Origin of the sequence: Shewanella profunda (assembly GCF_023283765.1) — a bacterium.
Classification (GTDB): domain Bacteria; phylum Pseudomonadota; class Gammaproteobacteria; order Enterobacterales; family Shewanellaceae; genus Shewanella; species Shewanella profunda.
In genome coordinates, this window is record NZ_JAKILG010000006.1 from 57,672 (window position 1) to 115,342 (window position 57,671).

42 protein-coding genes (2 of these 42 cut by a window edge) are annotated in these 57,671 nt (G+C 45.9%); 36 read left to right on the top strand and 6 right to left on the bottom strand.

Annotated elements, in window-relative coordinates; translation table 11 throughout:
• On the bottom strand, positions 1–1,125 hold the 5' portion of the coding sequence (priA, locus tag L2744_RS05060; RefSeq protein ID WP_248990886.1) for a primosomal protein N'. The gene continues 1,071 nt to the left of window position 1, outside the view; the window shows 1,125 of its 2,196 coding nt (coding positions 1–1,125); it begins with the start codon at positions 1,123–1,125; the stop codon falls past the left edge of the window.
• A 104-nt stretch (positions 1,126–1,229) separates the two neighbouring features.
• Here priA and L2744_RS05065 point away from each other — a divergent pair, with 104 nt between their 5' ends.
• The 33 genes from L2744_RS05065 (at position 1,230) to L2744_RS05225 (ending at position 40,601) form a co-directional block, all read left to right on the top strand.
• Positions 1,230–2,096 (top strand): FimV/HubP family polar landmark protein, encoded by an 867-nt coding sequence (locus L2744_RS05065; protein WP_248990887.1) that lies wholly within the window; start codon positions 1,230–1,232, stop codon positions 2,094–2,096.
• Positions 2,097–2,274: 178 nt separating this feature from the next.
• The gene (gene rpmE, locus L2744_RS05070; protein ID WP_248990888.1) at positions 2,275–2,487 is read left to right on the top strand and encodes a 50S ribosomal protein L31; all 213 of its coding nucleotides are present in this window, start codon (positions 2,275–2,277) and stop codon (positions 2,485–2,487) included.
• Positions 2,488–3,047: 560 nt separating this feature from the next.
• Positions 3,048–4,292, top strand: a complete 1,245-nt coding sequence (locus tag L2744_RS05075; RefSeq protein WP_248990889.1) for a malic enzyme-like NAD(P)-binding protein — start codon at positions 3,048–3,050, stop codon at positions 4,290–4,292.
• Positions 4,293–4,479: 187 nt separating this feature from the next.
• Positions 4,480–6,387, top strand: coding sequence for an RNase E specificity factor CsrD (gene csrD / locus L2744_RS05080; protein ID WP_248990890.1), 1,908 nt, complete (start codon positions 4,480–4,482; stop codon positions 6,385–6,387).
• A gap of 221 nt (positions 6,388–6,608) precedes the next feature.
• The gene (locus L2744_RS05085; RefSeq protein WP_248990891.1) at positions 6,609–7,487 is read left to right on the top strand and encodes a type IV pilus biogenesis protein PilM; all 879 of its coding nucleotides are present in this window, start codon (positions 6,609–6,611) and stop codon (positions 7,485–7,487) included.
• A complete protein-coding gene (locus tag L2744_RS05090) occupies positions 7,484–8,086 on the top strand; it encodes a PilN domain-containing protein (protein ID WP_248990892.1) in 603 nt (200 codons plus the stop codon). The genes L2744_RS05085 and L2744_RS05090 overlap by 4 nt, the downstream gene beginning before the upstream one ends.
• The gene (locus L2744_RS05095; RefSeq protein ID WP_248990893.1) at positions 8,083–8,733 is read left to right on the top strand and encodes an MSHA biogenesis protein MshJ; all 651 of its coding nucleotides are present in this window, start codon (positions 8,083–8,085) and stop codon (positions 8,731–8,733) included. Before L2744_RS05090 ends, L2744_RS05095 begins: the two co-directional genes overlap by 4 nt.
• Complete coding sequence (locus tag L2744_RS05100; RefSeq protein ID WP_248990894.1) at positions 8,720–9,037, top strand: general secretion pathway protein GspB; 318 nt, start codon at positions 8,720–8,722, stop codon at positions 9,035–9,037. Before L2744_RS05095 ends, L2744_RS05100 begins: the two co-directional genes overlap by 14 nt.
• Positions 9,038–9,051: 14 nt before the next feature.
• Positions 9,052–10,728: a pilus (MSHA type) biogenesis protein MshL gene (gene mshL, locus L2744_RS05105; RefSeq protein WP_248990895.1), complete on the top strand. Its 1,677-nt coding sequence runs from the start codon at positions 9,052–9,054 to the stop codon at positions 10,726–10,728.
• Between the two features lie 6 nt (positions 10,729–10,734).
• The gene (locus L2744_RS05110) at positions 10,735–11,661 is read left to right on the top strand and encodes an ExeA family protein (RefSeq protein ID WP_248990896.1); all 927 of its coding nucleotides are present in this window, start codon (positions 10,735–10,737) and stop codon (positions 11,659–11,661) included.
• A complete protein-coding gene (locus L2744_RS05115; protein ID WP_248990897.1) occupies positions 11,658–12,872 on the top strand; it encodes a tetratricopeptide repeat protein in 1,215 nt (404 codons plus the stop codon). The genes L2744_RS05110 and L2744_RS05115 overlap by 4 nt, the downstream gene beginning before the upstream one ends.
• Entirely contained in the window at positions 12,869–14,629 is a 1,761-nt protein-coding gene (locus L2744_RS05120; protein ID WP_248990898.1) for a GspE/PulE family protein, read from the top strand. Before L2744_RS05115 ends, L2744_RS05120 begins: the two co-directional genes overlap by 4 nt.
• Positions 14,630–14,631: 2 nt before the next feature.
• Positions 14,632–15,852, top strand: a complete 1,221-nt coding sequence (locus tag L2744_RS05125; RefSeq protein ID WP_248990899.1) for a type II secretion system F family protein — start codon at positions 14,632–14,634, stop codon at positions 15,850–15,852.
• A gap of 43 nt (positions 15,853–15,895) precedes the next feature.
• Positions 15,896–16,390, top strand: a complete 495-nt coding sequence (locus tag L2744_RS05130) for an MSHA biogenesis protein MshF (RefSeq protein WP_248990900.1) — start codon at positions 15,896–15,898, stop codon at positions 16,388–16,390.
• 76 nt (positions 16,391–16,466) lie between these two features.
• Entirely contained in the window at positions 16,467–17,084 is a 618-nt protein-coding gene (locus L2744_RS05135) for a prepilin-type N-terminal cleavage/methylation domain-containing protein (protein ID WP_248990901.1), read from the top strand.
• Positions 17,085–17,194: 110 nt separating this feature from the next.
• On the top strand, positions 17,195–17,713 hold the full coding sequence (locus tag L2744_RS05140) for a type II secretion system protein (RefSeq protein WP_248990902.1): 519 nt from the start codon (positions 17,195–17,197) through the stop codon (positions 17,711–17,713).
• A 218-nt stretch (positions 17,714–17,931) separates the two neighbouring features.
• Positions 17,932–18,420: a type II secretion system protein gene (locus L2744_RS05145; protein ID WP_248990903.1), complete on the top strand. Its 489-nt coding sequence runs from the start codon at positions 17,932–17,934 to the stop codon at positions 18,418–18,420.
• Positions 18,410–18,940 (top strand): type II secretion system protein, encoded by a 531-nt coding sequence (locus tag L2744_RS05150; RefSeq protein WP_248990904.1) that lies wholly within the window; start codon positions 18,410–18,412, stop codon positions 18,938–18,940. The genes L2744_RS05145 and L2744_RS05150 overlap by 11 nt, the downstream gene beginning before the upstream one ends.
• A complete protein-coding gene (locus L2744_RS05155) occupies positions 18,940–19,785 on the top strand; it encodes a PilW family protein (protein ID WP_248990905.1) in 846 nt (281 codons plus the stop codon). Before L2744_RS05150 ends, L2744_RS05155 begins: the two co-directional genes overlap by 1 nt.
• On the top strand, positions 19,775–20,230 hold the full coding sequence (locus tag L2744_RS05160; RefSeq protein ID WP_248990906.1) for an MSHA biogenesis protein MshP: 456 nt from the start codon (positions 19,775–19,777) through the stop codon (positions 20,228–20,230). Before L2744_RS05155 ends, L2744_RS05160 begins: the two co-directional genes overlap by 11 nt.
• Entirely contained in the window at positions 20,223–23,990 is a 3,768-nt protein-coding gene (locus L2744_RS05165) for a DUF6701 domain-containing protein (protein ID WP_248990907.1), read from the top strand. The genes L2744_RS05160 and L2744_RS05165 overlap by 8 nt, the downstream gene beginning before the upstream one ends.
• Before the next feature lie 343 nt (positions 23,991–24,333).
• A complete protein-coding gene (locus tag L2744_RS05170; RefSeq protein ID WP_248990908.1) occupies positions 24,334–25,383 on the top strand; it encodes a rod shape-determining protein in 1,050 nt (349 codons plus the stop codon).
• A gap of 44 nt (positions 25,384–25,427) precedes the next feature.
• Positions 25,428–26,369, top strand: a complete 942-nt coding sequence (gene mreC, locus L2744_RS05175; RefSeq protein WP_248990909.1) for a rod shape-determining protein MreC — start codon at positions 25,428–25,430, stop codon at positions 26,367–26,369.
• On the top strand, positions 26,366–26,854 hold the full coding sequence (gene mreD / locus L2744_RS05180) for a rod shape-determining protein MreD (protein ID WP_248990910.1): 489 nt from the start codon (positions 26,366–26,368) through the stop codon (positions 26,852–26,854). Before mreC ends, mreD begins: the two co-directional genes overlap by 4 nt.
• Positions 26,855–26,856: 2 nt before the next feature.
• Entirely contained in the window at positions 26,857–27,453 is a 597-nt protein-coding gene (locus tag L2744_RS05185) for a Maf family protein (RefSeq protein ID WP_248990911.1), read from the top strand.
• A gap of 221 nt (positions 27,454–27,674) precedes the next feature.
• The gene (rng, locus tag L2744_RS05190) at positions 27,675–29,141 is read left to right on the top strand and encodes a ribonuclease G (protein WP_248990952.1); all 1,467 of its coding nucleotides are present in this window, start codon (positions 27,675–27,677) and stop codon (positions 29,139–29,141) included.
• Positions 29,141–33,295, top strand: a complete 4,155-nt coding sequence (locus L2744_RS05195) for a YhdP family protein (protein ID WP_248990912.1) — start codon at positions 29,141–29,143, stop codon at positions 33,293–33,295. Before rng ends, L2744_RS05195 begins: the two co-directional genes overlap by 1 nt.
• Positions 33,219–34,061 (top strand): carbon-nitrogen hydrolase family protein, encoded by an 843-nt coding sequence (locus L2744_RS05200; protein ID WP_248990913.1) that lies wholly within the window; start codon positions 33,219–33,221, stop codon positions 34,059–34,061. The genes L2744_RS05195 and L2744_RS05200 overlap by 77 nt, the downstream gene beginning before the upstream one ends.
• A 124-nt stretch (positions 34,062–34,185) precedes the next feature.
• Entirely contained in the window at positions 34,186–35,634 is a 1,449-nt protein-coding gene (gene tldD / locus L2744_RS05205) for a metalloprotease TldD (protein ID WP_248990914.1), read from the top strand.
• 118 nt (positions 35,635–35,752) lie between these two features.
• Positions 35,753–37,147 (top strand): TolC family protein, encoded by a 1,395-nt coding sequence (locus L2744_RS05210; protein WP_248990915.1) that lies wholly within the window; start codon positions 35,753–35,755, stop codon positions 37,145–37,147.
• Positions 37,137–38,111, top strand: a complete 975-nt coding sequence (locus L2744_RS05215; RefSeq protein WP_248990916.1) for an HlyD family secretion protein — start codon at positions 37,137–37,139, stop codon at positions 38,109–38,111. Before L2744_RS05210 ends, L2744_RS05215 begins: the two co-directional genes overlap by 11 nt.
• Before the next feature lie 77 nt (positions 38,112–38,188).
• Complete coding sequence (locus L2744_RS05220) at positions 38,189–39,394, top strand: ABC transporter permease (protein WP_248990953.1); 1,206 nt, start codon at positions 38,189–38,191, stop codon at positions 39,392–39,394.
• Positions 39,395–39,437: 43 nt separating this feature from the next.
• The gene (locus tag L2744_RS05225; protein WP_248990954.1) at positions 39,438–40,601 is read left to right on the top strand and encodes an ABC transporter permease; all 1,164 of its coding nucleotides are present in this window, start codon (positions 39,438–39,440) and stop codon (positions 40,599–40,601) included.
• 200 nt (positions 40,602–40,801) lie between these two features.
• Here L2744_RS05225 and L2744_RS05230 read toward each other — a convergent pair whose 3' ends face one another.
• The 3 genes from L2744_RS05230 to L2744_RS05240 form a co-directional block, all read right to left on the bottom strand.
• On the bottom strand, positions 40,802–44,635 hold the full coding sequence (locus L2744_RS05230; protein ID WP_248990917.1) for an NAD(P)-binding protein: 3,834 nt from the start codon (positions 44,633–44,635) through the stop codon (positions 40,802–40,804).
• 830 nt (positions 44,636–45,465) lie between these two features.
• Positions 45,466–46,434 carry a GGDEF domain-containing protein gene (locus L2744_RS05235; protein ID WP_248990918.1) on the bottom strand — a complete coding sequence of 323 codons (969 nt, stop codon included), beginning with the start codon at positions 46,432–46,434 and terminating at the stop codon, positions 45,466–45,468.
• 18 nt (positions 46,435–46,452) lie between these two features.
• Positions 46,453–47,448: a response regulator gene (locus tag L2744_RS05240; protein ID WP_248990919.1), complete on the bottom strand. Its 996-nt coding sequence runs from the start codon at positions 47,446–47,448 to the stop codon at positions 46,453–46,455.
• A gap of 601 nt (positions 47,449–48,049) precedes the next feature.
• On the opposite strand from L2744_RS05240, the gene L2744_RS05245 reads away from it, so the two are divergent.
• Positions 48,050–48,856 carry a crotonase/enoyl-CoA hydratase family protein gene (locus L2744_RS05245; protein ID WP_248990920.1) on the top strand — a complete coding sequence of 269 codons (807 nt, stop codon included), beginning with the start codon at positions 48,050–48,052 and terminating at the stop codon, positions 48,854–48,856.
• Between the two features lie 74 nt (positions 48,857–48,930).
• Here L2744_RS05245 and L2744_RS05250 read toward each other — a convergent pair whose 3' ends face one another.
• Both L2744_RS05250 and rapA read right to left on the bottom strand, forming a co-directional pair.
• The gene (locus L2744_RS05250; RefSeq protein WP_376711934.1) at positions 48,931–49,770 is read right to left on the bottom strand and encodes a DUF3530 family protein; all 840 of its coding nucleotides are present in this window, start codon (positions 49,768–49,770) and stop codon (positions 48,931–48,933) included.
• 213 nt (positions 49,771–49,983) lie between these two features.
• The gene (gene rapA, locus L2744_RS05255; protein ID WP_248990922.1) at positions 49,984–52,890 is read right to left on the bottom strand and encodes an RNA polymerase-associated protein RapA; all 2,907 of its coding nucleotides are present in this window, start codon (positions 52,888–52,890) and stop codon (positions 49,984–49,986) included.
• A gap of 402 nt (positions 52,891–53,292) precedes the next feature.
• Here rapA and L2744_RS05260 point away from each other — a divergent pair, with 402 nt between their 5' ends.
• Both L2744_RS05260 and L2744_RS05265 read left to right on the top strand, forming a co-directional pair.
• Complete coding sequence (locus L2744_RS05260; protein WP_248990923.1) at positions 53,293–54,687, top strand: PhoH family protein; 1,395 nt, start codon at positions 53,293–53,295, stop codon at positions 54,685–54,687.
• A 211-nt stretch (positions 54,688–54,898) separates the two neighbouring features.
• Positions 54,899–57,671: the 5' portion of a response regulator gene (locus L2744_RS05265; RefSeq protein ID WP_248990924.1), read on the top strand. Its footprint extends 932 nt past the window's final position; only the first 2,773 of its 3,705 coding nucleotides appear in the window; it begins with the start codon at positions 54,899–54,901; its stop codon lies beyond the right edge, outside the window.

Below are 57,671 nucleotides of genomic sequence, written 5' to 3' on the forward strand. Positions count from 1 at the left end.
TACATAGCGACCGCTCAAGGCATTTTGCAGACTTTCGAGTGACGGTGTGGCAGAGCCTAAAATGACAGGGATAGATTCTAAATGGCCACGCATGACCGCTAAGTCGCGGGCGTGATAACCGACGCCTTCCTGCTGCTTGAAGCTGCTGTCGTGCTCTTCATCGAGAATGATAATCCCAGGGAAAGCCATTGGAGTGAAGAGGGCCGAGCGTGTTCCAATAATGATCGCCGCCTGTCCGCAGCGGGCTTGGCGCCATGCTTCTAGGCGCTGGTTATCGGTTAAGCCCGAATGTAGAACTGCAACATTGACCTTAAAACGGCGTTTAAATCGGTTGATGGTTTGCGGCGTTAGGCCAATCTCTGGCACTAAGATCAGCGCCTGCTTGCCTTGTTTTAGAATTTCTTCGAGTACGGCCAAATAGACTTCGGTTTTACCCGAACCGGTAATACCTTCTAATAAGGTGCAATGATAACCTTGTTGCTGATTTAAAATAGTTACGCCAATAGCTTGTTCTTTATTGAGTCTGTGTGGTGTTTCATCGAGTTCTAATTGGGTGCGCCAATCAAGGTTCAGTTCGGCGACTTTTTCATGACGGGCAACCCAGCCTTTATCTTCTAAGGCTTTTAACGCGGTTTTACTGATCTCTAAACTGATCACTTCTTCTTGGGTTAGGCTAGTCTTTTTGAGTAGGTCGAGCAGTTTTTTCTGAGCAGGAGCGCGTTTAACGATCTCGGGAGCAATATTTTGCCCTAGATCGGTTAATTGCCAATATTGGATTTTTTGTGGTGCGGCATCGAGTCCCTTACGTAATGCGACAGGGAGAGCTTGAGTCAGCATTTGCCCTTGGTTGCAGAAGTAGTATCTTGCCGCCCATAAAGTTAATTTATAAAGGGATTCTGGCAATAGTGGCGTGTCGTCAATAAAATCAATAACCGCTTTTATTTGCTTTGGCTCTAGGCTACAGCTGTCAGTCACCGCCGTGACTAAACCTATGAGTTGTTGGCGGCCGAAAGGCACTTTAACGCGAACACCAATTTGTGGTGTTTGCGGATAGGTTTCGGGGACGCGGTAACTAAAGTTTTGCCGCATAGGTACAGGTAACGCAACTTCGACAAACAGTGACATATGCTAGGCAAGTCTTAAATGGGAATGGGGTTTAGTGTACTCAGCACGGCTAGCAAGGGCTAGTCCTAATGATGGTTTATCCAAGGATAGTGGAGATTAAATTAATGGCTAATATAGTGAAATCATTAGGTCTATTCATCTTAGTTTGCAGTGCATCTTCGATGGCCCAAGTGTCCCATGTGAGTATCAATAGCATGATGTTTGAGCTGGGGACTTATCCTAAGATGCGCCTCAATGTGATTACTGAAAATCAGGATATAACACGCCTCGAATTTGTTCTGCGTCAGTCAGGCAGTGAAGAGAAGTTGATGGCGCAGGAACTCAATCGCTTTTTAGTGTTACTAACTGGAGTTGAAGATGTTAAAGATCCTAAGGCGCAGTTAGTGGTGAGGGAATATCGTGTTGATCGCTGGTATGAGGTTAAAAATATCCCACTTTTTGCAGAGCCCGCTGCAGTTGCTAATAAATCCACTTCAGTGACTTCGGCAACAATATCTCAAGGCGTTAAATCTGCAGACCTTAGTTCCAAAGTAATGCTAAACAAAGTGGATATAGTGACAACAGAACCAATGGCATCACCTGCGGTTTCACCGAGCAACTTAACCCCTATGACTAAAAGCATAGACCCTGAGTCTATCGTCACCACGGGTTTGACATTTTCTAAAGATGAGCCAGCGCCAGTATCGAATGACCAACCCAAGATGGTATCAACTAAGGAATGCTCGCTGAATTATGTCTCAAGCGAAACCCTCTGGCGAATTGCAAATCGTTACGCGAGCGAGTGGAATGTGAGTGTTTATGGTGCAATGCTTGCTATATATGATGCCAATCCGAAGGCATTCTCTAAAAATAAAATCAATGCGTTAAGAGGCGATGTAACGCTTTACTGTCCATCAACAAATCTGTTGGCACAGTACCCCGATGCGAAAGAGGCCAAGGCTATCTTTGAGGCGAAGCAGGCGGGCAAATAAGGGCGAGAGATAACGGCAATATAGTGCCGAATTATCTGTTAAACGCTCAGATAATCTACTTGTATCCGCAGTGGCAATACTGTAGCATTCTGCGCCCTAACATATCGTTATTAACTGCATGTGGTGTCCGACTAAGGGTTGGAAGAGCGACATGGCCTTACATTTTGAGGTAATCCCAATGAAATCAGGTATCCACCCAGCATACGCAGTTATTACTGCAAACTGTACTTGTGGCAACGTAATCAAAGTAAACTCTACTGCTGGTAAAGACCTGCACTTAGACGTTTGTGGTGCATGTCACCCATTCTACACAGGTACACAAAAAGTTGTTGATACAGGCGGTCGTATCGACAAATTCAACAAGCGCTTTGCAGTGCTTGCTAAGAAATAATTGCGACAGCAATGTTTCCAAAAGGCGCCCTAGGCGCCTTTTTGCTTTTCTATCTTTGACCTCTATAGCTTTATTTCCTGCATGTGACCCGTCCTAAATAGCGTTGACACTTTTCAAACTCATTTTGGAGAGTGTAATGACTTCAACAATTAAAAAATCATCAACACTGTGGGATCTGACGCTTTAACGCAGTAAAGCGAGGTATTTACAGCAATTAACTATAAGATAATTGAGGTTAGCCACCTTTATTGTAATTTAGCCAAAATTTATCGTGGATTATGGTTGTAATGCGCATTATTTAGGTGAAATTTAAGTTTGTTTCCTACAAAAAGTGCATTGGTAATCATGTCTTATCCACGCAGATAAGTTTATAAAACTTAGCTTAGAGACCAGATTGACATGCAAAGGTGAAATTTCTCAATCTCTTATTTAAAAATCACTGTGATTGGCGTATCTTACCCCTCACCTACAAAGTCGACAGATGTCTCAAAAATGAGCAAATCTGGGCTGACTAGGCCTACTCCCATACCATTATAAATGTCGCATTTCAGGATTTTAAAATGTCAGATATTCGTCAACAAGCACTCGATTATCATGAATTCCCCGTTCCAGGTAAAACCGCAGTCTGTCTCACCAAACCCGCAGAAACGAGCCACGATCTCGCCCTAGCATATAGCCCAGGTGTCGCAGAGCCTGTACGTGAAATTGCCGTTAATCCTGACAATGCATATCGTTACACCAATAAAGGCAATACAGTCGCTGTGATCACCAATGGCACTGCGATTCTTGGTCTTGGTAACTTAGGCCCGTTAGCATCAAAGCCTGTGATGGAAGGTAAAGCCCTACTATTCAAGCATTTTGCCAATATCGACTCGACGGATATTGAAATTACCCACAATACTCCTGAAGAATTTATCAACACTGTTGCGGCTATTGCAGATACCTTCGGTGGTATTAACCTCGAAGATATTAAATCCCCCGAATGTTTTGTGATTGAACGCGAGTTGATCGCCCGTTGTAAAGTGCCAGTGTTTCATGATGATCAGCATGGAACGGCAATTGTTACCGCAGCCGGTATGATTAACGCCCTTGAAATTCAAGGAAAATTAATTAGCGATGCGACATTTGTTTGTATGGGTGCAGGTGCTGCGGCTATCGCTTGTATGACAATGTTAGTGAAGTGTGGTGCTAATCGCGCCAATATTTATATGTTAGATACTAAAGGTGTTATCCATTCTGGTCGTACCGATCTTAATGAATACAAAGCATTATTTGCCAATGATACCGATAAACGCACTTTACAAGATGTGATTAAAGGTGCCGATGTATTTTTAGGTTTATCTGGGCCAGATGTGATTGGTGCACAAGATGTTGCCATGATGGCTGACAAGCCAGTTATTTTTGCTTGCTCAAATCCAGATCCTGAAATTAAACCTGCACTTGCCCATGCAATTCGCAGTGACTTGATTATGGGAACGGGTCGTAGCGATTACCCAAATCAAGTGAATAACGTACTTTGTTTCCCATTTATTTTCCGTGGTGCCTTAGATGTGCGAGCTTCTCGCATTAATGATGAGATGAAAATCGCCGCCGTACATGCTATCGCTGCATTAGCCAAGGAGCCTGTACCTGATAGTGTACTTAAAGCTTACCCTAAGGTGAGTTCATTAAGCTTTGGCCCCGAGTATGTGTTACCAAAACCTATGGATCCACGACTATTACCTCAGGTTGCCCGTGCCGTTGCGCAGGCTGCTATTGAGTCGGGAGTGGCGGCAATCACTACGCTTCCCAAATATGCTGATTAAGTAAAAAAGTGGTCAATAATCTGAAAAGAGGCTCATTGGCCTCTTTTTTGGTTTTTAGCTGCAGTGAAAGTCGCCTATCCTTAGTTGCCTTTTGGGCTATGCTACTGAATAATCAGGGAGCAGCATTTGTTGAGCTAGTGTTAAATACGCACCGATAATTATAATAATACTGCAGGATAGCGGATCGATGAAATTCACTCGAATGTTAACTACAAAATTGACCAGTTTTTGGTTGATGTCTTTGGCTGCAATTGCTTTTATATTTTTACTCTGTGCCACCATGAGTTTTGTGCAACTGACCTATAAGTTTCAGCAGCAAAAAGTGGCAGAACTCGAATCTATGCTTGTTAATCATTACCATGCCCAATCTGGTTGGGAATTGGACTCTTGGTTACCTCCGCTCTTGCTAGCATACAATACCGTTGAATTCAGGTTGACCTTAAAAACCGACGTGTTATTCGCGTATCAGGGCAATGTGTTAACGCAAAATGCCATGGTATATAACCATCAGCTTGATCCAAATTCAGATCTGCGAATGTCACTTATTTTGCCACAACCATTTGATCTATATGATGTAAGTTGGTACGAGCTTTTAATCCTCGCAGTGGGCATACTCGCCATCATTGCGTTGGTGCGTTTTGGGTATGTGTGGTTTTCACAGCAGCTAGATGGCATTGAAGAATTAGCCCTACGGAGCCGCTTAATCTTACAAGGGAAACATGAGCAAGCGCTTGCTAGTCCCGGTAAGGGGAAACCTCGGTTGATTAATCGTGCACTGACAAAATTACTTGAAGAGTTACAGGATGCGCAAAAGGAGCGTGGTCGTTTCGACAAATTTATTCGTTCCAATACCTTTTTAGATGCTGAAACCCGCATTGGTAATCGACTTTTCTTAAATAACCGCCTAGATGCCCTGAGCCACAATCAAGGTATGGTTGCCCATGGGGTTATTTACCTATTAGAAATGGATGATCTCGATTTATTGCAGCAGGCCAAAGGCGAGTCGGTGGCAAAAGAGCTTTTAAATGCCACAGTAAACGGAATTAATCAGATCCTACAAACCTTACCAAACAGTATTTTTGCCCGCCGTTCCCATAATCAATTTGCCATTGTGGTACCCCAAGTCTCTTTGATTGAAGCTGATCAACTCGCCAGTAAACTCCTAAAGGTTTGCTTGAGCCAGCCGTTAACGGATGTGGACAATCGCGACAATTTTTTCCACTTGGGTTGTGCTTATTTTACCGCTGGAGACAACGCAACGCAGTTGATTGACGAGGCGGATATGGCCCTACGCGCCGCCCAATTACAGGGTAACAGTAATTGGTTTATGTACGATAAGGGCGCTATCGATGAAGAATTTGCTAAGGGCTCTGTGCGTTGGCGTAGTTTTTTAGAGAATACGTTAGTTCAGCGGCGCTTTTTTCCTTTTAGCCAACCCGTTATTGATTCAGATGCGAACGAACACCATAAGGAAATTTTCACCCGTGCAAGGGATAATCAAGGTGCGTTAATTCGTGCAACTCTTTTTATCCCTATGGCCAATAAGTGTGGATTAATGCCGCAGATCGAGCGGCAGATGATTGAGCGTGTTTTAGCTTTACTTACGAATGAGCGACATAGCAAACAAGTCTATAGTGTGAACTTAAGTCTAGACTCCTTAACGAGCCGCGCCTTTAGTCAATGGCTAAAAACGACGTTGTTGGAATACCGACATTTGACGCCAAGGCTGATGTTCGAGATCTCTGAGGATATTGTTATTCAACATCAAGCCAAGCTACAGCCTAAGTTGGACATGATCCGCAAAATGGGAGCAAGGCTCTGTGTCGACCACGTTGGTCAGCAAGTGGTAGGCACTTATTATATTCGTGAATGTCATTTTGACATGATTAAACTCCATCGCTCCATTGTTCGGCATATCCACTTGCGCCCTGAAAATCAGCTTTTTATCCGCAGTCTGATCGGTGGTTTATATCGCACCGAAGTGCAAGTCTGCGCCGAAGGGGTGGAGGTGTTTGAAGAATGGCAAACATTACAAATTCTCGGTGTAGGCATGGCCCAAGGAACGTTTTTCAGCGATCCAGTGGAGGCACAATAAATATTTGCTCCTGTGATCACTATGGAAGATTGGGCGCATAACAGGCGTATTTTCCTATAAAATTCACTGATTAGCGGCTAGACTAGCCAGTGCCAAAATTATGACGGTGAATATGACAAATTTCCCGTTTTCTATTTCAGAGTATCAGCGTCGATTTTGGTGAATCAACTTTTGCAAAATCATAGCTCTAGCTTTTAAATTCATTAGGTTATAAGCATTTTATGGATAAAAGACGTATTGGTCGATTAGCCTTCTGGCAAAATAAAGCGATTACGACAGATCTTGGTGTCTATGTCTGTGCGGATAAACTATGGGTTTATGCCCCTGCAACAGAACGCTATGCAGAACAGTGGGTCACATTCGAATTGCAACTGGAGCAATGGCAAACGGCCTTTGCAGAGCTCGCCCACGTTTTTCCCCACGCTCGGTTACAACTGTTATTAGCGAGTGGCCGTTATCAGTTATTAGTGGCCGATAAACCTAATGTGGATCCCGAAGAATTACCCCAAGCCTTGCTCTGGTCAGTTAAAGATATGGTGACCATGCCTGTGCCACAGATCCATTTGGATTATTTTGAGTCGCCACTACCTAGCGGTAAAATCAATGTGGTGGTTGTCGAAAAAGACAAGCTAATCAATATGGTGCAAGCTATACATGCACAAGGTCTTACTCTCGCTGGTATTAGTATTGAAGAGCTCGCAATGACGAATTTGTTTGTCGATGACAGTCAAGCTCGTCTCGTTGTGAGCCATTATTCTGGGCACGATCTATTGCTCACCGTAGTAAAGCAAGGCCAACTCTATATGCAACGCCGAGTACGTGGTTTTATGCAGTTAGATAAAGCCGAGGTCGATGAACTTAACTATGGTCTTGCTGATAGTTTAAGTCTAGAAATTCAACGTTCTATGGATTATTTTGAGAGCCAACTTAGGCAGGCTCCCGTGGCCTCTATTGAATTACTCGTCGATGGCGCGGCCGACGCCTTAGCAAAATTGGTTTCGACCAATTTTAATCAAACCGTAAACATCATCGACAAAAGTTCTGTTGGAGCTCGAATGGCGGGACTGGCTTTCTATGAATTGTCTCGAGGTGCAGAGTGATTAAATCGAGAGTAAACCTTTATTCTGCAACATTATTACCTCCTGAGCTGCGGTTAACCTTTGCAAAACTGATGACCTATGTGGCTGGATTAGTCCTGCTGTGTATTTTAGTCGGGGCATACGGCTATTGGCAGCTAGGTCAGTCCGAGCAAGCATTGCAACAGGCTTCACAGCAAAAGCAGCAACTCGAACAGCAAAAAGCGGCGCTTGAAGCGCAAATCGCTGCACGTAAACCGGATCCTGCACTTGTGGCGCGAGTCGAGTTAGAATCGCAGCAACTAGAACTTAAACAGCTATTAATCAGTGAATTAGCCCTTCGTTCCGCTTTAACTAGCCGAGGCTTTGCTCCTGTGCTTAAGGATTTAGCACAGGTTTCCGATGCGAGAGTGTGGCTGAGTCGGATTGTGATTAATGAGCAAAACGTTATGTTTGAAGGTTTTGCAGACCACCCCCAAAGTATCCCGTTATGGGTGGGCAAGCTAAAAACAACAAATACATTAAAAGGACAGGCATTTTCATCTATGACCATGGATCGCGGTGATGATAAGCCTTTGGCCTTCACTTTAACCAGTGAAACGCTGGAGGAGCCGAAGCGATGAAGACGATGTTTAATCATGTCGGCCAACAGTTTGAGGCTTTGAGCCGCCGCGAGCGAGTCTTGATAGGTGTCGCCATATTAGCCCTAATCGGTATTATCGGTTTTATGCCATTAGAATCGCTTTGGAAAAAACAGATATCGATATCACAACAACTTAAGGCACTGGAGCAGGAAAATCAGATTTCGGTTCAGCAGATTGAGTTATATCAACAGCGTTTAACCATGGATCCTAATCAGGATTACCAACAAAGATTAGTTTTATTACAGCAGCAAAATCAAGAGATTGATGCGCAGCTTAATGAGCAGATGGTCGATATGGTGCCTGCCGATTACATGCCGGAGTTACTGGGTAATCTGCTTGGGCAAGTGCAGGGGATAAAGCTCATTAAGTTTACTTCTATTGCCCCAGTTCCCTTGCTGGCGGTGGGCGATGAGAAAAAACTCAACCTTTACAGCCATGGTATTCGTATGAGCCTTGATGGAGACTATTTTTCGGTAATGCGCTTTGTCGAGGCGGTAGAAGCCATGCCTGACAAACTCTATTGGAAGCGTCTTGATTACAAGGTTGCCGAATATCCTAAAGGTACAATCGATATCGAAGTTTATACTTTGAGCATTAATAAGGACTTTATCAGTGTTGCTAAATAAGCCTTATATTTTCATTACGTTATTATGTGTAGCTTCGAGCGTATCGGCCGAGGTACTGCGCGATCCAACCTTACCCGGAAAAGGTTACTCTGCCACTGGTCAAGCAACTCAGGCTCAGGAGCAAACACTGATCCTAAATAGTATCGTTAGCTCAGGAAGCACAGCTTACGTTGTGATTAATAATAAAATATTGTCTGTCGGCGACAGCATTCAAGGGGTGAAAATCGTTAGGATCACCCCTTCGTCTGTGTCACTTTCTGATGGGCGTAAATTGGCACTGTTTCAAGCAATAACCGAGAGATAGGGAATATAAATTACATGACAGCGATCAAATACTTCACGCCTCTGCTCTCACTTTGTCTTGTGGCGTGCCAAACCACAGATAGGCCACAACCTGAAGCCTCCAAGGCTGAACTTGCAGCATCGATGCAAACGGCGAGTCGGGCGACTACGCCACCTCCCGCCACTATGCCAGATGCGGTGCAACGCGAATTAAATTCAAACGCTTTATTAGTCGGACTCGCTCCGACATTAGAAACCGAACGACGCTTTGATGTTTCGGCGAATGATGTGGATGCGAGAGTATTTTTTCCTAGCTTAGTGCAAGGTACGCCACTGAGCGTTGCCGTACATCCCGAGGTGGAGGGCACGATTTCCCTATCACTAAAGGGCGTAACCTTAAGTGAAGCCATTCAAGTTGTTGAAGATATTTATGGTTATGAAGTCAGTCGAGAAGGACGAGTTTTGCGGGTATTCCCCGCGGGCATGCGTACTGAAACGTTTCCATTAAACTACCTCTATATGGAACGTGATGGTCTGTCATTGACCTCTGTTAGCTCGGGCCGTATTTCCGATAATAATTCCAACAGTAATACCAATAACAACTCGAATAATGGTAATTCCAATAGCAATAGCGGCAATAACAATTCGAATAACGGTAGTGATTCAAACAATAATAACAGTGATAGTTCAAACGGCACTTTTATCCGTTCACGCACTAAAACAGATTTTTGGGGTGATTTAAAAGAAACCCTTACGGCCATTATTGGTGATACGGGCAATGGACGTCAGGTTGTCGTTACACCGCAGGCAGGACTGGTGACGATTCGAGCTTTCCCAAGCGAATTACGCCAAGTACGCAGTTTTTTAAATTCGGCTGAAACCCATTTGCAGCGCCAAGTTATCCTTGAGGCAAAAATCCTAGAAGTCACGCTATCGGATGATTTTCAGCAAGGGATCCAATGGGAGAATGTGTTAGGTCATGTCGGTAATACCAATATTAACTTTGGTACAACAGCGGGAACCGGACTGGTCAATAAAGTGACATCGACTCTTGGTGGTGTGACATCACTTAGCATTAAAGGCTCTGATTTCACTACCATGATCAATCTATTAGATACTCAGGGCGATGTGGATGTGCTGTCTAGCCCAAGAGTGACCGCATCTAACAATCAAAAGGCAGTGATTAAAGTCGGTACTGACGAGTATTTTGTCACTGACGTATCTTCAACCACTGTAGCGGGAACAACGCCCGTGACGACACCACAGGTAGAGTTAACGCCGTTCTTCTCGGGTATTGCACTGGATGTCACACCGCAAATCGACAAAGATGGCAATGTGTTATTGCATGTGCATCCATCGGTTATTGATGTGAAAGAACAGACAAAAAATATCAAAGTGAGCAATGAATCGCTGGAATTACCCTTAGCACAGAGTGAGATCCGTGAATCAGACACAGTGATCCGCGCCGCATCTGGCGATGTCGTCGTGATCGGTGGATTGATGAAAAGCGAGAACATTGAAGTTGTCTCTCAAGTGCCGTTATTGGGTGATATTCCATTATTGGGTGAACTGTTTAAAAACCGCAGTAAGCAAAAGAAGAAAACCGAGCTGATTATTTTGTTAAGACCAACAGTGGTCGGTGTCGATACGTGGAAGAATGAGTTAGATCGTTCAAAAACCTTGTTAGATCGTTGGTATCCGGAGACTAAGTAAGCTTCTATGTATTTGAAGCATTTTGGTCTAAGCCAGACCCCATTTTCCTTAACGCCGAATACCGGATTTTTTTTCGGGTTATCGCCACATGTGGAAGCCCTGCAAGTGCTACAAACGGCATTGCAAACGGGTGAGGGGTTTATCAAGGTTACAGGTGAGGTCGGTACCGGTAAAACATTACTTTGTCGAAAGTTAATTAATGATCTACCGAGTGGGTTTCACTGCGCTTATTTACCTAATCCCTATTTAACCCCAGCGGAATTACGCTGGGCCGTAGCGAATGAACTGGGCCTTAACTACGCGACAGATATCGATCAGCAGCAGCTTACAGGCCTGATTCAGCAGCAACTACTCGATTTGAGCAGGCATGGTCATGCAATAGTCTTAGTGCTAGACGAGGCGCAGGCATTGCCGGACGATAGCTTAGAAGCGCTGCGTTTATTCACTAACCTTGAGACCGAGAGCCGCAAATTACTCCAAGTGGTGTTATTTGGGCAGCCTGAGCTTGATGAAAGATTAAAACGCCAAGAATTTAGACAGTTAAGGCAGCGAATAACCTTTAGCTACAACTTACGCCCACTCACTTGGGATGAAACCGATGCCTATATTCGCTATCGATTAGCCATTGCGGGTCGCCAAGGCGAACCGTTATTTACACCTAAGCTAACGCGTAAGATCGCCTATGCATCCCGAGGGATCCCCAGATTGATTAATATTCTCGCCCACAAGGCGTTATTGCTAAGTTTTGGTGAAGGCGTCACTCGGGTGAAGGCGTCCCATGTGCGCGATGCCATTTTAGATACAGAGGATGCCAGCAAAAAAATGCACTGGTCTCGAAACTTAGTGCTTGCTGTAGTGGTATTGACTGTCTTGATCTTAGCGATCGCAGCATCAGGTATCGATCTCCCACAGGTTTGGGGGAATAGGGCATGAGTGTTATCAACAAAATGCTAAAAGATCTCGAACAGCGCCAACAGGGGCATCAACTTTCAAATATTGCCCAGCATCAAGTGCAATATTTAGGTCGCAAACCTAGCATTAAAATCTGGGGTTCAATCAGCCTTATGTCATTGTTTATTGGCGGTGTTGGTGTTTATGGCTATCAAACATTCACTCAACCCCAAACTGCAGATAGCATAGAGACATCGCCTAAGCTCACCGCAGCGAGTGATACTGAAGCGCCAATAATTCAAACACAGTCCGAAACAAAGCCCGAAATAAAGCAAACCATGTCCGAGACCGTGAATTTAACCGAGCCTTTGACCCTTAGCTCAAATACAGCCGTAAAAACGCCTAATGGATCGGCTAATGCAGAAATCACTACCGCTGAGGATCTGCTCCCTGTTGCCAATCAAAATCCCCAGGTAGAAGCCGTTGTGAGTGCTAATGACCAATCCGAAAAACATGAAATAGCCATTGAAGTGGACGAGATTGTTGGAGCGATTCAAGCCAGTGCGCCCGAAAGCACACCCGAAAGTGTGCCTGTAAAGCAATCCGTAGATACCCCCGCAATTGAGCCAATCAAACCCGCAGGTAAAATGGCGGTGACAGAGGTTAAGCTCACGCCAAGTCAATTAGCACAAAAACAGTTAACTCTGGCAATAGATGCCGAAAAACAGGGAAGACTTGATAAAGCTATCGAATATTATGAGAAGGCCCTCGGCTTTGACCCAAGCTTACATAATGTGCGTCAGCAACTTGCGGCATTGCACTATGGCCAAGGACGACTCAATAACGCCGAACAAGTATTGCAGCAAGCAGTGCTTTTATACCCTCAACAATTTGACTTTTATCTGTTATTAGCGCGAGTCCAGCAGGAGCTTGGGGACGTAGATTTAGCATTAGCTAGCCTAGCGCAAATCCCCGATAGCCATGTTTTAGCACGGCAAAAATGGTTAGCTCAAACCGATTTAGCCCAAAAGCAAGGGCAATTTAGCTTAGCTGAGCAAGCCTATCGGCAGTTATTGCAGCAGGAGCCGCAGCAGGGGAAATGGTGGATGGGCCTAGGTTATGCTTTAGATTCTCAGCAACAATTTGCCAAGGCGAGTCAAGCCTATCGCACCGCATTAAGCCACTCAGGGCTCTCGGCGCAGGCAACTGCTTTTATTGAACAACGATTAAGCCAACTAGGAGATAGCCAATGAAACCCAGATTAAAGATGCGTTTGGGCGATCTGTTAGTTCAAGAATCGATTATTACCGAAGAACAGTTACAGCAAGCGTTAACTGAGCAGCGTAAAACAGGCCATAAACTTGGCCGTACCTTGATTGATTTACGCTCCATTACCGAACATCAATTGCTGCAATTTCTCTCCCAACAATTGAATTTGCCCTTACTCGATATCAGTAAGCGGCCCATCCCCGCCGAGGTGGTACAGCTGATCCCTGAAGTACAGGCGCGGCGTTTCCGTGCCCTTGCGGTTGAGGATAGGGGGGACAGTGTACTGGTGGCAATGAGCGATCCTGCGGATTTACAGGCGCTCGATCACTTAGAGATTCTCGTTGCCCCCAAACGCTTAACCTTAGCGGTCGCGCCCGAGCAACAACTGCTAGAGGCCTTTGATAACCTTTATCGTCGTACCGATCAAATCGCACAAATTGCCGGCAAACTCGAAGAAGAATACGCCGCCGATAAGATGTTTGATTTGGCGAGTTTAACCTCGGGCGATAGTGATAATGAAACGACCGTGGTTAAGTTACTGCAATCGATTTTCGAAGATGCGGTACAAATGCGTGCTTCGGATATTCATATCGAGCCCGGTGATAAAGCGCTGCGTATTCGTCAGCGCATCGATGGTCAACTGCACGAAACAATTCTGAATGAAGTTAATATTGCCGCGGCTTTAGTTTTGCGGCTTAAGTTGATGGCAGGACTGGATATTTCGGAGAAACGTCTGCCACAGGATGGTCGTTTCCATATCGAAATCAAAGGCCATCATATTGATGTGCGTATGTCGACCATGCCGATTTACCACGGCGAATCTGTGGTAATGCGTTTGCTCGATCAATCTGCGGGTTTGCTCACTCTCAATGAAACCGGTATGCCGCCGCATATTTTGGCGCGGATTCGCAAACAAATTAAACGTCCCCATGGCATGTTATTGGTAACAGGCCCCACGGGTAGCGGTAAAACCACCACGCTGTACGGCATTTTAAGTGAGCTTAATACCGCTGATCGTAAAATTATTACGGTGGAAGATCCGGTCGAGTATCAATTGCCGCGGATAAACCAAGTGCAAGTGAACCACAAAATTGGGCTCGATTTTTCAAACGTGTTGCGTACCACTTTACGTCAAGACCCCGATATCATCATGGTTGGTGAGATGCGCGATCAAGAAACGGTAGAGATTGGCCTGCGCGGTGCATTAACAGGTCACTTTGTGCTATCGACTCTGCATACTAATGATGCGGTCACCAGCGCACTGCGTTTACTCGATATGGGCGCGGCGAGTTATTTGGTGGCGAGTGCACTCAGGGTGATTATTGCCCAGCGCCTAGTGCGCCGCGTTTGCCATAATTGCGGGGTTGAATATCAACCCTCACCACAGGAAAAAGCCTGGTTGAGTAGCGTAAGCCGTAAGGATTTTTCAACGGCGAATTTTAGAATTGGCACAGGTTGCCAGAGCTGTAATGGCAGTGGCTATCGTGGGCGAATAGGTATCTTTGAAATCCTTGAATTGGACGAGAAGATGATCGATGCCATGCGTACGGGCAATCCACAGGATTTTGCCCGCGCAGCATTACAAAGCCCCAATTTTACGCCACTGGCCGAGTCAGCCTTGCAATATTTAAGTGAAGGCATGACGACCATTGAAGAGGTGGCGAAGCTGGTGGAAGATGTGAGTGAGTCGCAGATCCCTTTATCTAAGGATCTGATTAGCCAACAAGGCGTTGAGGCCTAATTATGCCGGTTTATCAATACCGTGGTCGCAGTGGTCAAGGTCAAGCCGTTACGGGGCAGCTCGATGCAGCCTCGGAAAGTGCTGCGGCGGATATGCTCTTAGCCCGCGGGATTATTCCCCTCGAAGTTAAAGTGGCTAAAGTCGTTAAATCCTTTTCTGTGACTCAGTTATTTGGCAGCAAAGTCGGCTTAGATGAGCTACAAATCTTTACCCGCCAAATGTACTCCTTGACCCGTTCTGGCATTCCTATTTTGCGGGCGATTGCGGGATTATCTGAAACCGCCCATTCCCAGCGGCTGAAAGATGCACTCAATGATATTTCCGAGCAACTGACCGCCGGGCGTCCCCTGTCCTCTGCAATGAATCAACACCCTGAAGTGTTTGATTCTTTGTTTGTTTCTATGGTGCATGTGGGTGAAAACACCGGTAAGTTAGAGGATGCATTTATCCAGCTTTCTGGCTATATCGAACGTGAGCAAGAGACGAGACGTCGAATTAAAGCGGCTATGCGTTACCCCATATTTGTATTAATCGCCATTACCATCGCCATGGTGATCTTGAACATTATGGTGATCCCTAAGTTTGCAGAAATGTTTAGTCGCTTTGGTGCCGATTTACCTTGGGCGACCAAAGTGTTAATTGGTACATCAAACCTTTTTGTTAATTATTGGCCCTTAATGCTGGTGGCGCTTATCGGAGCCATTGTTGGGGTACGTTATTGGCATCATACGGAAAAAGGCGAAAAGCAGTGGGATAAGTGGAAGCTGCATATTCCGGCCGTCGGATCCATTATCGAACGCTCCACCCTAGCGCGTTATTGCCGCAGTTTTTCCATGATGCTCAGTGCAGGCGTACCTATGACACAGGCATTAAGCTTAGTGGCCGATGCGGTGGATAATGCCTATATGCACGATAGGATTGTGGGCATGCGCCGTGGGATTGAATCCGGTGACTCAGTGCTTAGGGTATCGAATCAGAGCCAGTTATTTACGCCCTTAGTACTACAAATGGTCGCAGTGGGTGAAGAAACTGGGCAAATCGATCAGTTATTGAATGATGCTGCCGATTTTTATGAGGGTGAAGTGGATTACGATCTAAAAAACCTCACGGCTAAATTAGAGCCTATCCTTATTGGTATAGTGGCCGTCATCGTATTAGTGCTTGCGCTCGGCATCTATCTACCTATGTGGGATATGCTCAATGTGGTTAAGGGGGGGAATTAACGGTATGGACTGCACACCTCCTTATTTGGAAGGATGCGACTAGATGCGAAGCCAGCACAAGGCTGAAAGCAATCTATTGAACCTCTATGGGCGGATTATCGCCTTGATTGTGGTGTTAACTATGATGGCTATCATAGGTATTAAATATTTTTCAACTATGCCGCAGTTAGCCGCCAGAGGCATAGAGTTAGAACATGCACGATTTTTAAATATAGTGGCTATGGTGCGCTCCCAATGGTTATCCCTTGGTAAACCGTCACAACTGGGTTTAGATTGGGAAATTTTTGAAAATCAAAGCCAGCAGCTTATGCCCAGTATGGTTAAGATGAATGCCCTAGGTTGGCCACAACCTTTGCAACGGGATAACCAAGGTTGCCAAGATTTATGGCAACAATTAATGGGAACAGAACTGAAAACAGAAACCCTAACAGGGGCGTATTTTTCGCGCGATAATAGCTGCCATTATCGTTCGCAAAATGGCGACAGTATCGGTTATCAACTGAATTCTGGCAGGGTCATTTTTTTGGCGAATCCCTAAAATATTGTTAAGCAGTAGGCTTTTTAAAATGAATTTAGCTGTTAGAATGGCATCTCTTAAGTATGAGGGTAAGTAAATGAAGACTAAGCAAAATGGTTTTTCATTGATTGAACTCGTTATCGTTATTGTGATTTTAGGCCTGTTGGCTGCAACGGCGATCCCGCGTTTTTTAAATGTGACTGATGATGCGCAAGATGCCAGTGTAGATGGTGTTGCGGGCGGTTTATCGACTGCAGTCAGTTTTGTGCGTTCACAGTGGGAAGTCGATGGACGCCGAAATAACAATGTGCTCCTCGATGGTACCTCGGTCAACCTTGATACTCGTTTTGGTTACCCTACTGGAACATCAGTGACAGATGCGACAGCAATGACGGATGCCAGTTGCCAAGAAGTCTTTAATACCGTGTTGCAGAGTGCGCCACGTAATGTGCTCTACACTCAAGATACCCGTAATCAACGTTATACCGTCAGGGTGATTGATGGCGCGGGCGGTAGTGCGACCTCAATTGAAGGTACTACCGTAACGGGTTTAGATTTATGTGTTTACCACCAAGCAGCTTCACTGGTGGTCAACCAAACAACGGGTGTAGCAACGCCTGCACCGGATTTATCCACCGCAGGTGCTAAGGGCGTGGTCTATAACCCAGGTACAGGCAGAGTATTAAGCTTTACCCAAACCCCATTTACGCCTTAATGCCGTATTTAAGGCTTTAATGAGTTTATATTTTTATCACCGTAGTTTATAACTGACTTAACAGTCTATAACTTGCTTAACTAGCCCAAACGTAGAAAGGTAATTTTTATATGAGAAGACAACAAGGTTTTACCTTAATTGAATTAGTAGTAGTGATCATCATCTTAGGTATTCTTGCTGTCACTGCGGCACCTAAGTTTATTAACTTACAAGGCGATGCAAGAGCTTCAACCCTGCAAGGTTTAAAGGGGTCCTTACAAGGTGCAAATACACTTGTTTACTCAAAAGCAGCTTTAGCTGGTTTAGAGAAAAAGGCATTTGATGCAGTACCTGCACACTCTATTGACATTGGTACTGGAACTCCAGTGGTGACGCACTATGGCTATTTGCAATCAACACAAGCTCAGTTATCTAGTGCAGTAGATTTAGCATTGAGCGATGACGAAGATAATGCATCGGATTGGTATATTGCTGAGGGTACTAGTGGTTCAGCAGCATCAGTTATTTATCAGGCAGGTTCTGCTCGCTTTGGTAATACCACAACAACTTCAAATCGTTGTTATTTAACTTATACACCAGCAACAGAAACCACAGTTCCTACATATGTCATTACTGATGATGATTGTTAATATTTATTAAAAAAAGGCCTGCCTAGCAGGCCTTTTTTTTAGATAAAATAGGTATGTTATATCGGCTGCAACAAAATGAATTTACTTAGAATTTGTGCCAAATTAATAGAAACTTATTTTTATTAATCAAATGCTTGGCATAAGCTGAACCTAGAACCTAGAACCTAGAACCTAGAACCTAGAACCTAGAACCTAGAACCTAGAACCTGAAATGGACAATGGCTAAATTTCCAATGGCAAAACAGGCGGGATTTACCTTAGTAGAGTTAGTCACAACGATCATCTTAATTGGGATCCTTTCTGTGACGGTACTGCCGCGTCTGTTTACCCAGTCATCCTATAGCGCTTTTAGCTTGCGTAATGAATTTATGGCAGAGCTGCGTCAAGTGCAGCAAAGAGCATTGAACAATACCGATAGATGCTATCGGATCGCCGTGTCGAGTGCGGGTTATCAAATGAGTCAATTTGCAACCCGTGATAATGCCGGTTGCACAGGTGCTGCGCTTTCTCCAAGTCCGCTATATACCCAAGCCTTCCAAGGCGGTGCTACGCTTGCGTTATCCAGTAGCAATGCCAGTAGTTTCAATATTGATTTTGATATTAATGGTAGGCCCTCGTTAGCTTGTAATGGTAACTGCATCAAAGTGATCGCCAATGATATTGTGATCATCAATATCTCGAGCGAGGGATATATTTATGCCAACTAATCCTCGCTTATTCTCCCATAAAGCATCGTTGCAACAGGGCTTTACCTTAATTGAATTAGTGGTGGGCATGTTGGTTATTGCTATTGCGATAGTGATGCTCAGTAGCATGTTATTTCCCCAAGCGGATCGTGCAGCAAAAACCTTGCATAGGGTGCGAAGCGCCGAACTTGCCCATTCGGTAATGAATGAGATATGGGGTAAAAGGTATGATCAAAATTCCAATGCCAATGGAGGTGTACCTGCCTGTGGGAGTCCATTAGGAAGCAATTGTTCAACTTTATTAGGGCCTGAGGTGGGAGAAAGCCGTAATAATTTTAATGATGTCGATGATTACCACGGCTTAAATGAAACCGCGACTATGCTCAATTCGACCCAAACCTATGCACAGGCGTATCCCAATTACCGCCTAAATGTCACGGTTGCCTATGGCAGTGCGGCGAATACTAAGCTAGTGATGATTAATGTGACGACGCCCGACAGCGAAGTGATTACTTACAATATGGTGAGGAGTAATTACTGATGGCTTTACAATATGCTGTTAATAAAAAATCCGCGCGGGGATTTACCTTAGTCGAGATGGTCACTGTTATCTTGATTCTGGGTATTCTGGTGGTTGGGGTGAGTAGCTTTATTATTTTTGGTACGCGGATTTTTGTCGAGTCGAGCTCGGTCGATCAAGTGCTCAGTCAGAGCCGTTTTGCCGTCGAGCGAATGACCCGTGAACTGCGTGGCGCTTTACCTAATAGCGTGCGAGTTAATACCGACTCGCTCACGTATCAATGTATTGAATTTGTGCCTATCCAAGCCAGCACGACGTATTTATCTATGCCGATAGCGCCCAGTACCGCTGCCGCATCGGGGACTGTGATATTGGACAATGTGGCTAGTAAGATTGCGGTTAACCAATATGCTTGGATTTATCCTTTAACCGACAGTGATGTGTATAACAGTGCGAGGCAAAAACGCGCGCAGATTAAAACGATTAGCACATCGGGTAATCAAGTCAGCTTAACTTTTACGGTTAACTCGAGGTTTGCAGAAGCCTCTCCACGTCAACGGATATATTTTGCTTCTGTGCCAGTCAGTTATTGCTTTGAAAAGGTATCAAGCGCTAATGAATTGCAGGTACGGCGTTATGTGGGCTATAACTTTACTGCGGCTCAACCTAAACCGAGCGATATGGGAACGGGGGTGTTGATGGCGCAAAGTGTGGCGAATCTTCTGAGTGATAGTAATGACTTACCCCTGACACTAACCCCATCAAGTTTAGTTAATAATGCCATGGTGCATTTGCAACCTAGATTTAATGTTAATGGTGAGACGTTCCAATATCGACATCAAGTGCAGGTGATCAATGTTCCCTAATTTATTCAGTGCATCAAGTGCATCGCAATCAAGGTGGCATTCGACGGGTTTGCCAGCGCACCAAGGTGGCAGCGCATTAATTATTGGCGTGTTTGTGATCACTGTGATGTTTCTATTAGCGTCTGCCCTTATCAATATTGTGCAAGATGCAGATACAGGATTGACTCAGGAAGTGTGGGGCGCTAGGGCTTTGGCTGCCGCCAATAGTGGCGCCGATGCGGCGTTAGCGCAGTTATTTCCATTAAACGGTGATGTTGGTGTTTGTTTGGTAAACAGTTCTTGGACGCCACCCAATGTAGTGGGTTTCCATGCTTGCAGTGTAACGCTAACTTGTACTGCATATACCGCCGACCCAATCACCCAATATCGAATCAACAGTAAAGCAGTATGCGAAAGCGGTGATACCCGTGTTAGCCGGCAAGTTGAGGTAGAAGCCCGTGGTTAGATTTTTGGCGATATTGAATTCAGCGCTACATTATTGTGCTCAGCATATGATGGGTTTTTTACCTAAGCTATTGCTTATATTTTTTATTTTCACTTCTGCGCCAACCTATGCTGCAATTGATTGTAATAGTGTTTTTCCGGGACCGGTTCAGAGTTTTAGTAACAGTGGTGAGCTCTATATGCAAAGCGGAGCGCTCATTGAAAATTACAACAACGTGGATGTCTGCTTTAAACGAGTGAAGGGGTATCAATATGAGATGAACCCTTTAGCTTGTGGTATTGGTAAGTGCGAGATAACAGGAACATCTAGTTTGGCAAGATCCGCTCCAACTTTTGTTAATAGTTCTATAACCAGTAGTAATGTTGTCGCAAATTGGACTACTCCCTCCGTAGAGCTTGGAACTACAGCGGGTTACGGTCAACAATTTAATAGTAGTCGTTGGGATATAGGCGCACTAACGATTAATACTGGTGGTAACGTTACCGTATCTGATGCTTATTCAATATATGTCATAAAAGATCTGACTTTTTTTAACTCGAGTATTATGACTTTAAAGGCGGGCAAAACCTATATTATCGATGGCGATCTTAATCTTAATTCAGGCACGCTAAATATAGTGGGTACAGGTGATACCAAGCTATATATTAAAGGCAATTTCACCATTGCCCTTTCATCTATTTTTAATGCCCCCACTGCTGTAGACGTGTATGTAGGTAAAAAACTAGAAGTTCAAAGTAACGCTAAGATTCAAGGTAGTTACTATGTAGTAGGTGATGCGACTTTACTTAATAATGCAGTATTGGTAGGTAGGCTCAGTGCTAAAAATGTAACCCTTCAGAGTAATAGTAAGGTTATTTATGATGCTGGTGCGCCAGTTTTGCAATGTTTTAATGATACTTTCTCCCAAAGTGCATTAAGCAGCGATTGGGTTGTTTCCCGTAGTAGTGGCAGTTTTACCCCTTCGATTGTCAGCGGTCGTTTACGTTTAACTGAAGCAAAATCAAATCAATCCACAGCATCAACCTATCAAAAACTCTTTCCTGCAGTAGATAACTTAGTCGAAATTCAGTTTGATCATTATGCCTACGGTGGTAATGGCGCTGATGGTATTGCTATGGTTTTATCGGATGCTGCTATTACGCCGCAGCCAGGTGCTTTTGGTGGTCCTTTAGGTTATGGCTTTAAACCTGGTATTAGCGGATTTGCGGGTGGTTGGCTTGGGGTCGGTATTGATGAGTATGGTAACTTCTCCGGCGAAGGAGGGAGCGTAAATATTGGACAACGGCGTCAGTCGATTGCAGTGCGTGGCTCTGGAGTTGGCACAACGGGATATCGTTATTTACGTGGCGCTTGTAGTAATGGTACGACTAATACCAGTGGTAGTTGTTTATCTCCAACCGTCGATAAAAACAATGTAACCCCTGCACATAGATATAGAATCACCATTGACTCACAATCTACAGGCCAATCAGTGGTCAAAATTGAGCGCAATACGGGATCTGGCTATGTGACTGTAGTGCCTGCTTTCAACGCTGCAGCTCAAACGGGACAAGCCTCCATTCCTGATAATTTTTTATTATCTTTAACGGGTTCTACTGGCGGTTCAAATAACAACCATGAAATTGATAATGTTCAGATTTGTGCATTGAAATCAAATCCTATTGGTACGCAAATTGATCATTTTGAATTTGACCATACGGGTCAGGGACTGACTTGTAACCCTGAGACTATGACCATTAGGGCCTGTGCCAATGCCAGTTGTAGTCAGCTTTTTACTGAAGCATTAACGGCAACTCTACTACCTGACTCAACCGCTGATGGTGTGTGGATTGGTGGCAATCAAGTCAGTTTTAGTGGTGGGACGGCGCAATTACAACTGCGGCGAAATACGCCTGGAGTGGTGACGCTAGGTGTAAAAGGTTCCAATCCAACGACCAGACCTTTAAGTAAAACCCTTTGCCGTATTGGTGCAGGTGCGTTAAGTGAAAATAATTGTTCGCTGACCTTTGCCGATAGCGGTTTTATTTTTGATGTACCTGATAAATTGGCCAGTAAACCCGTAGATGTGTTAGTCAAAGCCATTAAAAAGTCGGATGAGACTCAGCAATGTGTGCCGAGTTTTCAAGGTCAAACTAAGAGTCTCAGTTTTTGGAGTCAGTATCTGGAGCCTAGTGCGCCAATCACACCTAAGGCCGTCACGATTAATAGCACGGCGATCAGTACTACGAGTGCCGCACCCACTGCATTAAACCTTGTTTTTGATGCTAATGGGCAGGCAAACATCGCGGTTAATTACCCCGATGCGGGCAAATTACAGCTAGATGCAAAATATACAGGCACGGGCGATGAGCAAGGTTTATTGATGATAGGCTCAGATCAGTTTGTCAGTGTCCCTGCGGGATTATGTGTCAAACCCGTGGATGCGAGTGCGCTTTGCCCAAGTGCCAATATGAGTTGCAATGTCTATCGCAAAGCGGGTCAAACCTTTGGTATGACGGTGCAGGCGGTTGCGTGGCAGGCGGACAATGATAGCGATTTTTGCAGTGGTAACCTGCCAACGCCCAACTTTAGTGATGATTCAATGGCGCTGGCAAGTAAAGTGGTTGCGCCAACCATAGCTAATGGCGCAAATAATGGTGTGTTAGGCGTGACTTCTTACAATCATAGCGCGCAAACCAATAACCTGAATACTATCAATAATCAAACCATTAGTGAGGTTGGTGTATTTCAGCTTACAGCTAAGGCAAGTGACAACTATCTTGGGGTGTCGAGTAGTTTAAATATCCCAATGGCCTACTCAGCTAATATTGGTCGTTTTGTCCCCGACAGTTTTTTGGTGAGTGATGTTTCTGTCATTTCGGCCTGTGGCAGTTTTAGCTATATGGATCAATCTTTCCCTATGTCGATGCAGCTAAACGCGATTAATAGTGCGGGAACCGTTACGCAAAACTACTTTCCACCATTTGCTGTTGCGACGGCCAAATTAGTGGGCGAAAACAATAATAATGGTATCGATTTGCAAAATCGGTTAAGCGCCTTACCCATCAATGCCGCAAGTTGGAGCCAAGGTGTGGCGACTGTCGATGCCACTTACCGTGCTAACTTTAGCCGAGTAACCCCTAATATATTGAGCAATTTGTATCAGGATGGCCCCTTCGAGTTGCTCGATATTGGCGTCCAAGTCATGGATAACGATCCCCGTCCGAATGGAATTTACTCCTATGTAGCCTCGCCAGATATGGATGCGGCAAGCACAGGGAATTGCGCTAGCTGTAATGCCAAAAACATTACCATGCAAATACTCCGCCATGGTCGAGTGGTAATGGACAACACCTACGGCCCAGAGACTGAAACATTACGTATGCCTGTTCGGGCCGAGTATTGGAATGGCACAAACTGGGTATTGAATACCGATGATAGCTGCACAACCGTTGTTGATAGCTTAGGTTCGCAGCTTGATGATACTAGCCTTGGTTATAACTTTGAGCCTGATTTAGTCGCCAACCAAAGCATACTGCGTACCGGTGGCTCTTCAACATTTAAATCGGGTCAATTTGAATTGCTGTGGCGAGCCGTGGCAACAAGTGGCGCGCTTTATCGAGGCCAAGTGACTGCGCCACTCGATGTTGAACCATGGCTAGAATGGTATTGGAATTGGAACGATATAACGCCAACGGACTTATCCGACCCCCGTGCAAGTGCATTTTTTGGACGTTACCGTGGGCATGACAGGATCATCTACTGGCGAGAGGTTAATTAATTAGTTTTAGTAATCTATCCAACTAAATTAAGTTGTGACTTTAGTGGTAAATCGTTATGCGATCTATTTTTGAGTCATGGCTTAAGTACCGATGGACTACCCTAAATGCAAAAGTGAAGTTTGGCTTGTGTTGCTAGTTTGTATGGTTTGCCGCTTTTTGCTGTTTAAATTTCAATCGATAAAGCGTGTTTTCCGGCTAAATACCGTTTTTAAGGTGTATATTTGAAAAAAAATCACTCCATTAGCGATTGTTAACCTCAACGGTCTTGTGGAATCAGGGTGGCATTGATAAAGTTAGCTGATTTTTCTTTTCTTCTGACTCCACAGAATACAGGCTAGTTACATGTTCAAGAAGCTGCGTGGCATTTTTTCTAATGATCTATCGATCGATTTGGGTACAGCTAACACATTAATTTATGTTCGTGACGAAGGCATAGTCCTCAATGAGCCTTCTGTTGTTGCTATACGTGGTGAGCGTAACGGCTCTGGTCAGAAATCTGTTGCCGCAGTAGGCACAGAAGCTAAACAAATGTTAGGCCGAACACCTGGCAATATCCAAGCTATCCGTCCAATGAAAGACGGTGTAATTGCTGACTTTTATGTGACTGAAAAAATGCTGCAGCACTTTATCAAACAAGTGCACAACAATAGCTTTTTTCGTCCAAGCCCACGCGTTTTAGTGTGTGTGCCTGTGGGTGCGACTCAGGTTGAACGTCGCGCTATCCGTGAATCGGCAATGGGTGCTGGTGCTCGTGAGGTTTATTTGATTGAAGAGCCTATGGCTGCTGCGATTGGTGCGGGTTTACCTGTATCTGAAGCGACAGGTTCTATGGTGGTGGATATTGGTGGTGGTACTACCGAAGTCGCTATTATTTCATTGAATGGTGTGGTGTATTCATCTTCAGTGCGTATTGGTGGTGATAAGTTTGACGATGCCATTATCAACTATGTGCGCCGTAATTACGGCAGCTTAATTGGTGAAGCCACGGCTGAACGTATTAAGCACACAATCGGTACTGCTTATCCTGGCGATGAAGTGTTAGAGATTGAAGTACGCGGCCGTAACTTAGCCGAAGGCGTGCCTCGTAGCTTTACACTGAACAGCAACGAAATTTTAGAAGCCCTGCAAGAGCCTTTATCAGGCATTGTAAGCGCGGTTATGGTGGCGTTAGAGCAATCTCCACCAGAATTAGCCTCGGATATTTCTGAGCGCGGTATGGTATTAACGGGCGGCGGCGCATTATTGCGTGATTTGGACCGTTTATTAATGCAAGAAACGGGCATACCTGTGATGGTTGCGGACGATCCTCTGACGTGCGTTGCGCGCGGCGGCGGTAAAGCCCTCGAAATGATTGATATGCACGGCGGCGATCTGTTCTCCGAAGAAACCTAATTTAACTTCGGTATGGGGCGGCTAATCACCGCCTTAGCTTTCCTATGAAGCCAATTTTTGTTCGTGGTATTTCTAACCAATTTCGTTTAACACTGGCAATTATTTTGTCGGTGATTTTGCTCGTGGCTAATCATCGCCTTGAACCTGCGCGTCAATCCCTTGCGTCTGCATTAAGTCCTGTTCAATATCTTGCCAGTTTCCCCGGCGCCTTGCTCGATTGGTCATCCGAGAGCTTTGCTACGCGTAATATGCTGGCGCTACAAAATAAAGAACTGTTAAGACAACAATTGTTAATGAGCGAGCGTTTGCAGCGCTTTGAACATTTGCGTCAAGAAAACGAGCGTTTACGCGCCTTGCTTGGTTCGCCTGCCTATCAGGATTCTCGCAAAATGGTTGCAGAAGTGCTCGAGGTCGCCAGCGATCCATCCCACCATTATGTGGTGTTAAACCTCGGAGCCCGCAGTGGTGTGTTTGTGGGACAGCCCGTTGTTGATGCTCAAGGGGTGGTTGGGCAGGTAGTACAAATTAGCGAGATGACCAGTCGAGTACTGCTGCTGTCGGATGTATCCCATGGTTTACCTGTGCGTATCACCCGTAACGATGTGCGCTTAATCGCCAATGGTACCGGTGAAAATGATGAGATTGAACTGCGCCATGTGGCAAAAAGTATCGATATTCGTGTTGGCGATTTGTTGGTGACCTCTGGCCTAGGCAATCGTTTTCCCGAAGGATATCCGGTTGCACGGGTGATGGAAGTGCTCACCGAGGATGGTCAAAGCTATGCCCGCGTTACCGCGCAGCCGTTAGCTGCCCTCGATCGTATTCGTTATTTACTGTTGATTTGGCCATCGCCAGATTCGGGTGTGACGTTACCAAACCAAATACTGGTACCAGCAGCGGATCACTTGCAGGAAGCACCAAAGGGTGAGACACCGGAGCCGGCTGCTGAGCCTGCCAATCCTCCTACTTCAGAGGAAAATCGATGAGTTTACAAGCTGCGAATGGTCGACTCATCGTTTGGTTGACACTGTTTATCGGGCTACTAAGCCAAATTATGCCTTTGCCTGCGGTCGTTGAAGCTTGGCGTCCAGACTGGCTTTTGATGGTTGTTATGTATTGGTCGATTGCGTTGCCGCACAGATACAATATTTTAACCGCTTGGGTATTAGGTTTAGCCCTCGATATTCTGCTGGGAGCAACCTTAGGGGTACGCTCATTAGCGATGTCATTGGTGATCTATATTGCGATTTTACATTGCCAGCGGTTGCGCAATTTCCCTAAATGGCAGCAAACATTGGTGGTGACACTGCTTATTTGTCTTTACCACTTAGTGGTTTACTGGGTGGAATTTGTGATGGATGAGGCTAAGTTCAATACGGATTTGTTTCTACCTGCAATTTCAGGTTTAGTGATTTGGCCTTGGATTTTTTGGATTTTACGTCGTGTTCGACGTCATTATAAGGTTCGCTAACGGTGAATTTAGTTCTCGCTTCTACCTCGCCGCGCCGTAAGGAATTATTGGCGAATATTGGCCTAGGTCGTACTGACTTTAGCTTTACTCAAGTCGCTCCCGATATTGATGAAACCCCTCGTAATGCTGAGACACCAAGGGATTATGTGCAACGCCTCGCTGCTGAAAAAGCGCAAGCAGGGCTTGCATTATGCCTTGATATGTCACAACCTGCTGTATTAGGTTCTGATACTATCGTTGTGCTTGAAAACACGATATTAGGTAAACCGTTAGATGAGAACGATGCAAAGCGTGCACTGCGGGCTTTATCTGGCAAAACACACACAGTAATGACTGCGGTTGCACTAACCTATGGCGAGGTAGCGAACCCTACGACTTTAGTGCGTTTGGTTGAAACCCAAGTGCGTTTTTGTCTGCTTACCGATGCGGATATTGATGCCTATGTTGCCTCAAAGGAACCTATGGATAAAGCAGGTAGTTATGGTATCCAGGGCTTAGGTGGCTGTTTTGTTGAGTCCATTGAAGGCAGTTATTCCTGTGTGGTTGGCTTACCTTTAGTTGAAACTCGCGCGTTATTGATTGAGGTTGGGTTAGGTTAATCTTATCCCTGTTGCGTGGTTTGAAGGATTTAAAACGGAATCTTATCGACGTGGGTTACCTCTTACTATAACGTTGAAGCCCACTATTCTAAGGGCATTGATAGTGGGAGTATCGGTTTTCATGCTGAGAGAAACTCTAACTTCAATTAATTAATCTAATTTCCCGAATGGGGTGAGTCGTGAATACCGGTCGCTTAAATCCGAATAAAATACAGCGCAAGATGGGTTCAGAGTTACTGATCAATGTAACCCCATCCGAGGCTCGCGTGGCTTTGGTTGAACACGGTGTATTGCAAGAAGTGCACATTGAACGCCGTATGAAACGGGGTTTGGTCGGCAATATTTATAAAGGTAAAATCAGCCGTGTGTTACCCGGTATGCAAGCTGCTTTTGTGGATATAGGGCTAGATAAAGCTGCATTCTTACATGCCTCAGATATAGTGCCGCACACCGAGTGTGTCGCCGATGTTGAGAAAGGCCACTTTGTTGTCCGTGATATCGCTGAGTTAGTCCGTCAGGGCCAAGATATTATGGTGCAAGTGGTGAAAGATCCTCTAGGTACTAAGGGCGCGCGCCTTACAACCGATATTACTTTGCCTTCCCGTTATTTAGTTTTTATGCCTGGTTCTAGCCATGTTGGGGTTTCCCAACGTATTGAGCTTGAGGAAGAGCGCAGTCGTCTAAAAAATATTACACTACCCTATGTAGATGAAGATGGCGGATTTATTATTCGCACCGCTGCCGAAGGGGTGGGTGAACATGAGCTTGCCCAAGATGCGGCATTTTTACGTCGAGTTTGGTCTAAGGTCAGTGAGCGCCGTCAGCGTCGCGGTGTGGCACTTTTATATCAAGATTTAGCTTTACCCGTGCGTATCGTGCGTGACTTTGTAGGAACCGAACTGGATCGTATTCAGGTTGATTCGCGCCGCACCTTTGATGAATTACAAAGCTTCGCCCAAGAATTTATGCCTGAAATAGCCGAGAAAATTGAGCACTATTCAGGCCCTGCACCTATTTTTGATCTCTACGATGTCGAGAATGAAATCCAGCGAGCCCTCGGCCGTAAGGTGGAGCTAAAGTCTGGCGGTTATCTGATTATCGATCAGACTGAAGCCATGACGACCGTGGATATTAATACTGGTGCCTTTGTGGGCCATCGTAATCTAGAAGAAACCATCTTTAATACCAATCTTGAAGCAACCCAAGCCATCGCTCGACAGTTACGCCTGCGTAACCTTGGGGGCATCATTATTATCGACTTTATCGATATGCTTAATGATGATCATAAAACCCGTGTACTCAATAGTTTAAATAGTGCCTTAGCCAAGGATCGAGTTAAAACTAATGTCAGTGGTTTCTCCGGTTTAGGGCTAGTCGAGATGACCCGCAAACGAACTCGTGAGAGTCTAGAGCATGTGGTTTGTGGTGAGTGTCCTGCTTGCAACGGTACTGGTAGCATGAAGACGGTTGAAACTGTCTCCTATGACGTTTTCCGTGAAATCATTCGATTAAATCGTGCATACGATGCCGATGAGTTTTTGCTGTATTGCTCTCCGGCTGTATATCAAAGCTTGAGTGGTGAAGATAGTCATCTGGTCGCTGAGCTTGAGGTTTACATCAGTAAACGTATTCGTTTGCAGAATGAGCCTATGTACTCACAGCACAAATACGATGTGGTGATGATGTAGTGGCTACGCTTTTTACCGTTAAAACACTGAGTCGTTTTTGCTGGCAACTTCTGGCAGTGATCTTGGTTTTGTTTGCACTCGCTGTAAGCTTGATCCGTGGATTATTACCTCAGGTTGATGAGGTGCGTCAGCAGCTCGTTGATTACGTAAAAAGTGAATATCATATCGATGTGCAAGTGGGTGAATTATCGGCCCAATGGCAAGCCTTTGGTCCAGCGATCACCATTGAAAATCTGATTATCCCACCCCAAAATAAAGTACCTGTAACTGTGTTGGTTAAGAATGTCCAAATTAAGTTGGATTTTTGGCAATCCTTATTGAAGACCAGTCCGCGTATTGAGGATGTCAATTTTGATGGAGTCAGACTGGCCATCGATATCGATAAACTCATCGAAGACGAGTCGGCTACTACACCAAGTAGTGCCTCACAGATAGATTGGCTTTACAAATTACTCCTAAAACAGCTTGAGCGTTTTTCCCTCACCAATGTTTCGGTGCAGCTGTTAAGTGAACACCATGAATATCGCCCCATTCATATTCGACATTTAAATTGGCGTAATAATGGCGATAGTCACCGCGGTGCGGGTCAGGTTTATCTCGACAATAACGCCTCGAGGCATGAGTCGTTACAATTACAACTCGATATTAAAGGTGACGGTGCAGCCCCCGATAGCCTCACGGGACAAATCTATCTAGCGGCTCAATCGCTGGATTTAGGAGAGTGGGCATCGCGTCAACCTGATCCCTACGATCCTAGCCAAAAGTTACCCTTAGAAGGTGTTATAAATCTTAAAGCTTGGTTCACTTTTGCCAACCGTAGTATTCATTCGGGGATGATCCATTTTGAGCCAAGTTGGCTTGAGTGGGCGATAGGGGACAAACCGCAAAAAATTGAGATCCAGTCGGGCAGTATTGCTTGGTTACCCACGGCCACAGGTTGGGAGGTTAATAGCACGGACCTTGATTTTATTACCAATGGTGAGTCTTGGCCTGAGTTGATACTGGCGGTTAAACAACAGGGAAATGAGCTATTTGGCTATGCGAGTCAATTTGAACTACAGACCTTATTTCCATTATTGCCCTTATTCCCGGGTGTCGATTTAGCGGTATTAAAACAATGGCATCAGTTAGCTCCAGAGGGCGGAATTGGCCCCATTCGTGTGTACCATAAAAAAGGTGAACCTTGGCTCGCAAACGCGGATATCAAACAGTTGCATTGGCAAATGCACGACGGTATTCCTAGTACTAACCCTCTGGATGCTCATCTGCAGTGGCAGGATAAAACCTTAGTATTTTCATTGCCAGAGCAAGTCTATACTTTGGACTTTGGTGATCAATTCTCCGCCCCCTTAGTGCTCAATGGTGCCCCTATAATAGGGCAGTTCGATACCGAATCTTTAACCCTGAGCGTGCCGCAAGTTCAGCTTGAAAATGATGATATAGCCCTCGATGCAGCCGTTAAACTGGATTTGAGTACGGCAGTGTTAATGTCACTGGCCGCGAATGTTGAAGTTAAAAATGCGGCAAATGCCGATAAATACTTCCCCGTAAAAGCCATGGGGGAGTCCTTAGCCAAATACCTCGATGGTGCGATAAAGGCTGGGCATAGCCAAAATGCACAGGTGTTATGGCAGGGGGCGTTGGCGAATTTCCCCTTTGATGACAACAGTGGCGTTTTTCAAGCGGCATTTACCTTGCAGGATGCACAATACCAATTCCAACCTAATTGGCCCGCAATAACCGAGCTTTCCCTCGATGCCCTATTTGAAAATGCTCGTATGGATATTTGGGTTAATCAGGGTAAGTTGATGGATGTTGCAGCTGATGGTGCCCATGTGTTTATTCCTGAATTGGGTGAATATTCATTATTAAGAATTCAAGCCGATCTGGCGACCCAAGGTCGTGCGGCAACTCAGGTTTTACAGGCATCTCCCCTTGCGAACTCCGTCGGTAAAACATTGAACGTTGTGCAAGTTCAGGGCGCAGTGACTGGCAGCTTAGATATCAGTATTCCCTTGTATGAGGGGGAAGATGAAGATATTCGGGGTCAAATTAGTTTTGATAACACGCCTGTGTATATTGCGCAGCCAGGGATTCAGCTTAATGGCGTGACTGGCGCAGTCTACTTTGCGAATCAACTCATCACTGGTAAAGACATCAAAGCGCACTTGTTCGAACAGCCGCTCAGCTTAACTTTCGACACTGAGCCCAAAGGCAAAGATTTTGGCCTTAATCTTCTGCTTAAAAGTCGCTGGGATCTCAGCCGTCTTCCCGATGCATTGCACAATCCTTTGAGTGATTTCTATCAGGGTAAAATCAGTTGGGACGGGGCTATGACCATGCTGTTTACTGAGCAAGGTTATCAGATCCAAGCCAAAGTGACGTCCGATATGCTTGGCACCCAACTGTTATTTCCAGGATATTTTGCTAAGCCAGAAGATGAGCCTCGGGCGTTAGTGGCCGAGTTTGTAGGCGATCAAAATGATGCGACATTAGATGTAAAGCTTGCCAGCCATGCGGAGTTTGTCGGTGGCTTTGAAACCGATAAAGGGGGGAGCTTTAGTTACTTTGATCTGTTACTGGGGCGTTTATTCGGTGAGGATGAGGCTCGAAATACAGAGCAAGGTCATATCCAAGTCGATCTCGGTAAGGCTAAGTTAGCCGACTGGTTACCTGTGATTAATGCCTTTGTTGGGCAAGAAGAATTGCCGAAGACAGGGATTTTAATCGACGAGATTTCCCCTAAAAGCTTATTCCCTGCGGTAGCGAGTATCGATTCCCATATCGGTCGCCTCGATCTGTTCGGGCAACAACTGACCCAACTTAGGCTAAATGCTAAACCCAACGAAACGGGGTGGCGTTTTAATGCCAGCGCTAACGAGTTTGAAGGCTGGATAGATTTCTATCCAAACTGGACGACACAAGGGCTTAAAGTCGCGGCGAGTAAGTTCTATTTCGCTCCCGAGGTAAGAAATGACGTTGAGGCGGATTTTGGTGCGGAACAAGTGCTCACTCACCTGCCACCCGTTGCGGTGAATGTGGAAGATTTCCGTGTTTTCGATAAGCCCTTTGGCAAATTAGTACTGCAGGCCAGCCCGCAAAAGTCGGGATATCAGATCCAAACCCTTTCTTTAGATACGCCTAACGTAACCCTACAAGGTAGTGGGATTTGGCAACAGCAGGATGGACAGAATAAAACTGAACTGAGCATGATGTTAAATGCAACCCAGTTTAATCATCTGACCGAGCAATTGGGGATTGATCCAGGCGTTAATGAGGCGCCACTCAAGGTTAATGCCGACTTATCGTGGCAGGGTGCACCCTATGCATTTTCCCTCGAAACCTTAAATGGCAAAGTAAATTTTGCCTTGGGTAAAGGTCATTTATCCCAAGTGAGTGATAAGGGCGCACGAATATTCTCACTTTTCAGCTTAGATTCCCTAGTACGTAAATTATCTTTAGATTTTAGCGATGTCTTTGGGCAAGGCATGTACTTCAATTCCTTTACCGGAAATCTGCAAATTGATAATGGTGTAGTGAAAACCACAGATACCGAAATGGATGCCATCGCAGGTAATATGAAGGTTCGTGGTTATACGGATCTCACCACTGAGAGCTTGAATTACGATATTCGATTTGTGCCGCAATTGGCCTCGAGTGTGCCGACTGTGGTATTGCTCAGTACCAGTGCTTGGACATTGGGACTGGGGGCGTTTGCGCTAACCAAAGTGCTTGAGCCAGTGATTGAAGTCATTTCAGAAATTCGTTTTAGGGTGACTGGGACTATGGCCGAACCGGTTGTAGAGGAGCTTGAACGTAAGAGTAAAGAAATTGAAATTCCAGAGTCTATTTTGCCCATCATTGGTGCGGGCGGTAAAGCCATACCGACCGAGGGTAACAATGAGCAAAATACACAGGAGCGAGAACCTAAGGTCTCTGAGGAGGATGCTACACTTCAAGCGCCTAAGCCTCAAGAGCCTCAGCCTGAAGCTATTCAACCAGAACCATCAATCAAACCCATAGAACCTATCAATAGCCAAGACGTTGAACCGATTAAGCAAATTCAGGGAGATAACAATGCACATCAGCCTGTTGCAATGTCAGAGCAGTCGCGACGTCAACGCCAATCTGCTGTTTATCGAATCGCAGCTTAAGGCACTCAAGCGGGATCTTGGTGCACCGCATTTAGTGGTATTGCCCGAATGCAGTCTGCTGTTTGGTGGTCACGAGAGTCAGCAACTCGCCTATGCGGGTGATGCCAATCAGAGTCCGCTCAAATCGGCGTTAAGTGCATTGGCCGCCAAGTATCGGGTATTTATGGTGGCGGGCACTATCCCTGCTTTGGCTGGGGATGGTCGTGTCTATAGCCGCAGTTATCTGTTTGATGATAAAGGTGATACTTTAGGGCATTACGATAAACTGCACCTTTTTGATGTCGATGTTGCCGATGGCACAAAGCAATACCGCGAGAGCGAAACCTTCTACCCCGGTGATCACATTAGCGTTATCGATACACCTTTTGGCAAAATTGGCCTAGCCATCTGTTATGATTTGCGTTTTCCCGACTTGTTTAGGGCTATGCGCCTCGCGGGGGCTGAGATTATCACAGTGCCCTCGGCTTTTACTAAAGTGACGGGCGAGGCCCATTGGCAGGTACTATTACAGGCAAGAGCCATTGAAACGCAGTGCGTTATTCTTGCCGCGGCACAGTGGGGAGCCCATAACGAAGGCAGTCGAGAAACGTGGGGACAGAGTATGATAGTTGGCCCTTGGGGTAATATTTTGGCTGAGCGTAAAACAGGCATCGGTTGGATACATGCCGAGGTGGATTTAGCCGAATTGCACAGCATTCGCAGTAAAATGCCGATTATGCAGCATAATCGTTTCCTTGAGCCAAGTTTGAAGAAAATCGCAAAATAGCCTGTATAAACAAACGGTAATGCTGAATTAGATATTGAGTTTATACACAGAATTAGCACCTAGAATTAGTACATTAAATTTACATACAGAATATAAAGATCCTTTCGGATCAAAGAGAGCATCGATGCCATTTTTAGCACAAGTAGAGCAAAGTTTATTGAAGGGTGGGTTAGCATTAGATGACCTACAAACTTATCTAAATACCATACATCAGCACAAAATCGATTATTCCGATCTCTACTTCCAAGGGAGTCGTCACGAGTCTTGGGTGCTGGAAGACGGCATCATCAAAGACGGTAGTTTCCATATTGAACGCGGTGTAGGGGTGCGTGCCATCAGTGGCGAAAAAACCGGTTTTGCCTATGCCGACGATATCACCCCTGCGGCCTTAAGTGCCGCGGCACAGGCCGCTCGCGGTATTGCCAGTGCGGGTGAACAAACTCAGGTTTGCGCTTTTAAACGTCAAAAAGCATTAGCGCTATACGACAGCTTAGATCCGATAGCGGCGATGGAAGAAGTCAAAAAAATCAATCTGCTGAAAGAAGCCGACGCCTATATCCGCAGTTTAGATAGCCGCATTATCCAAGTGGTGATCAGTCTTGCCGGTGTGCACGAAGAAATTCTTATCGCCGCAAGCGACGGTACGCTGGCCGCCGATATTCGCCCCTTAGTGCGTTTTAACTGCAGCGTGATTTTAGAAGAAAATGGTAAGCGTGAACGCGGTGGGGCTGGTGGTGGTGGTCGCCATGATTATGGCGTGTTGATGGCAAACGATGACACGGGTTTGCCTATTTGCTTCGCCTTTGCCCGTGAAGCCGTGCGCCAAGCGCAGGTCAACCTCAATGCTATCGATGCGCCAGCGGGTGAAATGCCTGTGGTGCTGGGTAATGGCTGGCCGGGTGTATTGCTTCACGAAGCCGTAGGACATGGTTTAGAAGGTGATTTTAACCGTAAGGGTAGCAGTGCCTTCAGTGGCAAAGTCGGTCAGCAAGTTGCCTCAACATTAGTGACTGTGGTCGATGACGGTACCTTGCCAAATCGTCGTGGTTCGCTCAGCATCGACGATGAAGGTGTACCCACCCAAAGAACGGTATTAATTGAAGACGGTATTTTAAAGGGTTATATCCAAGACAAGCTCAATGCGCGCTTGATGGGTGTGTCACCAACAGGTAATGGTCGCCGTGAATCCTACGCTCACTTACCTATGCCGCGTATGACCAACACTTATATGACGGCGGGTGCGTCAGATCCAAGCGAGATTATTAAGTCGGTCAAAAAGGGGATTTACGCGCCTAATTTTGGTGGTGGCCAAGTGGATATCACCTCGGGTAAGTTTGTGTTCTCAGCGTCTGAAGCCTATTTAATTGAAAATGGTGAAGTGACCCAAGCGATTAAAGGTGCCACTTTAATTGGTAACGGACCAGAAGCCATGAGCCAGATTTCTATGGTGGGTAACGATATGGCGTTGGATCGAGGTGTTGGCGTTTGTGGCAAAGATGGTCAAAGTGTGCCTGTGGGAGTAGGTCAACCGACCTTGAAGCTCGACAAGCTCACAGTGGGTGGAACGGCGTAAGAATCTAGCACCGAGATCTAGGTGCTACCCAGCAGTTACTGAGGCGAGTTCTGGCCGCTGCCCGCTATGGATGTTATCATTCGCAAAGGAAATTAGAGTAACTACTCTAGAGGTGTTAATGAAACTATCACGAGCGGCTTGGCGGTGTTTACTGTCACTGCCTTTTTTATTGCCATCGGTTTTGCATGCAGAGCCGACAAGCTTCAGTGATGCTTGGCAACAAGTGCTGGAAGTGAGTGATAAGTTACAGGCTCAGTCGCAGGAAGTTAACCGTGCTAAAGGTGAGCAGCATGCTGGGGAGAGTTTAAATTTACCCTCCTTAGACATTCGCGGAAACTATATTCATCTGGATAAACCGATAGAGTTTGATTTGAAAGAATTAAATTCAGTCGTATCTATCCCGCCAGCACTTGGCAGCATCATTGCGGGTATTCCTCCGTTGCCCTTAAGCGAGCAAGATATTTTTAGTGCCAGCTTACAGGCTATGTGGCCGATTTATACGGGTGGGCAGATCACCGCAGCTCAAGGTATACACGCCGCTATGGTGGCTGAAAAGCAACAAGAGTTACAACTGGCAACCCGCGATTTATTTACTCAACTGGTGGATAGATACTACGCCGTCGATGTGACTCTGGCATTAGTGCATACCCAAACAGACCTTGTTAGCTCCTTAGCAGAACATGTTGAACATGCGCTTGCACTGGAGCGCGAAGGCCAAATTGCTAAGGTTGAACGCCTCAATGCCCAAGTTGCCTTAGACAATGCCAAAGTCAATTTAGGGAGCGCTCGTCGTCAACACGAAATGGCGGTTATCGCCCTGTCGCGCATGCTACATCAAAGTCAGGTGACGACAAATTCTCCCTTATTTGTACTGCCACAGGCACCCTCATTAGGTCAACTCAGCCAAATTACCCTGAGTCAACACCCAGCACTTAAACTGCTCGAAGCGAAAGAGGCTCAAGCGAACGGCTTAGTGTCATTGGAAAAAGGCAAGTACCATCCGACAGTATACCTCTTTGGTAACTACACCTTGTATGAAGAAGACACACTCTTGTCGGGCATTACACCCGACTGGCTGGTAGGTGTTGGGGTCAATGTGCCGTTGATCAGCCGTGATGGCCGCAGTGGTAAAGTCGAAGCGGCCAAAAGTGCCCTGTTGCAAGCCCGCTACACCAAGGCACAAACCAAACAAGACTTGAGCTTGCTGGTGGATCAAAGCTATCGACAGTTATTACAGGCCGAAGAGGAAGTTAAGGCGTTAGACACTTCACTCGAATTGGCGGCCGAAAACCTACGCCTTAGGGAAATCGCCTTCAATCAAGGGCTTTCCACTTCTATCGACCGAGTCGATGCCGAGCTAAAACTGAGCGCAGTGAAAACCCAGCAATTGGCTGCTCGTTATCGTTATGTGCAAGCCTATGCCAGATTGATGGCAATCAGTGGTCAATTAGATGAATTTATTGGTCGCACCGTCGATCGTAACCCAGTGCAGGAGACAAATAATGCGCGCTAATCGAATGCTGGCCCTTGTGGCGTTGGTCGCATTAGGCCTCATCTTAGCCTATGGTCTTAAGCTGGCTTATAGCCCGCAGCCGAGCCTATTGCAGGGGCAGATTGAAGCCCGAGAATACAATGTGTCATCTAAGGTGCCCGGCCGTGTCGAGCAAGTGTTAGTGCGCCGTGGCGATAGCGTGGCGCAAGGGGATTTGTTATTTGCGATCCACAGCCCTGAGCTGGATGCAAAGTTGATGCAGGCCGAAGGTGGCCGTGATGCCGCTAAGGCTAAGCAGTTAGAAGCTAATAATGGTGCTCGTAGCCAAGAAGTGATGGCGGCTAGGGAGCAATGGCTCAAGGCACAGGCGGCGGCAACACTCGCTAAAACCACTTATATCCGCGTCGAAAACCTGTTTAATGAAGGTGTGGCAGCAAGACAAAAACGCGATGAAGCCTTTACCCAATGGCAAGCGGCAAAATACACAGAGCAAGCGGCCTTAGCCATGTATCAAATGGCCGAGGAAGGCGCGCGAGTTGAGACCAAAGCGGCGGCGGCAGGCAATGCTCGCATGGCCGAAGGTGCGGTAAAAGAAGTTAGCGCAGTGATGGAAGATAGCCAAATGCGTGCGCCTAAGTCGGGTGAGATCAGCGACGTGTTATTACAGGCGGGTGAACTGGCGCCGAGGGGTTTTCCGATAGTCAGCCTTATCGATATGCAGGATGCTTGGGCAGTGTTCCAAGTACGTGAAGATCAGCTTAAACGCTTCAAAAAAGGCGATAAAATTCAACTGAATATTCCGGCGCTCGATCAGGATGTGGTGTTCACTGTGTCCCATATCAGTGTGATGGGTGACTTTGCGACTTGGCGTTCGACCGAAAGTGGCCATGATTTTGATATGCGTACCTTCGAGGTGGAATTGCGCCCCAGTGAGCCGATTGCTAACCTGCGTGTTGGCATGTCAGTGCTGTTACGCGGAGAGTAAAGGCCGTGACTGAGCACACGACTGACGCCCAAACGGTAGACACGCTCAGCGAGCCACGTGCAATAGACGTGAGCTTTATGGCGTTGATCGTAGCGTTAGTTCGCCGTGAGCTGCGCGCCCTATGGCATGACCCTTGGCAGTTGGCGCTGATAAGCTATATTCCGCTGCTGGGAATGTTATGCCTTTGGTGGCTGTTCAGTGCAGGTTTACCAAGGCAACTGCCTGTGGCCATTGTCGATCAAGATCATAGCCAATTGAGCCGTATGCTGACCCGTCAGCTTAAGGCCAATTCTGTCACAGCTCCCCAAAGTTTTACCGACTTATCCTCGGCTGTTAGCGCGATGCAGCAGGCGAAAGTCTATGCCATTGTAGTTTTTCCCTATGATATGAAAAAGGATTTACTCACAGGCCATAAGCCTACTATTGATGTGCGCTACAACAGCCAGTTTTTGTTGGTGGGTAAGTTACTCTCAAGCCAAATTCAGTTGAGTTTAGGTGAGGGATTACAGCAAGTTGCGAGTTTAAAGCAACTGGCAACGGGGACACCTAAGTCTCAGGTAGCGGTAGATTTAAACCCAGTTAAAAGCCAAACCACGGCGCTGTTTAACCGTAATAACAATTATATAGGCTTCTTAGTGCCGCCAGTGCTGGTTGCCCTATGGCAGTTATTATCTATGTTGGCTATGGCAAATAGCCTAAATCGTGAGTTGCATTTAGCGCCTGTTATGCAAGCCGATGGAATATCGGATCGATTAACCACGCATTTCTGGCCTAAGGTATTGGCGAAAATGACACTGTTTACACCGATATTATTACTGCAGGGCGGTTTTATTATTGCAGGCTTGTATTTGTATCTTGCACTGCCGATGGCGGGCAGTTTAGTGGTGTTACTCTTTGCACAATTGGCAATGTTGTTGGCAATATGGATCTTAGTATTATTAATATTTGTGCTGATGCGTGACAGTGCGCGGGTGATCAGTTTTTGCACCGCGCTGTTTGCTCCCGCCTTTGCTTTTATGGGCATTACCTTCCCGACCCATGAAATGCCGCAGCTAGCCCAGTGGTGGCGGCTTATTATGCCGTCGAGCCATTATATTGAGTCCCATGTCAGCGTGGTGAGTTACGGCGCCAGTTGGCCTTATGTCGCCAGCCAGATGAGCAGTTATTGGGGGTTTATCTGCCTGTTTCCTGTGATTTATTTATTGGCGCGTAAATTACTCCCTATGACTGTTAATTTGAATGCTGTGAGTATTGATGCTGCTATGCCTGCGAAGGGGCAATAGGATGAATTTGTCCAATGGCGAACACTCAAATATGCAACTTCAGATCAGTTTATGGCGCCTGATTATCACTGAGCTTAAGGCCATTATTAGCGATAAAGCGATCGCAGTGACCTTGTTCGGCGGTGTGCTGTTTTATTCGGTTTTGTATCCTTTGCCTTATTTGAACCAAGTGCCGACTGAACAACAACTGATCGTGGTGGATTTAGATCATTCTTCCCTAAGTCGTCAGTTGATCCGTAATGCCGATGCTAGCGCGAAAATCCAAGTGATAGGCCAAGTCGGCTCGATAACCGAGGCAAAGCGTTTTATCGAGATAGGTAAAGCCCATGGTTTACTCGTGATCCCCGAAGGATTCCGCCGCGACTTGTTGCTCGGTAAAGGGGTGACCCTAAGTTATGGCGGCGATGCCAGTTACTTTTTGATTTATTCCGCTATCGCCGAAGGCTTAGTGAGCGCCGGAATGGATGCGGGTAAACAAGTGCAATTGATTGGCATGCTCGCCCAAGGGGAAAATCCTAAGCAGGCCCAAGAAAGTTTAAACTCGCTCCACCTTAATAGTGTCCCCGCTTTTAACCCAAGCTTAGGTTATACACCCTATGTAGTGCCCGGATTGTTTTTGCTGATCCTGCATCAAACGTTGCTAATTGGTACGGGTATTTTAGGGGCAGGGCAATGGCGCCATAAAGGCTATTGGCAGCAGGTATCGCCAGTGCAATTAGTCTGCGGTCGTACTCTTGCCTTCATGTTGATTTATATCTTCTTTACCAGCTTTTATGTCGGTTATTGTTATCACTGGTATAACGTGAGTATTCAAGCGAGCCTTGGCTTAGTTGCGCTGTGGTTATTGCCGTTTTTACTTGCCACCGCCGCCGCAGGTGTCGCTATGAGCACCTTGTTTACCCGCCGCGATTTACCGACGCAAGTGTTGCTACTGATCTCAATGCCTATCCTATTCGTTTCCGGCTTTGTCTGGCCGATTGCCCTCATTCCCGCGCCTTTAGTGTTAGGTTCGCAGTTTATCCCCGCCGTGCCCGCGATTATGGGTATGCTAGAACTCAATCAAATGGGCGCAAGCTGGGCGAGTGTGATGCCTAAATGGCTACAACTATGGGGCCTATTTGCAGTCTTTTTTGGACTCTCAATATTAGGGATTAAGCGTCGCGCTAAGATATTGTTGGCTGAAGCTAATGATAAACGCAGGGTTTAATATTTTATTGGTGAGTGTGAATGGTTTGCGGCCTTAATCGTGGGTTGTAACCCATACTGTTACGTCATGTCATCTCTGAGTGTTTATGTAATTAATGACAGCTACAACCAGCCTATCAGTTGTTGATCAAGTACCTCAATATAGAATAGATCATGATCAGTACCAGCAGAGTGCCTACGGTTGCTGGTACTGAACAATTTTTAAGAGCCTTTCTCTGCAGCAGCGAGGATATCTATCTGACTGACAACTTTTTCGGCGGCTTTTTTGCCGGCAAGAAAGGCATGGTCAGAATTGTAGTATTCCCACTCGCTGTAACGACCCGCCAGAGTGATATCTTGCTGTTCCATCCATGCTTTAATCACAGCGATATTTTTAGCGCGTGAGTGGTCATAAATCACATAGGCGTAAGGCATATCCACCAGATTCGCGGTAATCACTTTATCTTCAGCAGTCATCAGTCCCACTTTGATGCAGTCTTCGATACAGCGAGCTATGAGTTCGTCACCATCTACGGGTAATGGTTTCCACGGCGAGTAAGATATTTCACAGGTAAAGCCAAAACCACCGGGAGCATTACATTCAGGACTGGCATTTCCCTGCAAGAAGATGCGATGGAAAATAGTGTCTTCCGGGTAATAGATCCAGTGTTTATCCGTCACCTTTTCACGATTAATACCTATGTTGACGCAGCGGACAGAAATATGACGTAATCCATGTGCGGCATCCTGAATTTCCTTTGGAGCTTCACGGCCCATCAGGCGAACTAATTCAGGCAGTGGCATGGTGCTGATTAAATTGTCATAGTGGAATCGACGACCGTCAGCAAGCACTGCTAGGTGTTTACTTGGCAATAACTGAATAACGTCAGCATTGAGTTCGATTTTACCTTTGATGTGCGGAAGGAAGCCAGAAACCAGCGCCTGAAATCCGCCGTTGATCGGATAGCCAAAGCGTGCATTAGGGCCCATTGATTTAGCCACAGGTTGCAGAGCACCATCGATGATCTCTCCCAGATCAGGTAAAGGTACACGGCCACCCAGCCAAGAGGTTTCCATCTCAGTTAAAGGAATGGTCCATAATTTCTTGTTGTAGGGTATCGCAAAATGTTTGGCGATCCCTGCGCCCCAGACTCCGTAAATAAACTCTTCAAAATTTGGTTCGGCGCATTTAGTCGATATGGTGCTGGCATTTGCACTGACGCTAGTGCCATCCGCACAACAATCTTCCACCTTGGAGGTTGTTGCTGAAGCTGAGATGATATCTTGGCTAGCAGCAGACTCGTTGCGGGGTGCAGGCTTGTAGCGCGCATCAACGGCGCCAACAATACATTCCTTAATTATCTCTGGTGGTAAACCAAATAACGCGCCCTGAAACGGATAGCGCGTATGAATATTTTTGCTGAAAACCCAGGCTTCCCGATTTTGCCAGTGTTGGTTATCGCCTAATAAAATATCGTAAAGTTTTAATACATAGGGGTCATTCGAAAACATAATATGGCCAGCATAATCAAAGGTGAACCCATGGTCTTTGATTGATCTGCACCATCCACCCACTGTCGAATTGCGTTCCAGTAGCAGAGTATCTGCACCTAAATGGTAGGCCGCACTTAAGCCTGTCGGCCCTGCACCAAGAATGGCACAGCTCACCGACTGCATGGCGACTTGAGGACGAAGTGGGTTGATATTCAGAGGTATCTGGGTGCGGGCAAAGTCGTTTTCGTGTATCGGCTCTGGTGATGGTGAGCGGCTTGTTTTGTCCGTCTTTGCTAATGAATCAATTAATTGAAACATAGCATCGGCCGTATGTTCCCACGAGGTGGTTGCGACTATGGCGCGCATTTTCTCTGCCATTAATTTTTTCTGTGATTCAGATGCGGATAATGCGGCTTCACATGCGGCGATAAACTGTGGAATGTCATAGCCTATCGCAACAATTTCACCATAGGGCGTGACCACATCGTTGATGGCGGTACTGACAATAGGCAATTGGGCAGCCATGTATTCCAAGACTTTTGTTGGGCTAATAAAGCGCGTTGATTCGTTGAGCGCGAATGGAAGTAAGCATACATCCCATTGTGCAAGAAACTGGGGTAATGCCTGATAAGGTTGTTGCCCCAAATAGTGGATATTCGAACGTCTTGGCAAGGTATCCGGATTAATTTTAACCACAGGGCCTACCACTATAATTTGCCACTCCGAGTGTGTGTCTGCGAGTGCTGCAAGTAAATTCAGGTCTAGGCGCTCATCGATCACACCATAAAATCCCAGCCGTGGACCATTTATAGTCGCCTGCAGTGGGTGGTTGTTATTGCGATCCAGAGCCTGCTCAAAATGAACTGCATCTACGCTGCTTGGGAAGCAATGTACATTTGGATGTAAATTGCGTTTTGCCTGATACAAACTGGGGCCGCCGGTAAATACAATATCTGCAATATTCAACAAGGCTTTCTCACGTTGTAACAGTTGTTTTGGTGCATTTTGAAATGCCGACAATTCGTCCATGCAATCATAAACAATCATCTGTGCATGTAACTGCTTCAGCAAAGGCAATGCCATAGGCGTGTAAAACCAGACGATAGGATTGTCACCGTCGCGGACCAATGCTGCTATCAATGGTTCAAGTTCAGCCAACTGGTCATCGTGGAACCCCGTCGCATGAATAGGCGTATGGGGTTGGTACACTGTGATATTAGGCGCTGGTGTATAGGTTTTAAGGAAACTTTTTCCTTCGTGATAAAAGGGTTCTTCCACCACAATAATTTCAAAATGTTGTGCCAGTTGACACAATAGCTGCTGGGGTCTTTGATAGACGAAATCCCAGCGCAGATGACAAAATACAATAATGGTTGGCATATAGACTCCTGATGCGATTTGGGCTGAGGTATTTATTTGAAAGTTTTCAATGGATCGTTGTGCTTGCCTAAGGCCTTCGGCATATGAGGCTGGCAAAATTCGCTGCATGTTTTGTGAGGCATCTTCGATATCCCATAGCCCGCTCTGGTGCCAATGGTTCTCGTTCTCCCAATCGTGTCTGGTAATGACCGGGTATAGACAAACCCCGACACATTTCACGCCTTGTTCTAATGCAAGTAGTATTTCTGTCGCGACTTGTTTGATCCAGATCCCGCGACCACTGCCGACATGGCTGGTTTCTGCCAGCAATATGGGGCGTTGATAGCGAAGGTGTAATTCCGCTAACATTTCGTGAAGTGGCCGGCGGCGTGGATTTCCTAAATGCCACGACAATGGGTTATAGGTACCGCATTCCCATTGATTATCGTGATAATAATTGGCGCCGATGATATCGAGATAACGTGGATGCCCACCTAACTCCGGCTCACGTCGTCCGCATAACATGTCCCAGGAATCGTATTGAGCTGAGTTCCAATCGGTTGCCAATTGCCCCCACTCAGGGCGGTCCTGCTGTGGCACGACATGAATGATTGGATCACAGTGCATAAAGCGCGCATTCGGACTGACTTCCAAAATTGCATTACACCCCGCGATGGTGGCTCGCACCAACTGGCGTTTTGCTTCGGTATGTGCGCGCTCATCAAACATGTTTTTGCAGTGGAACAAGTGAACCGATAGCCCCCAACTGGTAAACGAAATTTCATTAAGCGGAGAATAAATGGGCGCAGTATCTGAAAAAGGCGCTAAAAATTCGGCTGCTGCTCTGCAAAAACGTGCGAAACGTGTAATGAATTCGGCTGAATAAATATCGATATCTTCTGGCCAGCCGTAATGACAAAAAGTCCAACAAATTTGTATTCCCAGCTGCTGAGCTGCACGCGCCCGCGGTTCAATTGAAGAGAAGTCGAATTCATTGTTTATTTCGGTGAGGCGCCAGCCAATAGATTCTCTGACTGTGCGGATACCGAACTGTTGTAACAGCAAATAATCGTCAAAGACTTGAGTTAAATGCCCTGTAGACTGATTCATGGATAACGGTTTTTGCGCACGATTTATGTGGTCAGCCCCTTCATATCCTGCCTGCCAAAATGTGGCGAATGGTTCATCGGGAGAGTTGTTCATCGAACCAGGGCTGACAGGATAGTTTTATTGCCAGAGAACATCAGTATCTGTGTTGGCGTCCTGCTCATAAAAAATCCCTCTTTAGTTCACTCTGAGACTTTGCATCGTTCCTGAATTGATGCTGTGGTCGCGCCTGTCATGAATTCCGAACGCTTTAATAAATTCCGATGACAAGAGTCACAATAGAGAGAACTGCAGATCAACTCTGTACGTTATCGAACCCTAGATTATTAATTCAGTGGTTATGATCCGGATGATTTTTCTAGAGAGCGATGAAACACACATATATTCTGCGTTATGAGAAATTGCTAACCATTTGTAATATTGAGAATTTATTGCGGTGTTCAGGAAGTTAACGGGTGATTACTGCGGATAGGTGAACAAGATTGAGAAGCCTTGGCATGTCTTACATTAAGCGATGATCCGTGATCATCAATGCCTAAGCTGGTGTGTAAACTGTTGCAGTGGGTGAAGTATTTCATGAACAACGCCTCACCATTTGCAGATGGCCATGGATTGAGGAGAGTGGGGCACAATTAGGAATCGTTATTTAGGGCGCGTTGACGTTTCGAGATTAAATTTTGTTCGCTCTGGCAAGCTCGTGATCGCGAAACGAGGAGTGAAGTGGTGTTATTCAATTCAAATGACGAGCGGCTCGTATGAAAGAAAGTAAGAGCAAGAGCTTGCCAGACGAACCCTTTGGGCAGCGTTTGGCTGGCGTTTCTGCTGCGTTAGCGTCCATTTATGTAGAATAACTACACGGCACGGACTTTGCCTTGCATAAAAGCCAGCCAAATCGCTGCAAAAATAACCCTGAAAGTCAACACGCTCTAGTCATTTTGAGGCTTGTGAAGCACACTACAGTTGCGACCTTTTTGCTTTGCTTCGTATAAGGCCTTGTCGGAACAGGAAATCCAACCTGAGCTACTACTGATATGCCTACCTATTTCGCACACACCTAAACTCACTGTTACTTTGATTTTCAGGCTTTCATACACTATGGTCGACTCAGCGATTTTTTCCCGTAGACGTTCCGTAAAATGTATGGCATCTACACCGCTCGTTTTGGGCATGACGACAGCAAACTCTTCCCCCCCATAACGCCCTGCACAATCCGTTTCCCGCAAAGATTGGCTGAGAATGTGGGCTATATGCTGGATCACTTTATCCCCAGCGACATGGCCATAGTTATCGTTAATTTTTTTAAAGTTATCAATATCTATCATCACTAGGCTGGCGATATCTGCATAGCGGGCATATAAGTCGAATTCATGCTCTAGGCATTGTTGCCAATGACGGCGATTGTGTAGCTGGGTTAGGCCATCGGTTTGGCTTAGGCGTTCGAGTTGTTCGTTAGCGGCCTTGAGCTGTAGCTTGTTGACGGCAATATCAGTGACATCATACACAATCACGCTGATATGGGTGATTTTGCCTGTTAAGGAGGACAGAGGTAGCAGTGTCACGTTTTGGAACATAAAGTCAGCACGGCCAGTGATTGGGCGATAGTTTTTAAATTGGAACACGTAGGGGCGCTGTTCCCAACTGATAAATGCTCGGTTTTTGAGCATAAAAACCGATTCCATTTTTTGCTTTAACCAAGTCGCGGGCAGATCAGGGAAACGGGTAAATAAGTTTTGGCCTTTGATCGAATTTGGGGAAACACCACTGTGATTCTCCATAAAACCATTCCAAAGTTGGATATTGTAATCGCGATCTAACACCACCAAGCCCACCTCAATGGTCTGCACCATATCAATGAGCCAGTGTAGTTCGTTCATTTCACTTTGGTCGTTTGACATAAGGTTAAATCCAACTGGTTAATCGAGTAAATAGCCAAGTTTATAGCTGAGTGTGGGGATCGAGTCTTCAGTGAATAGCAATAGCAAATCGCATTGAATATCATGATTTTCAATACGATAGTTTATTTCCATCGCTAAAGTTCGGTGCCATTTTTCCGAGTTATCATGGATAAGATCATTGACTGTGCAGTGGCGTCCAAGCACAACTGGATGCGCTTGGCTGAATTTCATATCAAGTTGTTCAGAAATCCCATTAAGAAAGGCACCAATCAAGACGTTACCCGTATCGATAAGTACCTCAATTTCTGTGTTTTTATCTTCAGGATCCGCTAATCCCATCAGTTTTGCCATGTCGTGGAAACTGGAGTCATGGAATAGCAGTAGGGCTTCACCGGCAATGCCCGCACCGATAAATCCTTGGCAGAGAGCCGAAACCGTTGAACTTTCCTCTGTCGCTTTGAGTGCCATAGTGAGTTCACTCACCTCAAGCACGTTCACATTTGGGATTGGCAGTAACACAAATACATCGAGTAACTGGGCAAGTAGATCGGCCGCACGACCCATGGCAACGTTGGCTATTTCTTGGCAAGCGTCGCGCATATCCACCTTGATCATGGGGGTCTCATCGGCGAGATCTTTCTGTGTCAGTGTAAGAATGCCGTATTCCTGCAAGATATTGCTAATAGCATCGGCGCTAACTGGTTTTTGGATAAAATCTAATGCACCTAAAGCTTTTACGCGTTCATGCGCTTTGATTTGAATATCGCCAGAAACCACAATAATGAGCGCTGGTAGATCGTTTTGTTGCACCGTTTGCAGTACTTCATAGCCATCCATGACGGGCATATTGAGGTCGAGAAATACCACTTCCCCTTTACCAGCGCGAATGGCGTCTAATCCTTCGGCCCCGTTGGTGGCGTAAGTAATCTCCACATCCCACTCTTTTGGTAGGGTGCGAGCCATTTGTTTGCGCGCCATAGCGGAGTCGTCACAGATGAGTACAGATATTGTCATGCTGACTGGTGATCCTTATTTGCCCATTTATTGAAGATAACACTTATTTTTCAGGTTCGACTTATGAATTGCGATCTTCGGGCAAATCTGATTTATATTTTTTATTTGTAACCTACAGATTTCATTGATTAATATCATTGATAGCCAGTTGTGGAACCCTTGACTAAAATTTTATGTATTACTGAATAAAATCTTGTTTATCAGCGGCAAAACCTTTAGTTCACACTGTCGATACTAGTGTATTTATTGGCTATAAGGTGTTGGATTGTTGCCCTATTAGCGTTTTATAACAGTGGGCAGCATTCATATCATTTGGACCGCTGATACCTTGTATGCAGGGATTCCTTACCCTACTCTTGCTGAGTGTCAGTACAGTCCACCCTAGGCACTGATTTTTAGTGCAAATAGCATAGGTTGCTGAAAGATATAGTAGGTTGCCATTGAGTTTAATCGCCACAGCCTAACATAAACTTCCACCAAAACTTAATAAGCCTGACAATATTTTGACTAAGGTCAAAATCAAGGCTTATGTTATATCTTTTAGCGGATTAAACCAAATGTGTTAACATTTATTCTGGACTGACCAGTAACGGAATATTTCATGAGTACCCAGTGTGTGAAAGTCACTATCGACGATGGTATCGCTTATGTGCAGCTTAATCGTCCTGAAAAAATGAATGCGATTAACTATTTAATGTTTAGCGAATTAGATAGAACAATTAAAAAAATTCAGAAAAATCGAGCCGTTCGAGTGGTTATTCTTTCGGGGGCGGGGGGACATTTTAGTTCTGGGCTCGATGTTAAAAGTGTTATGTCCGCACCTATGCAAGCGGTGAAATTGCTCTTTAAATGGTTACCCGGAAATGCCAATCTCGCCCAACGCGTTTCCCTTGGCTGGCAGCGATTACCTGTCCCTGTTATTGCCGTGCTTGATGGATGTTGCTTTGGTGGCGGTATGCAGATTGCGCTCGGCGCAGATTTCCGCATCGCTAGCCATGACAGCCAGTTATCGGTTATGGAAGCTAAGTGGGGGCTAGTACCCGATATGGCGGGATTAGTCTCACTTAGGCAAATTATGCCTAAAGATCAAGCCATGCTATTGAGTTTGACGGCTAAAGTTCTTTCGGGAGAAGAGGCACTTGCTCTTGGATTAGTCACTCAGTTAACCGAGCAGCCAATGGTTACGGCCGAACAATTAGCGAGGGAGTTAATGAAAACATCACCCGATGCGACTGCGGCGATTAAGCTCAGTATCAACGCGAGTTGGACTGCCTCAGTACGAAACCTATTAAGCCGTGAGTCATTGAGCCAAATTCGGCTCTTGTTAGGCAAAAATCGTACTATTGCAGCGGTACGGCAGCTTAAAGATCCTGAAAAACCTTATCGTGATAGACAATCGGGTTGGTAATGCTGGCTGATGTTGAGTGCACTCGTGGGGAGGATTGAATGCGTAGTGTTTATAATTTGCTTTAAACCTGCACCTCAATATGCGCCGCTCATTCTGGCGGCGAATCCCTTAATGGCATTTAAACAATTTTGCCAAGCGCTTTCATTATCTAAGTTGAGCGCCAGCGTAGTTTGCCGATAGTTTGGTGTGCCTAAGCTCACGGCCAATATTTTGCGTTGTTCGGCGGTCTCTAGTGAGGCTGGATGACCATCCGGTGATTGAATATCTAAGATTGGCATCGTGAGTTTAGCCAGTTTTTCAGCTATTGCTTGATTATGTGTTTCATCCTCGCTGTAGGGATTGATTACGATCAATACATCTGGATCGGCAATCTTCTTTTGGCTTAGCAGACTAATCAATATTCCCGCACTTTGGTCGGCGGTGATTAACACTCGCTTGCCTGGATAATCTGTCCCCACATTATCGAGCTGTGACATGCTTTTAATTAAAAAGTCTTCCTGCTCTTGCAGGTGTTTATTGCTGTCTTCAGGTTTAATTTTCTGGCTGGGTTTATTGGACGGTGTATTTAATTGCGCTGCCCCTGCTGTTGTGACTTCTTCTGCCGCGGTGGCAAAATTGGGCGCTGGCAATTCTTTTGGGGGCGTTAAACTTAGGCTTGCCCAACCTGCTGGATTGATATTACGGCGGACAAATGCCATCAGGCCGGGGGAGTCAGCCGTGCCATTGGTGGCGGGTAAAATAATGGTTGCGCCGAGTTTCTTTTTCCCTTCCCATGGGCGAACTAATAACTCATAGGGCTTATCATCTATGGTGATGTGTTTCACTTCTTTAGCGGGCAGATAGCTTTTAGTGGGTTTAACTACGGGAGTTTCAGCTGGCGTATTAGGCTCTGCGCTTAGGCAAGGTAAAGTCATCAGGCTTAGGACAAAACCCAAAAAAGCTAAAAAGATGTGTGCCATAGAATGGATAACCACCTGTGTAGTCTTATAAATTCACTTAGCCTGAGTATAACCTGAACACTTATCTCTGGGCGACGTTTTAGATGATAGTCATCCTTTAATAAAAAACGCCCAGAGCATGATTGCTCTAGGCGTCGGTTTAAGAGTTTAGTCTATATGACAGTGTGGTTATACGTGGCTGACCAATACCATACGAATAGCATCTAGCTGTAGCTGACTGGCATCGAGGTAAGTGTTTAGCTCTTGCATTTGGTTACGCAGGTATTCTAACTCTTCCTCACGGATGTTGGGATTGACGGCCTTGAGGGACTCTAAACGGTCTAACTCGCCAGTTAACTGTGTTGTCATCTTCTCACGCGCTTGTATAACTAACTCATCTACGGCAGCCTGTGCGTATTCTTCACCTTTGGCAAACAGTGGATGCAAGATTGGTTGTGAGGCTGACACTAACTTGCCGCCGATATGCCGATTTACCGCGCTCAGTTGTTTATCAAAGCTGGTGTAATCCACTTTAGCCGACAGATCATTCCCATTTTTATCCAGCAAGATGCGGATAGGTGTGGGTGGTAAGTAACGGTATAACTGGCTCGACTTAGGCGCAGAAGCATCGGCCATGTAGATGAGTTCTAAGAATAAAGTGCCAGCAGGCAGGGCTTTATTCTTTAATACTGCGACACTGGTGGTGCCCGTTTCTGAGCCTGTGATCAAATCTAAGCCCGTTTGCACTAATGGGTGCTCTTGGGTGATCAGCGCAATATCATCGCGGGATAGCGCAGTATTACGGTCAAAGGTGACTGTTACGCCATCTTCTGGCAGACCTGGATAGGTCGGAAACATCATATGTTCACTCGGGCGCAGGATAATGGAATTCTCACCTTTATCCTCTTGATCTACACCGATAATGTCCCATAGACGGATCACTGAGCCAATGAGTTGGGTATTCTCATCGTTTTGGGCGAGGCGCTCAACAATGGCCTTTGCCCTATCGCCGCCGTGGGAGTTAATTTCCAGCAGCTTATCGCGGCCCTGTTCCATCGCGTGCTTGAGTTCTTTATAGCGTGTCTGAGTATGGTTGAGCAGATTCGTGAGTTCATCCGCGTCATCACCCACAAGTACATTGAGCAAATCTTCAGCAAATTCAGCGTAAAGCACATGGCCGCTTGGGCAAGTGAGTTCAAAGGCATTGAGCCCTTGGTGGTACCACTGCATTAGGCGTTCTTGTGCCGTATCTTCAAGGTATGGCAGGTGGATTTGGATATCATTTTTTTGACCGATACGATCTAAACGCCCGATACGTTGTTCTAGCAAGTCAGGGTTGAGTGGTAAATCGAACAGCACTAAGTGGCTGGCAAACTGGAAATTACGACCTTCTGAGCCAATTTCAGAACAGATCAGCGCCTGTGCGCCACCTTCCTCTTGGGCAAAGTAAGCGCCCGCTTTATCGCGTTCGATAATCGACATGCCTTCGTGGAATACGGTTGCTTGAATACCTTCTCGGGTGCGCAGGGCTTCTTCAAGGCTGAGTGCGGTTTCCGCTTGGCTGGCGATGATAAGCACTTTCTTACTGCGGTGGGATTTTAAAAACGCGATCAACCAATCCACGCGTGGATCGAATTTCCACCAACTGGCGCTGTTATCTTCAAATTCTTGATACAGTTTTTCAGGGCTTAAGGCTTGCGCCGCTTTGGCCTCTAAGGTTTTATGCCCGCCCATCATACTACTCACACGCGCAGCGGTGAGGTATTGCTCTGGCATGGTTTGAGGATGCGGATTAAAAAAGCGCTTTGGAAAGCCTTTTACCGAGGCGCGGCTGTTACGGTAGAGCACGCGACCCGTGCCGTGACGGTCGAGCAGTTCTTGCAGTAATTCGCTGCGGGCAGCCTGTTGTAGTTCGCTATCTATGCCGTCGGCTTGGATTAAGCGAATGCTAGGCGCTATGTCTTTTTCGCTGAGTAATTCGGTAAGGCTATTAATCGCGGTATCGGGTAATTTTGTGTTGTCCGCGAGGGCTTCTGCGGCAATGGCGACATCTTTATAGCTGTCTTCTTCGGCGAGGAAAGCATCGTAATCGTAGAAACGATCCGGATCGAGCAGACGCAAACGAGCAAAGTGGCTTTCGTGGCCGAGTTGATCTGGCGTTGCAGTTAATAGCAATACGCCTGGCACGACTTCACTTAAAGCTTCAACCACTTGGTAGGCACGGCTTGGTGCTTCTTCGGTCCATTCTAAATGATGCGCCTCATCGACGACTAACAGATCCCAATCGGCATCTAGGGCTTGATCGAGGCGTTTCTTTTTACGCAGTAATTCGAGTGAGCAAATCACTAATTGTTCTGTATAGAAAGGGTTGTCATGGTCGGCGTAGGCTTCAACGCAGCGGTCTTCATCAAACACTGAAAAACGCAGGTTAAAACGGCGTAGCATTTCGACTAACCACTGGTGACGCAGAGTATCAGGGACGATAACGAGTACTCGCTCGGCGCGACCAGTCAACAGTTGTTGATGAATAATCAGGCCTGCTTCAATGGTTTTGCCTAAACCCACTTCGTCGGCGAGCAATACCCGCGGCGCATAACGGCGACCAACTTCATGGGCAATCCACATTTGATGTGGGATCAGGCCAACTCGTGGACCTTGCAGACCGAGCAAATCAGAGGTTGCCAGTTTATGGCGTAACATTTGGCACTGATAACGCACGCCAAAACGATCCAGACGGTCAATTTGGCCAGCAAACAAACGGTCTTGGGGTTTGTTAAAGCGAATATTGTGATTTAACAGGGTTTCACGCAGGGTGACTTGTTCGCCCGTTTCGCTATGAATACCGTGGTAAATCACTAAGCCGTCTTTTTCGGTAAGTTCTTCAATGGTTAAGCTCCAGCCCTCGTGGCTTTCAGCCGTATCGCCGGGATTATAGATGACGCGTGTCAGAGGGGCTTCTGCTCGGGAGAACATGCGATTCTCACCCGTGGCCGGGAATAACACAGTGACCATTCGGCCTTCTACTTGAACCACAGTTCCTAAACCAAGCTCTGACTCGGTATCACTTATCCAACGTTGACCTAAGGCGAACGGCATCTTAAATTCTCATTTCTGGGCGGACTTTAACAAAGGGCGCGTATGTTATACCAATACTGGCAATATTTGAATCGCTCTCTCACCCGTTAGAGCCTAATTCCCCAAACGCTAGATTACAAATTGAACAAGTAAGAAAATTGTCGTAGTCGGACGCGGATTTGTCATGCTACTGTCATATCGAGGGACCTACACTGCCCTCGAGTCACAGACTTAAACAATGGCAAACTTAATTGAGCTTTGGTGAGTTTGGTGCCAGTATTAATTTAAGCCTTTAGCTTTTTTCGAGCTAGATGTTTGAACCTAAAGATCATTCTAACCTTATGCCAACCAAGTACAGGAGCCATGCAATCTAACGTGAGACAGGATGTAGCGTAGACATCAATCAAGCACTCTGGAGGCGCCATGGAACAAGACGACAGAAAGTTGTTTGTACTGGATACCAATGTGTTACTACATGAACCTTTGGCGATCTATTCGTTTAAAGAGCACGACGTGGTCATTCCGATGACAGTGCTAGAAGAGCTAGACCAGATAAAAGATCGAAAGAGTGATGTGAGTCGGGATGCTAGGGTGGCCATCAGGGCGTTGGAAGATACCCTAGGTGGTGATACCACACCTGAGCAGATTATTAATGGCGTACCACTGCCGAGTCGAGAGGGTCATGCCGATGCGATAGGGTCGCTCTCTATCTTCCCTGATCACCTTGTTGATTTTACCTTAGGCAGCTTGCCGGGAGATGGAAACGACAACCGCATTATCAACACCGCACTCCACCTACAAAACCTCCACCATCCACGTACCGTCGTATTAGTCACTAAAGACATCAATATGCGCCTTAAAGCCAAAGGTGCCGGCATTCAATTAGTGGAAGATTACCGTACCGACCAGTTGATTGATGATATTCGCTTCCTCAGTAAAGGTTTTTACCAATTTGAAGGCAATTTTTGGGAGCATTTAAATAAAGTTTCTACCGAGCGCCATGGCAGACATATTATCCACGAAGTGCCACTTAAGGATCTGGAAAACGATCAATTTTATATTAACCAATACCTTATCGATACCGAGTCCGACTTTTGTGGTCGAGTCACAGGGCGCACCGACACGCACCTACATATTTTAGATTTAGGCCGTGAACGGATGAAAAACCTTGAGGCTTGGGGGGTTAAACCTAAAAATGTTTATCAAGGCATGGCATTGCAGGCACTGCTCGATCCCGATATCGAACTCGTGATTTTAACGGGTCCCGCGGGTTGCGGTAAAACCTTGCTTGCCATGGCCGCAGCTCTGGAGCTTGTGGTTGAGCGTAACCGCTACGACAAGGTGATTGTGACCCGTAACACGCCTGAAATAGCGGAGTCTATTGGTTTTTTACCCGGCACTGAAGAAGAGAAAATGATGCCGTGGCTCGCCGCCATCACAGATACCTTAGAAGTGCTCCATAAAAATGACGTTAATCCGACGGGCAGCCTTAATTACATTATGGAAAAGGCCAATATTCAGTTTAAGTCGATTAACTTTATGCGTGGCCGCTCGATTCAAAACTCTATTGTGTTATTGGATGAATGCCAAAATCTCACCGCTTCGCAGATTAAAACCATGATCACGCGTATGGGTGAAGGCACAAAACTGATTTGTTGCGGTAACTTAGCGCAAATCGATTCTAACTATTTAACTGCAGTCACCTCTGGGTTGACCTACATAGTCGAGCGTTTTAAGGACTTTGAAGGTAGTGCTAACCTGTACCTCAATGGGGTTGTGCGTTCACGCCTAGCCGAATATGCCGAAGAACACCTATAGCAGCACTCGTTGAATGTTACAAAAGGTCTCATCTTTGAGGCCTTTGTTTTTCTCTGCTGATTTACACTTTTTTAATCGACTTATCATGGGCATGGATAGCATTAGTTCGGCAATTATTTAATGTGATTGGCGGTTTCTTCCTGCTACTATATTAGCCCTATAGCTTTCGTTACAGAGGGCTAATATAAAGCGCTGCAATCAAGGGTAGTGGATGAAATCGAGTGAGCCGGATCTTCAACTAAAATCGCCGATCCAAAAGAATTACAACCGTGCCGTTTTTTATACGTACATAGGCGTTATTGTCATGTCGTTATTAACTGCATGGATGTTTTTTGACCGCCAAAAAACCGAACAGATGGAACAGCGTGAAGAGCAAGTTGAGCGACATGTGTTGCAAATCGATCTGTTGCTTGAATCGAGTATTCGGGCTGTAAAAAGCTTGCGTGATGTTGCAGTCGATCATTTACGCTTAGGTGAGCTAGTACGAAAAGACCGCTTACCTCAGTACGGTAAATTTAACGAAAGTGGTCAATATTTTACCCTTGAGCCCAGTTATGCCAAGGGGGGTAAACCTTTTACCAATATGGGGAGGATTACCGGCGCGGGATCACTCGATGGTCGCAGTGACAAGTTTTATCAAGAACTTGAGATGCTATTTGAGCTATCACTGTCTTTCCCTGTTGCTAAAGAAGCTGCCCCTAAAGCTTCGGCAATTTATTATCTATCCAGACAAAGGATTATGTCCTATTTTCCTTGGACCAATGAGGATCAGCGCTTTAGGGACGAACTACTCAATAAGAAACAGTTCCAGTATGCGACTCCGGCGATGAACCCGCAGCGCAGTGTGTTTTGGAGTGAGGCCTATATTGATTCAACGGGCAAAGGTTTACTCACTACCTTAGGGGTTCCGATTTATCTAGATGATGAGTTTATTGGCTCTATTAACTTAGATATGACCCTTGCTTCGCTTGCGCGGCAAATCCGAGTCTATTTTAGAATGCCCGGCACTGTGATTTTGCTCGATCAACAGAACAATATTTTATCCCACAGTGATTTTGACAGTTCCGATATTAATCGGGTGTATCACATCAGTCAGCGCATTCCCTCTGAATTACATTCTTTGCCTGAGTCTGAATTGTTCGATGCCCATGAAGGCATGATCCGTAATGGCTACTATATCCACTCAGTGGCCTTACATAACGCGCCTTGGCGTTTGTTGTACTTGCAAGATGAAGACGATCTATTCCAAGACTCGTGGGAAAAATTACAGCTGACTTTTATCTTAGTGGTGATCGCACTGTCTGTACTGGTGACTATAGTGCATTGGCAAACGCGTCGCTCCTTTGTAAGCCCTGCATCACGTCTTTTGTCACACCTTGAGGGGTGTTCCCAAGAACCACGCAAACCACCAGAGAAAATCACCCACGGTTGGGAGCCTTGGTTCTTGTTGGTGAGTCGGATTTTTGAGGAAAATAAACAATATACTCACCATCTTGCCGAGCAGAATAAGCGGCTCGATAAACTCGTGGCGCGGCGTACTGAACGCTTGAAAGACACCACTGAGCGCCGCGAGCGTGAGTATGCACTGCTGCGTTCGCTCCTTGACTCCATTCCTGAAGCTATCGTCTTTAAAGACAAAGAAGGCAATTACCTAGGTTGTAACAAGGCTGCAGAGCGCATGCTGGGTTACACCGAGAGTGAGATGATTGGCCTATCATCGGAGGATCTCACTTCGCCGGAAATGGGTATTCGTATTCGGGCCGAAGATGAACAAGTTCTTAAAGATCGCACGCCACTGCGTTACCAAGAAAAAGTCGAGTTGGCGGGCAAACCTGTGTTGCTTGATACCCTAAAACTGCCATTTTATAACCGCCGCGGCGAGTTGCAGGGTCTGATTGCCGTATGGCGTGATGTGACGCGGGAATATGAATCTGCTGAGCAGTTACGCCTGTCTGAGGAACGCTATCACTTAGCCATGGATGCGGTAGAAGATGGGTTGTGGGACTGGTATTTAGATTCGGAGCAGATCATTTGTAACCCTGCGTATTATTCAATGTTGGGGTATAAAACGAATGAATTCCCAGCCTTAGTATCGGCAATAGATCATTTAACTCACCCAGATGATCGCATTCGAGTGGAAGAGTATCGTAACCAGTATCTACAAGATCCGGTTGATGCCTATGAAATTGAGTTTCGAATGTTAGGCAAGAATGGCACTTATCACTGGGTACTATCCCGCGGTCGGGTTGTGGAATTTACCGCCGATGGTCAACCAAAGCGGATGTTGGGTACACATAAAGATATTACCAGGCAAAAGAGTAATGAAGTCGCGCTGTTAGAAGCTAAGCAAGATGCGGAACTGGCGAACCTCTACAAGAGTGAGTTCTTGGCGAACATGAGCCATGAGATCCGCACGCCAATGAACGCTATTATCGGCATGTTGCAGTTAGCGCAGCGTACCTCCTTAAGCGTGCAGCAAAAGGATTATCTCGAAAAGGCGGGTTTCTCAGCTCAATCACTGCTACGAATTATCAATGATATTCTTGATTTTTCTAAGATTGAGGCGGGTAAGCTTGAGCTCGAACGGGTGCCATTTCCACTGGATAAAGTGCTTGATCATGCGCTTGATCTCAATGCCCTTAAGGCACAGGAACAGGGCGTAGAGCTTCTACTCTATGCCCCCGTAACGGCGGGACTAATCCTCAAAGGTGATCCACTGCGTTTAGGACAAGTGCTCATTAACCTGCTATCTAATGCGGTTAAATTTACCCCATCCGGTGAAATTGAACTGGGCTGTGAAGATGTGGGCGAGCGGGATCACCGTATTACCCTTAAATTCTGGGTGCGTGATACGGGTATTGGTATTAGCAAAGATCAACAGGAAAAACTCTTCGATGCCTTTGCCCAAGCCGATGGTTCCACTACCCGTAAATATGGTGGCACAGGTTTAGGTTTATCGATCAGTAAGCATCTCGTGTCTATGA

Bases quoted from the DNA above. Each gene is read 5' to 3' on its own strand.
- L2744_RS05220 (WP_248990953.1), top strand. From the start codon at position 38,189: ATGGCGTTGATCGTAGCGTTAGTTCGCCGTGAGCTGCGCGCCCTATGG.
- L2744_RS05115 (WP_248990897.1), top strand. From the start codon at position 11,658: ATGAGTGTTATCAACAAAATGCTAAAAGATCTCGAACAGCGCCAACAG.
- L2744_RS05250 (WP_376711934.1), bottom strand. From the start codon at position 49,770: ATGACTTTACCTTGCCTAAGCGCAGAGCCTAATACGCCAGCTGAAACT.
- L2744_RS05170 (WP_248990908.1), top strand. From the start codon at position 24,334: ATGTTCAAGAAGCTGCGTGGCATTTTTTCTAATGATCTATCGATCGAT.
- L2744_RS05130 (WP_248990900.1), top strand. From the start codon at position 15,896: ATGCGAAGCCAGCACAAGGCTGAAAGCAATCTATTGAACCTCTATGGG.
- L2744_RS05260 (WP_248990923.1), top strand. From the start codon at position 53,293: ATGGAACAAGACGACAGAAAGTTGTTTGTACTGGATACCAATGTGTTA.
- L2744_RS05125 (WP_248990899.1), top strand. From the start codon at position 14,632: ATGCCGGTTTATCAATACCGTGGTCGCAGTGGTCAAGGTCAAGCCGTT.
- L2744_RS05140 (WP_248990902.1), top strand. From the start codon at position 17,195: ATGAGAAGACAACAAGGTTTTACCTTAATTGAATTAGTAGTAGTGATC.
- L2744_RS05210 (WP_248990915.1), top strand. From the start codon at position 35,753: ATGAAACTATCACGAGCGGCTTGGCGGTGTTTACTGTCACTGCCTTTT.
- L2744_RS05155 (WP_248990905.1), top strand. From the start codon at position 18,940: ATGGCTTTACAATATGCTGTTAATAAAAAATCCGCGCGGGGATTTACC.
- mreC (WP_248990909.1), top strand. From the start codon at position 25,428: ATGAAGCCAATTTTTGTTCGTGGTATTTCTAACCAATTTCGTTTAACA.
- rapA (WP_248990922.1), bottom strand. From the start codon at position 52,890: ATGCCGTTCGCCTTAGGTCAACGTTGGATAAGTGATACCGAGTCAGAG.
- L2744_RS05135 (WP_248990901.1), top strand. From the start codon at position 16,467: ATGAAGACTAAGCAAAATGGTTTTTCATTGATTGAACTCGTTATCGTT.
- L2744_RS05215 (WP_248990916.1), top strand. From the start codon at position 37,137: ATGCGCGCTAATCGAATGCTGGCCCTTGTGGCGTTGGTCGCATTAGGC.
- L2744_RS05230 (WP_248990917.1), bottom strand. From the start codon at position 44,635: ATGAACAACTCTCCCGATGAACCATTCGCCACATTTTGGCAGGCAGGA.
- L2744_RS05095 (WP_248990893.1), top strand. From the start codon at position 8,083: ATGAAGACGATGTTTAATCATGTCGGCCAACAGTTTGAGGCTTTGAGC.
- L2744_RS05200 (WP_248990913.1), top strand. From the start codon at position 33,219: ATGCACATCAGCCTGTTGCAATGTCAGAGCAGTCGCGACGTCAACGCC.
- L2744_RS05145 (WP_248990903.1), top strand. From the start codon at position 17,932: ATGGCTAAATTTCCAATGGCAAAACAGGCGGGATTTACCTTAGTAGAG.
- L2744_RS05235 (WP_248990918.1), bottom strand. From the start codon at position 46,434: ATGTCAAACGACCAAAGTGAAATGAACGAACTACACTGGCTCATTGAT.
- L2744_RS05245 (WP_248990920.1), top strand. From the start codon at position 48,050: ATGAGTACCCAGTGTGTGAAAGTCACTATCGACGATGGTATCGCTTAT.
- L2744_RS05085 (WP_248990891.1), top strand. From the start codon at position 6,609: ATGGATAAAAGACGTATTGGTCGATTAGCCTTCTGGCAAAATAAAGCG.
- L2744_RS05160 (WP_248990906.1), top strand. From the start codon at position 19,775: ATGTTCCCTAATTTATTCAGTGCATCAAGTGCATCGCAATCAAGGTGG.
- mshL (WP_248990895.1), top strand. From the start codon at position 9,052: ATGACAGCGATCAAATACTTCACGCCTCTGCTCTCACTTTGTCTTGTG.
- mreD (WP_248990910.1), top strand. From the start codon at position 26,366: ATGAGTTTACAAGCTGCGAATGGTCGACTCATCGTTTGGTTGACACTG.
- rpmE (WP_248990888.1), top strand. From the start codon at position 2,275: ATGAAATCAGGTATCCACCCAGCATACGCAGTTATTACTGCAAACTGT.
- L2744_RS05240 (WP_248990919.1), bottom strand. From the start codon at position 47,448: ATGACAATATCTGTACTCATCTGTGACGACTCCGCTATGGCGCGCAAA.
- csrD (WP_248990890.1), top strand. From the start codon at position 4,480: ATGAAATTCACTCGAATGTTAACTACAAAATTGACCAGTTTTTGGTTG.
- rng (WP_248990952.1), top strand. From the start codon at position 27,675: ATGGGTTCAGAGTTACTGATCAATGTAACCCCATCCGAGGCTCGCGTG.
- L2744_RS05065 (WP_248990887.1), top strand. From the start codon at position 1,230: ATGGCTAATATAGTGAAATCATTAGGTCTATTCATCTTAGTTTGCAGT.
- L2744_RS05110 (WP_248990896.1), top strand. From the start codon at position 10,735: ATGTATTTGAAGCATTTTGGTCTAAGCCAGACCCCATTTTCCTTAACG.
- L2744_RS05120 (WP_248990898.1), top strand. From the start codon at position 12,869: ATGAAACCCAGATTAAAGATGCGTTTGGGCGATCTGTTAGTTCAAGAA.
- L2744_RS05150 (WP_248990904.1), top strand. From the start codon at position 18,410: ATGCCAACTAATCCTCGCTTATTCTCCCATAAAGCATCGTTGCAACAG.
- L2744_RS05075 (WP_248990889.1), top strand. From the start codon at position 3,048: ATGTCAGATATTCGTCAACAAGCACTCGATTATCATGAATTCCCCGTT.
- tldD (WP_248990914.1), top strand. From the start codon at position 34,186: ATGCCATTTTTAGCACAAGTAGAGCAAAGTTTATTGAAGGGTGGGTTA.